The organism is Streptococcus rubneri (assembly GCF_004785935.1).
GTDB lineage: Bacteria > Bacillota > Bacilli > Lactobacillales > Streptococcaceae > Streptococcus > Streptococcus rubneri.
In genome coordinates this window covers 402,584-460,254 of record NZ_SRRP01000001.1, presented here as the reverse complement: position 1 = coordinate 460,254, position 57,671 = coordinate 402,584, and the positions used below count along the sequence as shown (strand labels likewise).

54 protein-coding genes, 1 tRNA gene and 1 CRISPR repeat array (1 of these 56 cut by a window edge) are annotated in these 57,671 nt (G+C 42.3%); of the genes, 8 read left to right on the top strand and 47 right to left on the bottom strand.

Annotated features, from left to right (window positions below):
* Nucleotides 1–69 precede the first annotated feature (69 nt).
* The 5 genes from E5S68_RS02410 to parE form a co-directional block, all read right to left on the bottom strand.
* Nucleotides 70–1,095: a branched-chain amino acid aminotransferase gene (locus E5S68_RS02410; protein WP_135782203.1), complete on the bottom strand. Its 1,026-nt coding sequence runs from the start codon at nucleotides 1,093–1,095 to the stop codon at nucleotides 70–72.
* 172 nt (nucleotides 1,096–1,267) lie between these two features.
* Nucleotides 1,268–3,721 carry a DNA topoisomerase IV subunit A gene (gene parC / locus E5S68_RS02405; RefSeq protein ID WP_135782202.1) on the bottom strand — a complete coding sequence of 818 codons (2,454 nt, stop codon included), beginning with the start codon at nucleotides 3,719–3,721 and terminating at the stop codon, nucleotides 1,268–1,270.
* Nucleotides 3,722–4,045: 324 nt separating this feature from the next.
* Entirely contained in the window at nucleotides 4,046–4,864 is an 819-nt protein-coding gene (locus tag E5S68_RS02400) for an aminoglycoside 6-adenylyltransferase (protein WP_135782201.1), read from the bottom strand.
* A gap of 122 nt (nucleotides 4,865–4,986) precedes the next feature.
* On the bottom strand, nucleotides 4,987–5,391 hold the full coding sequence (locus E5S68_RS02395; RefSeq protein ID WP_135782200.1) for a YkvA family protein: 405 nt from the start codon (nucleotides 5,389–5,391) through the stop codon (nucleotides 4,987–4,989).
* A 53-nt stretch (nucleotides 5,392–5,444) separates the two neighbouring features.
* On the bottom strand, nucleotides 5,445–7,394 hold the full coding sequence (gene parE, locus E5S68_RS02390) for a DNA topoisomerase IV subunit B (protein WP_135782199.1): 1,950 nt from the start codon (nucleotides 7,392–7,394) through the stop codon (nucleotides 5,445–5,447).
* Nucleotides 7,395–7,582: 188 nt separating this feature from the next.
* On the opposite strand from parE, the gene plsY reads away from it, so the two are divergent.
* Nucleotides 7,583–8,224, top strand: coding sequence for a glycerol-3-phosphate 1-O-acyltransferase PlsY (gene plsY / locus E5S68_RS02385; protein WP_200773498.1), 642 nt, complete (start codon nucleotides 7,583–7,585; stop codon nucleotides 8,222–8,224).
* 370 nt (nucleotides 8,225–8,594) lie between these two features.
* On the opposite strand, the gene E5S68_RS02380 is transcribed toward plsY, so the two are convergent.
* The 4 genes from E5S68_RS02380 to E5S68_RS02365 are packed head-to-tail and all read right to left on the bottom strand — an operon-like array spanning nucleotide 8,595 to nucleotide 12,390.
* Nucleotides 8,595–9,866, bottom strand: coding sequence for a glycosyltransferase (locus tag E5S68_RS02380; RefSeq protein WP_135782197.1), 1,272 nt, complete (start codon nucleotides 9,864–9,866; stop codon nucleotides 8,595–8,597).
* The gene (locus E5S68_RS02375) at nucleotides 9,826–10,482 is read right to left on the bottom strand and encodes a hypothetical protein (protein WP_135782196.1); all 657 of its coding nucleotides are present in this window, start codon (nucleotides 10,480–10,482) and stop codon (nucleotides 9,826–9,828) included. Before E5S68_RS02375 ends, E5S68_RS02380 begins: the two co-directional genes overlap by 41 nt.
* Entirely contained in the window at nucleotides 10,475–11,617 is a 1,143-nt protein-coding gene (locus E5S68_RS02370; protein WP_135782195.1) for a glycosyltransferase, read from the bottom strand. Before E5S68_RS02370 ends, E5S68_RS02375 begins: the two co-directional genes overlap by 8 nt.
* Nucleotides 11,614–12,390 carry an SDR family NAD(P)-dependent oxidoreductase gene (locus E5S68_RS02365; RefSeq protein WP_135783086.1) on the bottom strand — a complete coding sequence of 259 codons (777 nt, stop codon included), beginning with the start codon at nucleotides 12,388–12,390 and terminating at the stop codon, nucleotides 11,614–11,616. Before E5S68_RS02365 ends, E5S68_RS02370 begins: the two co-directional genes overlap by 4 nt.
* Before the next feature lie 165 nt (nucleotides 12,391–12,555).
* On the opposite strand from E5S68_RS02365, the gene E5S68_RS02360 reads away from it, so the two are divergent.
* Complete coding sequence (locus E5S68_RS02360) at nucleotides 12,556–13,008, top strand: DUF3290 family protein (RefSeq protein ID WP_135782194.1); 453 nt, start codon at nucleotides 12,556–12,558, stop codon at nucleotides 13,006–13,008.
* Nucleotides 13,008–13,637 carry a DUF421 domain-containing protein gene (locus tag E5S68_RS02355; protein WP_234697723.1) on the top strand — a complete coding sequence of 210 codons (630 nt, stop codon included), beginning with the start codon at nucleotides 13,008–13,010 and terminating at the stop codon, nucleotides 13,635–13,637. Before E5S68_RS02360 ends, E5S68_RS02355 begins: the two co-directional genes overlap by 1 nt.
* A gap of 75 nt (nucleotides 13,638–13,712) precedes the next feature.
* Here E5S68_RS02355 and E5S68_RS02350 read toward each other — a convergent pair whose 3' ends face one another.
* The 18 genes from E5S68_RS02350 to E5S68_RS02265 all read right to left on the bottom strand — a co-directional run bounded on the left by E5S68_RS02350 (nucleotide 13,713) and on the right by E5S68_RS02265 (nucleotide 31,729).
* Nucleotides 13,713–14,498 carry an L-threonylcarbamoyladenylate synthase gene (locus E5S68_RS02350; protein ID WP_006596430.1) on the bottom strand — a complete coding sequence of 262 codons (786 nt, stop codon included), beginning with the start codon at nucleotides 14,496–14,498 and terminating at the stop codon, nucleotides 13,713–13,715.
* Between the two features lie 97 nt (nucleotides 14,499–14,595).
* The gene (leuD, locus tag E5S68_RS02345) at nucleotides 14,596–15,186 is read right to left on the bottom strand and encodes a 3-isopropylmalate dehydratase small subunit (RefSeq protein WP_006596431.1); all 591 of its coding nucleotides are present in this window, start codon (nucleotides 15,184–15,186) and stop codon (nucleotides 14,596–14,598) included.
* A gap of 11 nt (nucleotides 15,187–15,197) precedes the next feature.
* Entirely contained in the window at nucleotides 15,198–16,580 is a 1,383-nt protein-coding gene (gene leuC, locus E5S68_RS02340) for a 3-isopropylmalate dehydratase large subunit (RefSeq protein ID WP_135782192.1), read from the bottom strand.
* 2 nt (nucleotides 16,581–16,582) lie between these two features.
* Nucleotides 16,583–16,852, bottom strand: a complete 270-nt coding sequence (locus E5S68_RS02335; RefSeq protein ID WP_048689804.1) for a DUF1294 domain-containing protein — start codon at nucleotides 16,850–16,852, stop codon at nucleotides 16,583–16,585.
* On the bottom strand, nucleotides 16,849–17,886 hold the full coding sequence (gene leuB / locus E5S68_RS02330; RefSeq protein ID WP_135782191.1) for a 3-isopropylmalate dehydrogenase: 1,038 nt from the start codon (nucleotides 17,884–17,886) through the stop codon (nucleotides 16,849–16,851). Before leuB ends, E5S68_RS02335 begins: the two co-directional genes overlap by 4 nt.
* Before the next feature lie 11 nt (nucleotides 17,887–17,897).
* A complete protein-coding gene (locus E5S68_RS02325) occupies nucleotides 17,898–19,460 on the bottom strand; it encodes a 2-isopropylmalate synthase (RefSeq protein WP_135782190.1) in 1,563 nt (520 codons plus the stop codon).
* Nucleotides 19,461–19,777: 317 nt separating this feature from the next.
* Nucleotides 19,778–20,350, bottom strand: a complete 573-nt coding sequence (locus E5S68_RS02320) for a YpmS family protein (RefSeq protein ID WP_234697722.1) — start codon at nucleotides 20,348–20,350, stop codon at nucleotides 19,778–19,780.
* Between the two features lie 52 nt (nucleotides 20,351–20,402).
* A complete protein-coding gene (locus tag E5S68_RS02315) occupies nucleotides 20,403–21,245 on the bottom strand; it encodes an SGNH/GDSL hydrolase family protein (protein ID WP_135782188.1) in 843 nt (280 codons plus the stop codon).
* A 58-nt stretch (nucleotides 21,246–21,303) separates the two neighbouring features.
* Nucleotides 21,304–22,572: a dihydroorotase gene (locus tag E5S68_RS02310; protein ID WP_135782187.1), complete on the bottom strand. Its 1,269-nt coding sequence runs from the start codon at nucleotides 22,570–22,572 to the stop codon at nucleotides 21,304–21,306.
* An 11-nt stretch (nucleotides 22,573–22,583) separates the two neighbouring features.
* Complete coding sequence (locus E5S68_RS02305; RefSeq protein ID WP_135782186.1) at nucleotides 22,584–23,048, bottom strand: NUDIX hydrolase; 465 nt, start codon at nucleotides 23,046–23,048, stop codon at nucleotides 22,584–22,586.
* Between the two features lie 9 nt (nucleotides 23,049–23,057).
* Nucleotides 23,058–23,711 (bottom strand): uracil-DNA glycosylase, encoded by a 654-nt coding sequence (locus tag E5S68_RS02300; RefSeq protein ID WP_135782185.1) that lies wholly within the window; start codon nucleotides 23,709–23,711, stop codon nucleotides 23,058–23,060.
* A gap of 9 nt (nucleotides 23,712–23,720) precedes the next feature.
* Nucleotides 23,721–25,256, bottom strand: coding sequence for a glycosyltransferase-like membrane protein (locus tag E5S68_RS02295; RefSeq protein ID WP_135782184.1), 1,536 nt, complete (start codon nucleotides 25,254–25,256; stop codon nucleotides 23,721–23,723).
* 42 nt (nucleotides 25,257–25,298) lie between these two features.
* Complete coding sequence (locus E5S68_RS02290; RefSeq protein WP_234697721.1) at nucleotides 25,299–26,168, bottom strand: GNAT family N-acetyltransferase; 870 nt, start codon at nucleotides 26,166–26,168, stop codon at nucleotides 25,299–25,301.
* 61 nt (nucleotides 26,169–26,229) lie between these two features.
* The gene (gene pyrE / locus E5S68_RS02285; RefSeq protein WP_135782183.1) at nucleotides 26,230–26,859 is read right to left on the bottom strand and encodes an orotate phosphoribosyltransferase; all 630 of its coding nucleotides are present in this window, start codon (nucleotides 26,857–26,859) and stop codon (nucleotides 26,230–26,232) included.
* A 483-nt stretch (nucleotides 26,860–27,342) separates the two neighbouring features.
* On the bottom strand, nucleotides 27,343–28,035 hold the full coding sequence (gene pyrF, locus E5S68_RS02280; protein ID WP_006596444.1) for an orotidine-5'-phosphate decarboxylase: 693 nt from the start codon (nucleotides 28,033–28,035) through the stop codon (nucleotides 27,343–27,345).
* A 376-nt stretch (nucleotides 28,036–28,411) separates the two neighbouring features.
* Nucleotides 28,412–29,350 carry a dihydroorotate dehydrogenase gene (locus tag E5S68_RS02275; RefSeq protein WP_135782182.1) on the bottom strand — a complete coding sequence of 313 codons (939 nt, stop codon included), beginning with the start codon at nucleotides 29,348–29,350 and terminating at the stop codon, nucleotides 28,412–28,414.
* 10 nt (nucleotides 29,351–29,360) lie between these two features.
* Nucleotides 29,361–30,167 carry a dihydroorotate dehydrogenase electron transfer subunit gene (locus E5S68_RS02270; protein WP_135782181.1) on the bottom strand — a complete coding sequence of 269 codons (807 nt, stop codon included), beginning with the start codon at nucleotides 30,165–30,167 and terminating at the stop codon, nucleotides 29,361–29,363.
* A 191-nt stretch (nucleotides 30,168–30,358) separates the two neighbouring features.
* Nucleotides 30,359–31,729, bottom strand: coding sequence for a DUF6688 domain-containing protein (locus E5S68_RS02265; RefSeq protein WP_135782180.1), 1,371 nt, complete (start codon nucleotides 31,727–31,729; stop codon nucleotides 30,359–30,361).
* 142 nt (nucleotides 31,730–31,871) lie between these two features.
* Here E5S68_RS02265 and E5S68_RS02260 point away from each other — a divergent pair, with 142 nt between their 5' ends.
* Nucleotides 31,872–32,780, top strand: a complete 909-nt coding sequence (locus tag E5S68_RS02260; RefSeq protein WP_048689847.1) for a LysR family transcriptional regulator — start codon at nucleotides 31,872–31,874, stop codon at nucleotides 32,778–32,780.
* A gap of 71 nt (nucleotides 32,781–32,851) precedes the next feature.
* Here E5S68_RS02260 and E5S68_RS02255 read toward each other — a convergent pair whose 3' ends face one another.
* The 8 genes from E5S68_RS02255 to rpiA all read right to left on the bottom strand — a co-directional run bounded on the left by E5S68_RS02255 (nucleotide 32,852) and on the right by rpiA (nucleotide 40,276).
* The gene (locus E5S68_RS02255; protein WP_135782179.1) at nucleotides 32,852–33,583 is read right to left on the bottom strand and encodes an NAD-dependent protein deacylase; all 732 of its coding nucleotides are present in this window, start codon (nucleotides 33,581–33,583) and stop codon (nucleotides 32,852–32,854) included.
* A gap of 10 nt (nucleotides 33,584–33,593) precedes the next feature.
* Complete coding sequence (locus E5S68_RS02250) at nucleotides 33,594–34,352, bottom strand: Gbs1250 family HEPN protein (protein ID WP_135782178.1); 759 nt, start codon at nucleotides 34,350–34,352, stop codon at nucleotides 33,594–33,596.
* Complete coding sequence (gene deoD / locus E5S68_RS02245) at nucleotides 34,352–35,062, bottom strand: purine-nucleoside phosphorylase (RefSeq protein ID WP_040803271.1); 711 nt, start codon at nucleotides 35,060–35,062, stop codon at nucleotides 34,352–34,354. Before deoD ends, E5S68_RS02250 begins: the two co-directional genes overlap by 1 nt.
* Before the next feature lie 560 nt (nucleotides 35,063–35,622).
* Nucleotides 35,623–36,888: a chloride channel protein gene (locus E5S68_RS02240; protein WP_135782177.1), complete on the bottom strand. Its 1,266-nt coding sequence runs from the start codon at nucleotides 36,886–36,888 to the stop codon at nucleotides 35,623–35,625.
* A gap of 5 nt (nucleotides 36,889–36,893) precedes the next feature.
* Nucleotides 36,894–37,703, bottom strand: a complete 810-nt coding sequence (locus E5S68_RS02235) for a purine-nucleoside phosphorylase (protein ID WP_123159244.1) — start codon at nucleotides 37,701–37,703, stop codon at nucleotides 36,894–36,896.
* Nucleotides 37,704–37,716: 13 nt separating this feature from the next.
* A complete protein-coding gene (locus E5S68_RS02230) occupies nucleotides 37,717–38,259 on the bottom strand; it encodes a DUF1697 domain-containing protein (protein ID WP_135782176.1) in 543 nt (180 codons plus the stop codon).
* Between the two features lies 1 nt (nucleotide 38,260).
* Nucleotides 38,261–39,472: a phosphopentomutase gene (locus E5S68_RS02225; protein ID WP_135782175.1), complete on the bottom strand. Its 1,212-nt coding sequence runs from the start codon at nucleotides 39,470–39,472 to the stop codon at nucleotides 38,261–38,263.
* 126 nt (nucleotides 39,473–39,598) lie between these two features.
* Nucleotides 39,599–40,276, bottom strand: coding sequence for a ribose-5-phosphate isomerase RpiA (gene rpiA / locus E5S68_RS02220; RefSeq protein ID WP_135782174.1), 678 nt, complete (start codon nucleotides 40,274–40,276; stop codon nucleotides 39,599–39,601).
* Between the two features lie 162 nt (nucleotides 40,277–40,438).
* On the opposite strand from rpiA, the gene mnmE reads away from it, so the two are divergent.
* Nucleotides 40,439–41,812, top strand: coding sequence for a tRNA uridine-5-carboxymethylaminomethyl(34) synthesis GTPase MnmE (gene mnmE / locus E5S68_RS02215; RefSeq protein ID WP_135782173.1), 1,374 nt, complete (start codon nucleotides 40,439–40,441; stop codon nucleotides 41,810–41,812).
* Between the two features lie 52 nt (nucleotides 41,813–41,864).
* On the opposite strand, the gene E5S68_RS02210 is transcribed toward mnmE, so the two are convergent.
* The 11 genes from E5S68_RS02210 to E5S68_RS02160 form a co-directional block, all read right to left on the bottom strand.
* Nucleotides 41,865–42,668 carry a PrsW family glutamic-type intramembrane protease gene (locus E5S68_RS02210; protein WP_135782172.1) on the bottom strand — a complete coding sequence of 268 codons (804 nt, stop codon included), beginning with the start codon at nucleotides 42,666–42,668 and terminating at the stop codon, nucleotides 41,865–41,867.
* Between the two features lie 155 nt (nucleotides 42,669–42,823).
* Nucleotides 42,824–45,098: a CRISPR direct-repeat array (repeat unit 36 nt; unit sequence GTTGTACAGTTACTTAAATCTTGAGAGTACAAAAAC).
* A gap of 69 nt (nucleotides 45,099–45,167) precedes the next feature.
* Complete coding sequence (csn2-St, locus tag E5S68_RS02205) at nucleotides 45,168–46,211, bottom strand: CRISPR-associated protein Csn2-St (RefSeq protein ID WP_135782171.1); 1,044 nt, start codon at nucleotides 46,209–46,211, stop codon at nucleotides 45,168–45,170.
* Nucleotides 46,208–46,531 carry a CRISPR-associated endonuclease Cas2 gene (gene cas2 / locus E5S68_RS02200; protein ID WP_135782170.1) on the bottom strand — a complete coding sequence of 108 codons (324 nt, stop codon included), beginning with the start codon at nucleotides 46,529–46,531 and terminating at the stop codon, nucleotides 46,208–46,210. Before cas2 ends, csn2-St begins: the two co-directional genes overlap by 4 nt.
* 4 nt (nucleotides 46,532–46,535) lie before the next feature.
* Complete coding sequence (cas1, locus tag E5S68_RS02195; RefSeq protein WP_135782169.1) at nucleotides 46,536–47,444, bottom strand: type II CRISPR-associated endonuclease Cas1; 909 nt, start codon at nucleotides 47,442–47,444, stop codon at nucleotides 46,536–46,538.
* Nucleotides 47,445–47,623: 179 nt separating this feature from the next.
* Entirely contained in the window at nucleotides 47,624–51,046 is a 3,423-nt protein-coding gene (gene cas9, locus E5S68_RS02190) for a type II CRISPR RNA-guided endonuclease Cas9 (RefSeq protein WP_135782168.1), read from the bottom strand.
* 167 nt (nucleotides 51,047–51,213) lie between these two features.
* Entirely contained in the window at nucleotides 51,214–51,837 is a 624-nt protein-coding gene (locus tag E5S68_RS02185) for a hypothetical protein (RefSeq protein ID WP_135782167.1), read from the bottom strand.
* Nucleotides 51,838–52,078: 241 nt separating this feature from the next.
* Nucleotides 52,079–52,150 (bottom strand) — tRNA-Arg (locus E5S68_RS02180).
* Nucleotides 52,151–52,193: 43 nt separating this feature from the next.
* On the bottom strand, nucleotides 52,194–52,541 hold the full coding sequence (gene rplS / locus E5S68_RS02175) for a 50S ribosomal protein L19 (RefSeq protein ID WP_003016418.1): 348 nt from the start codon (nucleotides 52,539–52,541) through the stop codon (nucleotides 52,194–52,196).
* Between the two features lie 123 nt (nucleotides 52,542–52,664).
* The gene (locus E5S68_RS02170) at nucleotides 52,665–53,870 is read right to left on the bottom strand and encodes a chloride channel protein (protein ID WP_135782166.1); all 1,206 of its coding nucleotides are present in this window, start codon (nucleotides 53,868–53,870) and stop codon (nucleotides 52,665–52,667) included.
* Nucleotides 53,863–54,153, bottom strand: a complete 291-nt coding sequence (locus E5S68_RS02165) for a chorismate mutase (RefSeq protein WP_135782165.1) — start codon at nucleotides 54,151–54,153, stop codon at nucleotides 53,863–53,865. Before E5S68_RS02165 ends, E5S68_RS02170 begins: the two co-directional genes overlap by 8 nt.
* Nucleotides 54,154–54,284: 131 nt before the next feature.
* Nucleotides 54,285–54,728, bottom strand: a complete 444-nt coding sequence (locus E5S68_RS02160; protein ID WP_135782164.1) for a flavodoxin — start codon at nucleotides 54,726–54,728, stop codon at nucleotides 54,285–54,287.
* A 517-nt stretch (nucleotides 54,729–55,245) separates the two neighbouring features.
* Between E5S68_RS02160 and E5S68_RS02155 the strand changes: the two genes are divergently transcribed.
* The 3 genes from E5S68_RS02155 (at nucleotide 55,246) to E5S68_RS02145 (ending at nucleotide 57,480) form a co-directional block, all read left to right on the top strand.
* A complete protein-coding gene (locus tag E5S68_RS02155; protein WP_135782163.1) occupies nucleotides 55,246–56,184 on the top strand; it encodes a DHH family phosphoesterase in 939 nt (312 codons plus the stop codon).
* 186 nt (nucleotides 56,185–56,370) lie between these two features.
* Nucleotides 56,371–57,006 (top strand): lantibiotic ABC transporter permease, encoded by a 636-nt coding sequence (locus E5S68_RS02150; protein ID WP_135782162.1) that lies wholly within the window; start codon nucleotides 56,371–56,373, stop codon nucleotides 57,004–57,006.
* A gap of 231 nt (nucleotides 57,007–57,237) precedes the next feature.
* Entirely contained in the window at nucleotides 57,238–57,480 is a 243-nt protein-coding gene (locus E5S68_RS02145) for a type B 50S ribosomal protein L31 (RefSeq protein ID WP_003016441.1), read from the top strand.
* Between the two features lie 101 nt (nucleotides 57,481–57,581).
* Here E5S68_RS02145 and ldcB read toward each other — a convergent pair whose 3' ends face one another.
* Nucleotides 57,582–57,671, bottom strand: partial view of an LD-carboxypeptidase LdcB/DacB gene (gene ldcB, locus E5S68_RS02140; protein ID WP_135782161.1) — the 3' portion only. Its footprint extends 684 nt past the window's final position; 90 of the gene's 774 nt are visible here — the last part of the coding sequence; the start codon falls outside the window, past its right edge — the gene reads right to left on this strand; it ends in the stop codon at nucleotides 57,582–57,584.

Genomic DNA, 57,671 nt, shown 5'->3' with positions numbered 1-57,671 from the left:
TTAAATTATTTTATTTTGCTAGTATTTATTCCTATGAAAAAAGAGGGAGTCCCCCCTCTTATGATTGATTTATTCAGTTACCTTGAAGATCCATCCTTCTGGTGCTTCAATATCACCAAACTGAATGCCCGTTAATTCATCATAAAGCTTCCGGGTAATCGGTCCTACTTCCGTTTCTGAATAGAAGACATGGAAATCATCTCCGTGCTGAACACCCCCGATTGGAGAAATAACTGCGGCAGTTCCACAAGCACCTGCTTCGACAAAGCGGTCTAGATGATCGATTGGGACATCCCCTTCGATTGGTTTCAAACCAAGACGATGCTCAGCAAGATAGAGCAAGGAATACTTGGTAATAGATGGCAGAATTGATGGGCTAAGTGGAGTCACAAACTCATTATCAGCTGTTATTCCAAAGAAGTTAGCAGATCCCACTTCTTCAATCTTAGTGTGGGTCGCTGGATCCAAGTAAATCACGTCTGAGAAGTTCCGAGACTTAGCTAATTTACCAGGTAAGAGGCTAGCGGCATAGTTTCCACCGACTTTCGCTGCACCCGTCCCATGAGGAGCTGCCCGGTCATATTCGTCTTGGATTAAGAAGTTGGTTGGAACCAAGCCACCCTTGAAGTAGTTTCCAACTGGCATAGCAAAGATCGTAAAGATGTATTCTTCTGCTGGCTTCACTCCTATGATATCTCCGACTCCAATCAAAAGCGGACGAAGATAGAGTGTTCCACCTGTTCCATACGGTGGGACATATTCTTCATTGGCACGCACTACTGCTTTACAAGCTTCCACAAACATATCCGTTGGAACTTGAGGCATCAAAAGACGATCAGCGGTCCGTTGAAGGCGTTTGGCATTTTCATCTGGACGGAATAATTGAACACTGCCATCCTTTGTCCGATAAGCCTTCAAGCCTTCAAAGGCTTGCTGTCCATAGTGCAAACTTGGAGAAGATTCTGAAATATGAAGAGTGGAATCTTCAGATAACTCTCCCTTCTCCCAGGCTCCATTACGGTAATAAGCAATGTATCGATAGGGTAATTTCATATAAGAAAATCCGAGATTTTCCCAATCAAGTGATACTGTCATTTTTGTTTTCCTTCTTCCATTCAAGACTTGCTAAATAGCAAGAGCCACCTGTGAAGATGACTTTATTCATGTACTCTATTTTACACCATTTCATGAGAATTTCAAGTGAAGTTTGCAATTTTCTGAAAATTTATCAATCAAGAAAGCCAGCCACAAATGAGCTGACTTTTACTTACTTAATTCTAGCTGAATAGACTTCTTGATCAGAGATTTGATCGTTGACAAAGGAACCATTGCTAGTTCGTTCTGACAAGTTGAGTTGGGTAACATCCACTTCTGTCACCTGACCTGTTGTGGAGGTAATCTGAAGGATTTGATCCTGCTCTGCTACTTCTTCCTGGCTCGTAAAGAGATCAAAATCTCCTTGGTCCGTAAAGACTGGACCTGCCTTGAAGACACGGTGTGGTTTAGACTTCAATTCACGTAAGACTTGCAATCCACGTTTGGCCCGGCTGGTCACTGGAATATCGTCCTGGGACATCCGTTTCAGACTGCCTCGCTGGGTCAGAATGTACATGCTTGGCGTCGTCGACTTAAAGACGGCTACCACTTGATCCCCGTCTTTGAGGTTAATGGCTTTAACACCTGCTGCTTTTGCCCCAACTACTGGCACCTCTTCAATATTGAAGCGCAGACCATAGCCATTTTGGGTAATGATCATGATGTCCTCGAGGACAACTGGTGCAACCGCTATGATACGGTCCTCTTGGTCTTTCAGCTTAGCGTACTTCGTTGATTTGGAGCGGTAGGTCCGCCATGGGCTCAATTCCTTGCGTTCAAAGCGCTTGATTTGCCCTTGTTGGGTAGCTGCGAAGTAGGTCACACCTTCAAACTGATCCACAATCTCCGCAAAGAGAATTTCTTCTTCCGTCTCAAAATTGGTCAAGGTCTGACTAAGGTGCTCCCCGATATCCTTCCACTTGGTATCTGCCAATTCATGAACAGGTCGATAAATGGCATTTCCCAAGTTGGTAAAGAGCAAGAGATGCTGGGTAGTCTTAGCAGGCTCAACGAAAATCAATTCATCGTCGTCCCGCTTACCGACTTCTTCCACTGTAGATGCATTGAAAGAACGAGGAGAGGTTCGTTTGATATAACCAGCACGGGTCACACTCACGAAGGTTTCTTCTTCGACAATGAGGCTGGCTGTATCAATCTCAATTGTTTTAGCAGTGTCTTGTAGCTCACTACGACGCGGATTGCCAAAGAGCTTCTTAACTTCACGCAATTCCTTCTTCATGAGATTGAACATGGTCCGTTCATCCCCAATGATAGCGGCCAAGGTCGCGATTTGCTCCTTGAGGTTAGCATGCTCTTCTTCCAAGGTGACGATATCTGTATTGGTCAAACGGTACAGTTGCAAGGTGACAATGGCTTCTGCTTGCTCTTCTGTGAAATCATAGCTGATTTTAAGGTTTTCCTTAGCATCTGCCTTGTTATCAGAAGCACGGATCAGAGCGATGACTTCATCAAGGATGGAAATGACGCGGATCAATCCCTCTACAATGTGGAGGCGTCGTTCAGCCTTTTCCTTGTCAAAGCGCGAGCGAGCGACAATGATATCTCGACGGTGAGCAATGTAGCTTGATAAAATCGGTACAATCCCAACTTGACGAGGGGTATAGTTGTCAATTGCTACCATATTGAAGTTGTAGTTGACCTGCAAATCTGTGTACTTGAACAAGTAGTTCAAGATCAAATCTGCATTGGCATCTTTTTTCAACTCAATGGCAATACGAAGACCATCTCGGTCAGACTCATCCCGCACCTCAGCGATACCGGCCACCTTGTTGTTAACACGGACATCGTCGATCTTCTTGACCAAAACGGCCTTGTTGATCTCATAAGGAATTTCGGTGACCACGATTTGCTGCTTGCCACCTTTGAGCTGCTCGATTTCTGTCTTAGAGCGGACAACCACCCGTCCCTTACCAGTTTCATAGGCTTTCTTGATCTCATCGCGCCCTTGAATAATGGCACCCGTTGGGAAATCAGGCCCAGGTAAAAACTCCATGAGCTTATCTACCTTAGCAGAAGGATGGTCGATCATGTAGACCACCGCATCAATGACTTCAGCAAGGTTATGGGGCGGAATATCTGTCGCATAACCAGCTGAAATACCAGTAGCTCCATTGACCAAGAGGTTTGGAAAGGCTGCAGGCAAAACAGTTGGCTCTTTTTCTGTATCGTCAAAGTTCCAGGCAAATGGCACTGTGTTCTTTTCGATATCTTGAAGGAGATAACCAGCAATTTCAGATAGACGGGCTTCCGTATAACGCATGGCAGCCGGTGGATCACCGTCCATAGAACCATTGTTACCGTGCATCTCAACAAGAATCTCACGATTCTTCCAGTCTTGAGACATGCGGACCATGGCATCATAGATCGAACTATCCCCGTGAGGGTGAAAATTCCCCATGATATTTCCGACAGACTTGGCAGACTTGCGGTAGCCCTTGTCATGGGTATTGCCATCCTTATTCATAGAATAAAGGATCCGCCGCTGAACAGGTTTCAAGCCATCCCGAATATCAGGAAGAGCCCGTTCTTGAATAATGTATTTGGAGTAGCGACCAAAGCGCTCTCCCATGATGTCCTCTAAGGACATATTTTGGATATTACTCATATAAGATACAAAGGGACGTTTCGACTTGCCGAAAATTTCTGTAGAAAAATAGGAAATTGATGCAGGGTTCCATGAACCCAAAGCGATTTATCTTTTTTCCTAAGAAATTAGTCCCGTGTTCAGTTACTACAAGTAACCAAACGATCCTTTCTGTAGTTTTTAATACGTGGTTAAATGTTGGAATCAAGAGTTTCACACAATTTAGGGCGTGTTCAACTCCTTTCAAAGAATGTAGAGTAGATTTTTTAGAAAAAGGAATTCAGTTACTACAAGTAACCAAACGACCCTTTCTGTAGTTTAAAGTGTTTAAAATAGATTATTGAATCAATGATTTGACAGTTTCTCTTCAGCATAAGTCATCATCTTTACAGCCACTTCCTGATCATAAGCAAATCTCATCTTTTGGGCCAGACTTTGAGCTTCTCGATCAAAAACATTCATGGTAGCAAATAAGGACTGATCAACCTTCTCTATACTAGATAGATCAAGAAGTGCTGAGAACACTTTTTCCTTCTCAGCTGGGAGATAGTGAAAAAGGTACTTGTAGTTCTTTCCGATATCAACTGCTCCCCTATCACTTGTCACCTGCCAAGCTAAGACCTTGAGGATTTCTTGCTGGCAAATGCCATAGAGGTGATCAGTCGCATAGATGAGCTGATTTCTTCGAATGGCCTTTACGACATAAGCAGATACCCACCAAAATTCATTGCAGGATACTGCAAATTCCTCTTCGGTAGGCGGACAGGTCCAGTAGCGTTTTGGGCTTGGCAAATACGATTCAAACAAACCTTTGTCATCTTTTATAACTTCAAAATTTGCTTCGCTATCTACCCACTCTTGGATATACTCCTTAGGACAGAGGGTCAAATCAATGCGATTTCCATCTTCAAAAAGCATGAGATAAAGATGACGGTGGTCTACTACGTTATGTTGTGAAATCAGGCGATTTCCAAACTGGTTTAGCCAAGATAAATCTGAAATCAGGTCTTCCAGATCATCAACTATATAGACCACATCGTAATCTTGAAACTCATCTTTTGGGGAATGTGGACTAGTCCGTGAACCAGATAAAGCCACTGCTTCCACTTGGAGAGTTTCAGCAATCTGCACAATTCCTTCCATCATTTCTGTGTCAGTTCTCATTTTAATACCTTTATATAGTTGAACCTACATTTTAAATTAAAATCCTATTTAGATTTTTTTTATGATTATAATTTTTAGAAACTTAAACAGCTGAATAAAGTGAATGATAATCTCCACTCTTATCACTTATCATTTGCTTGACGCCATTCTTTATATGACTCTATGTCTTTTTTTACCATAGACAAACAAAACGAGACAACTGCCATATCATCTACATATCCAACCCCTGGAATAAAGTCGGGAATAAAATCAATTGGAGACGCAAAATAAATAAGCGCACTAGTAACAGCTAAAATGGTTCCATAGGGGACAGAAGTATATTTTCCTTCTGCAAAATTTTTTACTAAAGATATCATGACTGGAATAATAGACAACTCCTTTCCAATCATTGGAATTCCTTCAATCTTTCTCTCTAGTCCACGCAAAAATATATCTAATTTATCTTTATCATTTAATAAGGCTTTAGACTTTCCGTACCCACTTTTAAGAGCTTGTTTTGCTTGCTCTTTATTCATACTATTCGCCATAGGATATTTCTCCACTATTTTATAAATTAATCAATAAAATAAAAATAAAATCCTTAAAACGCTGTCGTTTCTTCCAAAGTAAACTTAACGTTATCTTCGATCCATTGGCGGCGTGGAGCTGCCTTATCGCCCATTAGGACTGAGACACGGCGTTCTGCACGCGCCAAGTCATCAATAGTGACACGGATCAAGGTGCGGGTTTCTGGGTTCATAGTTGTTTCCCAAAGCTGATCCGCATTCATCTCCCCCAACCCTTTATAACGTTGGAGGGTTGCCCCACGACCAAAGGTCCGACGTAGGTCTTCCAATTCACTGTCTGTCCAGGCATAAGCCACTTCTTCTTTCTTCCCTTTGCCTTTAGACATCTTGTAAAGAGGAGGCATGGCGATATAGACACGTCCTGCTTCAACCAAAGGACGCATATACCGGTAGAAGAAAGTTAGGAGCAAGGTCTGAATGTGTGCTCCATCCGTATCCGCATCGGTCATGATGATAATCTTGTCATAGTTGGCATCTTCGATCGTAAAGTCAGCCCCAACTCCAGCCCCGATGGTATAGATCATGGTGTTGATTTCCTCGTTTTTGAGGATATCGCTCATGTTGGCCTTTTCAGTATTGAGAACCTTCCCTCGAAGCGGAAGGATGGCCTGGAACTTGCGGTCCCGACCTTGCTTAGCAGAACCACCGGCTGAGTCCCCTTCGACCAGATAGAGTTCATTCTTGGCAGCATTCTTGGACTGGGCTGGGGTCAATTTACCAGATAAGAGTCCCTTATCCTTCTTATTCTTCTTCCCATTACGACTCTCATCACGCGCCTTCCGAGCTGCTTCACGCGCATCCCGGGCCTTAATGGCCTTGCGAATTAGATTGGAAGCTAATTCCCCATTTTCCATCAGGAAGAAGGTCAACTTGTCAGCGACAATCCCGTCGACGACTGGTCGTGCAAGTGGACTTCCTAGTTTGTCCTTGGTTTGCCCTTCAAACTGCAAATGGGCTTCTGGAACCAAGATCGAAAGAACAGCTGAAAGACCTTCACGATAGTCTGAGCCTTCTAGGTTCTTGTCTTTTTCTTTGAGAAGTCCTGTTTTTCTTGCATAGTCGTTCATAGCCTTGGTAATGGCTGTCTTGAGTCCAGTTTCGTGGGTTCCCCCATCTTTGGTCCGGACATTATTGACGAAAGACAAGATATTGTCGGAATAGCCATCATTGTACTGGAGTGCGACTTCTACTTGGAAGCCTTCTGATTCTCCATTAAAGTAGAGAACCGGCGTCAAGGTTTCCTTATCTTCATTTAGGTACTCAACGAAATCCTGTACCCCATTCTCGTAATGGAAGGCTACGTGATTATCTTCTTCCTTACGGAGATCAGTCAGCGTCAACGTCACATCCTTGAGCAAGAAAGCCGACTCCTTGATCCGTTCTGCAATAGTATTAAACTTGAAATCCGTCGTTGAGAAGATGGTTGCATCTGGCATGAAGGTAACCTTGGTCCCAGTCTTAGACTTAGGAGCCGTTCCTATCTTCTCAAGAGTGGTAACTGGTTTACCACCATTTTCAAAGCGTTGCTTGTAGACTGCTCCATCACGGGTAATCTCAACCTCAAGCCAGCTAGAGAGGGCGTTCACGACCGAAGATCCCACTCCGTGGAGACCACCAGAGGTCTTATACCCCCCTTGACCAAACTTCCCTCCAGCGTGGAGGATCGTAAAGATGACCTCAACGGTTGGTTTACCCATGGCATGCATCCCTGTCGGCATCCCCCGACCTTGGTCCGCTACAGATAGGGAACCGTCTTTGTTAATGGTAACGTCAATTTGAGAACCAAAACCAGATAGAGCTTCATCGACTGCATTGTCAACAATTTCCCAGACCAAATGGTGAAGCCCATTTCCATCTGTCGATCCAATATACATCCCTGGACGTTTACGGACCGCATCCAACCCTTCTAGTACCTGAATGGCATCGTCATTGTAATTATTAATGTTGATTTCCTTTTTAGACACAAGGAACCTCCTGTTTGTTCATCTTTTCTATATTACAGCTTTTTAGGAAATTTTGCAAAATTTTTCTTTCTTCTCTCCCTTTAACTAGGCTATTTAAGTGCGATTGGTTCAAACCAACTATCCGATGTGACAAATCTGCTAGATATTTTCTTTTTCATTCAAAGCATTTTTGATATAATGAAACTATGATGAAAACAATTCTTTTACTCGTATTAGCATACTTATTAGGTTCTATCCCTTCTGGTTTGTGGATTGGAAAAGCCTTCTTTAACATCAATCTACGTGAACACGGTTCTGGAAATACAGGGACCACCAATACCTTCCGTATCCTAGGGACGAAGGCTGGTCTGGTCGTCTTTGCGGTTGATTTCCTCAAAGGGACCTTGGCTGTTTTATTGCCGACTATTTTTGGGGTTACAGGGATTTCGCCAATGGTCTTTGGTCTTCTCGCAGTTCTTGGTCATACCTTCCCCATTTTTGCAGGCTTTAAAGGAGGCAAGGCAGTCGCGACCAGTGCAGGAGTCCTCATCGGCTTCTCACCTCTCTTTCTATTTATCTTAGCTATTTATTTCTTTGCTAGTCTCTATTTAACCAGTATGATTTCCTTTTCAAGTGTGACGGTCGCTATTCTGGCTAGTATCGGAGTCCTCATCCTCCCACTGACTGGTTGGATTCTCCCAAGCTACGACCTGATTTTCACCATCGTCGTCCTCGCATTAGCAACCTTGATAATCGTCCGCCACAAGGACAACATCAAACGCATCCTCAACAAGAATGAAAACATCGTCACCTGGGGTAAAAACATCACCCATCAAAAACAAAAAGACTAGAGTCTAAACTCTAGTTTGAGAGCGTAAACAATCTGTTTTTCCTTACAAATCAAATAAATTCTATAAAAATAAAAAAATTCATTCGTTAGAATTATTCAATCATCTACTGAAACTTTCCGCCGTGAGAAAAGTGCTAGAAACACAATTGTTTCTAGCACTCGGGAGTTTTGGAACCTAGGGTCCAAAACTAAGTCATGGAACTTCTTCGAAGTTCGCTGACGTCCGTACTCACTTAAGGAAAGTTTTTTAGATGACTTTGTCTACAATCTGAGACTAGAGTCTAAACTCTAGTTTTTTTATGTTCAATAATAGATGGTCTTTAGGAGAAAGCAAACAGGAGTCTCCCTCTCCACTTCTTCTATAACTTCACTTACAAGAGTCTCTCTATTTCTTGATAAAGAATCTCTGTTGGTTGGTAGGTTTTGCTTGTCTGAGCCAGAGCTTTTAAGTGCGACCAATCTTCCCGAGAAACCAATTCATTAAATAAGCGCAAGACTTCGGATTCCGTCTTTTTACGAGAGACCAAACCAATTTGGAATAACTCAGCCCGAACCGCATTGTCAAACTGGTCATAGTCCTGGGGCAATATCAGACTTGGAATCCCATGATCAATACAACCCATCAAGATCCCCGCACCTGCATGATGAATGGTAAAATCTATCTGTTCCAAAACATCTGAATATGGAAGATAATCAAAGATCAAAAGATTCTCCGACAACATCTTGGGTGGATTCTCCAAACCATTAGGGTCGCCTAAGGTTACGTAAAAGACATAGTCAGGATGTTCTTGGCTCAAAAGCTTTGCAAACTCTATCATCCGCTCTTTTTCCCACTTTAAATGGGTCCCACAGGTAACGAGGACCCGCTTTTTAGAGCTAGTGAAATACTGCTTCTGCTCTTGAGGAAGCCGATCAAAAGATAAACAGCGATAACCAATCCATTTGAGCTGGGATGGAAAATCGTCTCGAAACTCCAACTCTTTCATGCCCAGGGCTAAGATTGAATAGGGAGAATAGATGGCTTCTGTCCCATCTTCACGGTACAATTTGAAATCCTCTAGGGTATCGAGATTCTTCTTAACCAGCGCAAGTCCAACTTTCTTTGCCAAACGGATGACTCGCCTACCCAGAGCATCTCTCCACTTGTAGAAGGTTCCCTGGTGCGGTTTCCAGCCACCTAGATAAGCAGGTGTTGTCGTGCGACTTTCAATCGCTACTGGACTTGGAATGGTCGTAATCCAGGGAATGCCCAAACGATCTGCTAAAACTCCAGCAGGAGCTGCTACAAAATCTGCAATAACCAAGTCAGGGCTTCCCTCAGAGTCCCAAATTCGATTTATTTCGTCAAAAACTTCAGGGACCAGTCTGCTATTGGCCATTAATTGTTGGTACATGATCAATAGATTTGCTTGCTTTGATGTATTGGCTATATCCTCCATCACTGTCGGACGATCAGGAAACAAGGCAAGGCAGTCAAAACCAATCTGCTCAACCAATGCCTTTTTCTGAAAACCTGTAATAACACGGATCTGAAAACGCGGATCCTCCAGCAAGGGTTTCACCAGGGTCAAGGTTGGAAACAAATGGCCACTAAAGGGGACGCTAATCACATCGATTTTTATCACTTTTTCTAATCCAGTCATAGATGATTCCTTTCACATCTTCTCTGTACTCATAGCTATAATGATCCGTATCCACTTGAATATCCGCTGAGTGGCGATCCAGAATACGTGAATAAGGATCTTTCTTTCCTTTGATGACCAGTAGCTCTAGTTCTTTTTGATTTAAGAGAAGATGGGAAACCGGGCCAAGCGCTATCACGCGCAATCTTGGAAGGGTGACCTGATTCCCTAAACTTCTGAGCCACTGGGTCAGCATATTGACACCTGAACTCTTACAAACAAGCACTACTTCCTGCGCTTCCAACAAGGGAGACAAGTGCTCCTGTAACAACTTTTGGAAACGAAGGTTCAAAATCGTATGCCAATAGTAGATGATATTGGATGCAGAAGCTGACAAGAGGGATACTTGTGGAGACTTTATATGTTCGAAATCTTGATTGAAGGGAAAATTACTGGCTACCACTGAATAGCCAGATGGACAAATTGCACGGAGGAGGTCTAGTTGCCCAGTTGTCAGACCGGCACAAGTAATATCACTGCTCCCACTAAGAAAGAGAACCAAGCGATCAGAGTCTAGCATGGTCTGATCAGGAGACAAAGCAGACAAACGGTCTATATAGGACTTCATCTTACTCATAACGAATCTTTCCATCCGTCACTCGAATCTTCCGCCCCCGCCAATGTATCACAGGAGGTGTCATTAGAACATAGACAAACAGCCAAGGAAGCAGGAGATCATTCAGCACTTCGTAGGTGACTTCATCCAAGTGTAAGCGATTGGTTAGAATGCTTTGTCGATAGAGGAGCATCCAAACTGCCTTGAATACCAGTAAGCTTAAGGCTAGAAGAAGATAAGGCCAACCTAAAATAAGACTTAAGATCAAACCTGGAAGAGGTAGAAAACTCGGTAAACCTATGAGGCTAAATAGCTTCCAGTCTAGGTGTTCTTTGAGATAGATAGAGCTAAAGAGAAGCCACCGCTTCATCTGGAGCAGGTATTGCTTAGCGTTTTTTATAGTGGTTCGAACATTACAGGTAACCCGCGTTTGGATAATGGATACTCCTTTACTCCTTAAAAAATCGGCCACAGCTAAATCATCACATAGATAGTCCTTAATCGCTGTGAAAAGCCCCTGATCTTTTGCAAGTTCTACCGGTAGGATATAAAACATCCCGTTGATGGAGTGATTTGCTTCAACTTCTGCCATGGTAAAATAGGTAATAAAAGAATTGCCATTAACGAATGCTGCAACAAGCTTGGACCAAAAATTACTTCTTTCTTGGTTATAGGGAATACCTGTAAGAATGACCTCTTGACCTAGATAGGTAGTCAGCTCACCCATTTTAGAAAAATCAATCACACTATCATCGTCCAAAACAATCAGATAAGGCCGGGTCAGCTCCTCTACAACCTGCTCAATCTTGTAACTCTTGGGATTAATCCCTTGAGGGACGTCTTCAATGAGAAAGATTCGAATGCGTTGGGCAAAGGAAGCATCTTGGCAAATCTGATCTGCTACTCGCTGGGCTTCTGTATCAGACTGGTCGATCAACCAGTAGAACTCCACTGATTCTGTTTGCTGGAGATTAGCCCGCAAATCATTCGCTAAACGAGGATCCCCAGAGAGGATGGGTTGGACCACTGTAAAAAGCTCTTCTGGGAAGTCCGCAATAGGAGACTGGCCTTTTTTATAATAAATGAAGGACAGCAACCAACGGATGAGAAATAAGAGAAGATAAGCAACGCCTAAAAATATAACTATAAATTTCATCTATTAAGTCCCTTTCGTAAATACCTTGCAAGGAGACGAATGATCCATCTTTGGGGAAGCAGACGACCTAGCAAAACGAGCAAGCGATAGCGAAGGCCGATAACAGCATAGGAAGTATCTCTTTCTATGAATCGAATCAACTGCTGAGCGACTTTCTCAGGCTTCATCTGCAAGCGACTTCCTCCCAATGCTTCTACTAGTTTAGGAGGAAAAATACCTGTTTGGACTGGTCCAAGAATATAAAGACCTAGCTGAATCGGTGAATCTGATTGCCTTAGTTCCTCCTGGAGAGCAAGAGTGTAGGTCTGCAAGGCAGCCTTGCTGGAACTGTAGGCTGCTAGATAGGGATGAGGATAAAGGGCAGCCAGAGATGACAGCTGGACCAGCTTGATCTTCTGATTTTTCTGCACTAACTTCTTGATTAGGTGGACAGGAGCATGGTAATTGATTTGCCAGAGATCTTGCTCATTTGCTGTAGCTAGATGGTTACCTTGGGAAAAATAAGCTACCCCTGCACAATTGACGAGAAGATCTGCATCTAGGTTATCTACAAAAGCTTCTAGAGCCATTTGATCTAGTATATCTAATGTTACGATTGACAGTTGCGCCTTGCTCCCAGTTAGTTCCTCTTGGACTTGGGAAAGTCTGTCTGAATCCCGACCTACTAAGACCAGATGATCCAGTCTTCTTGCCAATTCTTTCGCTAGCTGACGGCCAATCCCCCCTGTAGCCCCTAAAATGATCGCTTTTTTCATTGTATCTTCCATCTTCATAGCACTAGTGTACCAAATTTCTATTAGATAGAAAACTCCTACTGCCATTCTCCAACCTATAAGGTACAATCCAAACCTTAAAAAAATAGAATTTTCATTTTAAATTATTGAAGTATGGATTGAAATGGTTTATAATATCTTGAATTAACAAAAGAGAGGGTTTTTATGAAATTCTATTCCTACGACTATGTACTTAGTCAGATTAGCCAGCAAAATTGGGTTATGGTAATCATGTCCATTCTCTTAGTGTTGGTAACGGCTTTTTTTGCCTTTAAGGCATTTAAGGATAAACGCGGAAGTAAGTTCCGTGAATTATCAATCATTTCTGTCTTAATCTTAGTGGCCGTTGTTTTGATTGGTATTTCAAATTTCCAAAGCAATCAGTCCAACGACAATCAATTCCGTAGCTCTTTGCACTTTATCGAAGTCGTTTCAAAAGAGTTAGGAGTTGAAAAAGAAGATGTCTACGTCAATACTTCAGCGACGACCGATGGAGCTATTATCAAGGTAGACAAGCAATTCTATCGCGCTATTAGCGGAACTGACCCGGATAGCTATTTACTTGAAAAAATGGACTTATATAAAACAGATGTAGAACTGGTGGAGGTAGAAAAATAATGGACTTTTTTATCACAATTGCAATTAAGTTGGCCTCGGGGCTTCTTTCTCTTGTTTTTGTTATTAACGTAACAGGAAAAGGAAATTTAGCGCCAAGTTCTGCAGTAGACCAAATACAGAACTTTGTTCTCGGGGGTATTATCGGCGGGGTCATCTACAATAGCTCGATTACCATCCTTCAATATGTCGTCATCCTCATCATCTGGACGATTTTGATTCTGTCACTCAAATGGCTTAATACCAATGTTTACTTCATCAAACATCTGATTGATGGAAAACCAACTATTATCATAAAAAACGGAAAATTAGATCCAGAAGCTTGTCGCTCAAAAGGCCTTTCTGCTTCTGACGTCGCTCTTAAGTTGCGCTCTCAAGGGGTCTTCCAATTGAAAGAAGTCAAAAGAGCCGTCATCGAACAAAATGGCCAACTCATAATCGTTCGAATGGGAGATGAAAATCCCAAATACCCAATCATTACAGATGGTGTAGTCCAAGTAGAAATCTTAGAGACCATCGGTAAAACTGAAGAATGGCTTATGGCCGAACTGAATAAAAAAGGATTTGAAAATGTCGATGACATCTTTATCGCTGAGTACGACAAGGGTGAGATTAATGTCGTGACTTATTAAAGTTGGAAATCAGCTATTCGATAAAATAGACAAGTAAAAGGTCGTTACGAACTGTAACGACCTTTTTTCTATCTTTTAATAGTACTCCCCTTGGCGGTAGTTCCAAGAGTTGAAATGATCAGATAAGTGCATCATGATCTTGTCGATATCCAATCCCTTACGGATCACGACTGGGCAAGTATTGACAGAACGGCTACCTGCTCCTTGTTCTGGGATGAGTTTTCCTTCTGCATCAACCATAGAAACCATCACTCCTTGTTCATAGCGAGTTTCAATAGTCTTGTCTGGTTGGATAGAGGCTACATAATCATCGGCTTCGATGACCAAATCCACGGCACCTTCGATTCGCTCTCCGATTCCCTCGACTTTCCCACGATTTCCTTTACCAGATGGGTTAGCTGAAGAGGCATAAACCATTTTGCCTTCTTTTTCCCACATTTCTTTGGCGATTTGCTCACCAGCTTTACCGAATTTGATGACAAAACAGCTGGTTCCACGAACATCTGTCATGAGTTCTTCACGTCCATCGCCGAAGGCTTGTAATTTGGCATAGGCATCTTCACGCCAAGGAAGGATACAACCAAGCAAGATATCTTCATCCCAATGTTTTTGGTAGAAGGCTTCGATTTCAGGATTCAATTGCGCAAGGGCACGAAGTTCATCCATACTTCCGCAAAGAACGACACCTGGTTTGTTGCGGTTACGTTCTTTGGCTTCAAACTTGCGTTCCAAGCCAGCCTTGTCGCTGGTCATGATGATGTAGCCGACTTTGGTAGGGCAGACGATACAACCACCCTCGCCTTTAAGAATGTCAAATCCTTCTTGTGAAAGTGTTCCGTCCCATTGAATGTGTTTTGTCATAAATTTCGTCCTCTTCTATTTCTTTTTTTCTATTCTATCAAAATTCCAAAAAAGCTTCAATATATTTTCTGAAAATTCTTAATTAACTATACAATTTTTATTGCCAATAGGCGGGCCGATTCTTCTCATAAGCAGCAATCAAGTCCTCGTATTGGAGGGTAATCCCAATATCATCTAGACCGTTGAGTAATTTGTTCTTCCAATCCCCATCGATCTCAAAGCTAAATTCTCCAACAGGCGAGATGATCTTCTGCTCTTCCAAATCCACCGTTACCTCATCTGTCGGCTTCAAGCTTGCCAGCTTTTGACGAACCTCTAAAGGCTGGACTATTGGTAGCATCCCATTATTGAGTTCATTATTGTAATGGATATCTCCAAAAGAGCCGGCGATAACGACTTTAAAGCCATAATCAGCTAAAGCCCAGGCTGCGTGCTCCCGAGAAGAACCAGCCCCAAAATTGTCGCCAGTAATCAAGATGGTTGCCTTGCTGTATTCTGGTTTGTTAAAGATAAATTCTGGATCCTCGGTGTATTGATCATCCAAGTAGCGCCAAGCGTACATGAGGTATTTACCAAAGCCTTTTTTATCAATCAGCTTTAAAAATTGCTTGGGGAGGATTTGGTCGGTATCGATATTATCGTTCATCAAAGGAACCGTAGTTCCCGTATAAATGGTAAATTTCTCCATGATTCCTCCTTTTACTCAACTTCTGGCATTTGGCGCACATCGACAAAGCGACCGGCTATTGCTGCTGCAGCGGCCATTGCGGGGCTACAGAGATGGGTCTTAGCCCCAAATCCTTGGCGGTCTTCAAAGTTTCGGTTGCTAGTAGAGGCACAGTGGACGCCATCCGGCACCTTGTCTGGATTCATCCCGAGACACATAGAGCATCCTGGATCACGCCATTCAAAGCCAGCATCCAGAAAGATCTTATCCAAACCCATTTTTTCCGCTGCTCGTTTGACAGGACGGGAACCTGGAACTACGATGGCGGTTAAATTAGGGGCAATTTTCTTCCCTTCTACGAAACGGGCAGCCAGCTGCAAATCGCTGAGTCTGGCATTGGTACAAGATCCGATAAAGATATAGCCCAACTCGATGTCTGAAGCCTTTTGACCTGGTTGGAGATCCATGTAGGCATAGGCCCGTTCATCATTCATATCCCGAATTTCTGGAAAGGCTGTTTCCACGTCGACTCCCATAGAAGGGTTGGTCCCCCAGGTCACCATGGGTGCTAACTGGGATACATCGATGGTGATGACTCTATCATATGTCGCATCGTTGTCACTGACCAGGGACTGCCAATCGGCTACTGCAGCTTCAAAATCTTTTGGCACACATTCACGACCACGGAGATAGTCAAAAGTCGTCTCATCTGGATTCATAATCCCCATCTTAGAGCCGAATTCAATGGACATATTGCAGATGGTCATCCGCTCTTCCATGGTGAGGCTATCGATTGCTTCCCCTCTATACTCGACCACATGGCCAACCCCACAGGCTACGCCATAACGAGCAATCAAGGCCAAAATATAGTCCTTGGCATAAATCCCCTTCTGAGGCTTTCCAGTAAACTCGACCAAGAGCTTCTTCGGTTTGACCTGCCAGATGGTCTGAGTCGCAAAGACATGCTCCACCTCACTGGTCCCAATTCCAAAGGCAATGGCGCCGAAAGCTCCATGGGTCGCCGTATGGCTGTCTCCACAGACAATGAACTTTCCAGGCTGGGTACGTCCTGTTTCAGGACCAACCATATGGACAATTCCCTGTTTTTCTGAACCATGACCTGCATGATCGATCCCAAAGTCCTTGACATTTTCAGCTAATTTATCAATCTGAGCCTTGGAAATCACATCCCGGATATCATAAATGTTAACAGTCGGGACATTGTGATCAAAGGTTCCAAAGGTTAAATCTGGTCTCCGAACCCTTCTACCAGTGTCTCTAAGCCCTTGAAAAGCCTGGGGACTGGTCACCTCGTGGATATAGTGTTGGTCCACATACATGAGTTGGGGCTGGCTTTCCTCACCGGTCACTACATGCCGTTCCCAGATTTTATCAAAAATTGATTTTCCTGCCATCCTTACCTCCATAAAGCGTAGAGTGTGTAAAGTGTGAGAAGGGTTCCTAAGAGCCAGGTGACCTTAAAATACCACTTCTGTGTCTTGTGATGAAAGAGTAGCCCTCCTATCCAGGCTCCTAGCCCTCCAACTGCAAAAGCATAAAAGAGCAAGGTCTTTTCTGGTATCCGCCAAGTATTTCTTTTGGCCTTTTCCTTATCCACTCCGTAGAGAATCCCTACGAAGAGATTCCATAGAAGGATCAAGCCAGTAATCATTCCTTTTACACTCATAAGCGTTTTATAATCTCTTCTGTCATTTCTTTTGTCGAAGCACTGCCACCTAAGTCTCTCGTAAAGATCCCTGCAGCAAGAGTCGCTTCGACTGCTTTTTCAATGCGGCTAGCATCTTCTTCTCGATCAAAACTTTCTCGCATCATCATGGCAACAGAGAGGATCATCGAGACTGGATTCGCCACGCCTTGACCTGCAATATCTGGAGCTGATCCATGAATAGGCTCATACATGCTTGGACCTGACTCTGAATGGCTAGCCGATGGCATGACCCCAAGAGTGCCAGACAAGACACTTGACTCGTCTGAAAGGATATCTCCAAAGAGATTTTCCGTCACGATAACATCAAAGCGAGAAGGATTGGTAATCATCAGCATAGCTGCTGAGTCTACCAACTGGTGCTCCAAGGTCACATCCGGAAAGTCTAATGCCACTCGATCAGCTACTTTTCTCCAAAGCTTGGAGGTTGCGAGGACATTTTGCTTATCAATGCTGGTGACTTTCTTGCGACGTCCCCGTGCAATCTCAAAAGCCTTCCGCACGATTCGCTCTACTTCTTCAACCGAGTATTCGTTGATATCCCGTGCTTGATTTTCTTCTAAGATATGCTCTCCGAAGTAGATCCCGCCGGTGAGCTCGCGAACCACTACGAAGTCCACACCATGGATGCGCTCCTCCTTCAATGGAGAGAGGTGCTTGAGGGCATCGTAGATTTTGACCGGACGAATGTTGGCATAAAGGTTGAGCTCCTTACGAAGAGCTAACAAGCCTTGCTCCGGACGAATCGGTGCTTGGTCATACTGAGGACTTCCGATAGCCGCTAAGAGAATGGCATCCGCTTCCTTTGTAGCTTCTAGAGTAGAAGCTGGTAGAGGATGACCAGCCGCATCAATCCCTGCTCCCCCAAATGGATGAGCTTGGACTGAATAGTCAAAATTTGTTTTTTCTGCCACTGCTTTCAGCACGGACAGGCCAGCCTCCATGATCTCTGGTCCAATCCCGTCTCCAGCTAGGGCGATAATCTTCTTCGTCATAGTGTTCTCCTTTAGGCATCTGGTAGATCACGATAGGATACAATGTGACCAATCTCTCCAGCATTCTCTTTTTGCACCAAGGTATTGGCATTGATATAGGCAATCGCTGACGCCTTCAATACGTCAAAGTCTAAACCAGAAGCGTTAAAGATGGTATCCGTTGCTTCGTTCTCAACTGTTACCAAAACACGTGCTTGAGCGTCAATCCCATCTGTCACAGCGTCAATACTGTAGGAAGTGAGGCGAACCTCTTGATGGAAGAATTGATCAATGGCGTTAAAGATGGCCTCCACTGAACCTTGGCCTTTTGCAAGGTACTCAAGAATCTCACCATCTTCATTTTTCAGACTGACTGCTGCGGTGATGCTTTCATCTTCATTGGTTGTGAGGCGAAGATCATCAAAGTGGAAGCCTTCTGGATTTTCCACTGCTGTACCAGCGACTAGGGCACGGATATCAGCATCGGTGATCTCGTGTTTCTTATCTGCCAGAGATTTAAACTTAGCAAATAATGGCTGGATGTCTTCTTCTGTGAATTCCAATCCCAACTCATGCAGTTTTTCAACAAAGGCATGGCGACCAGACAATTTACCAAGTGGCAGGCTATTACTCTTAACACCCACCAACTCCGGTGTAATGATTTCGTAGGTAAGAGGATTTTTAAGGACCCCATCTTGGTGAATCCCTGACTCATGAGAGAAGGCATTGCCTCCGACTACTGCCTTGTTCTTAGGAATGGCAATCCCTGAATAGCGAGAGACCAACTCAGAAGTATTGATGGTTTCATTGAGGACAATCGGACTTTCAACCTGGTAATAGTCTTCCCGAATATTGAGTGCGACCGCTACTTCTTCAAGGGCAGCATTTCCAGCCCGTTCCCCGATCCCATTGATAGTACCTTCGACCCGGCCTGCGCCATTTTTAATAGCTGCTAAGCTATTCGCGACAGCCATCCCTAGGTCATCGTGGCAATGAGGCGAATAGATGATTTCCCGATCCGATTGGACATTTGTAATCAAGTGGTGGAAGATGGCTCCGTATTCCTCAGGTGTGGTAAAGCCAACTGTATCTGGGATATTGATATAACTGGCACCTGCATCCACTGCGGTCTGTACGACCTCTAGGAGGAAATCAAGCTCTGTTCTCGTCGCATCTTCAGGAGAGAATTCAACGACCTCAAATTTTGAACGAGCATAGGAAACATGCTCTTTGATCGCCTCAAGTATCTCTTCTTTTGACTTGTTGAGTTTAAACTCTCGGTGAATAGGGCTGGTTGCGATAAAGACATGAATTTGCGGATACTTAGCATCCTTCAAAGCTTCATAGCAGGCATCGATATCGGATTTAACTGACCGTGCTAAGCCCGTCACTGCTGTCTTGGTCAGAACCCTTGCAATCTCTTGTACAGCTGTGAAGGAATCAGGACTCGCAGCTGGAAAGCCCGCTTCAATCGCCGATATGCCCCACTTTTCCAATTGCTTAGCAATAGAAATCTTTTCCTTGATAGAGAAATTAACTCCGGGAGTCTGCTCACCATCTCGAAGACTGGTATCTAAAAATTCAACTTTACGCATAGGGTCTCCTCTTTTCTACAATTAGTGAATAAAAAACAAAAACATCTCGCTAGATACCTAAGCGAGATGTTTCGTTACTCCCGCTTGGTAAGCCAAACAGGACTAATGCTTCTGCACTAGCCCGAGTACCTCAACAACAAAGCAAATTGATTAAACTTAGCTGTTTTCATGTTTGACTTTCTCCTTTGTTCGATGTCTTGTTAAGTATTTTAGCATAGCGATATTCTCATGTCAAGAATTTTCTGCAATATTCTGAATTTTTTGAATAGAAACAAAATAAAGACGAAAGCCTTCTATCTTGCTTTCGCCTTTTGTCCTTATTTTTTTCTATAGAGATCAAAGATAATTTGACCGTTGTAGAGGTCAATGGTGTTGGCCTTGACGTAAAAGTCCATCTCATTTTTAATCTTAGCCAATTCAATCCTAATGGTCGCCTCTTTACTATCAATCTTGACAAAATTAGGAATGTCCTTGTTTTTAGATAATATCTGCAAGACCATCTGCTTTGGAAGTTTTAAGGTACCCACAGAGAAATCCTTCAGGGTCAAGAGGATACTGCCATCTTCTAGCTTGCTTGGGAGAAAGTAAATGTAAAGGGGGTAGTCCTTCCCCAAAAAATTCAACTGTCCTTCTAGTAACATTTGTTGGTTATCTGCATATAGCTTGTAATCACTCAAGTGGTAACTTGTAAGCATAACCTTGATCGTGTCATTAAGCTGGGCCCTTGTCGTCGTCATAGTTCCAATCTTGACATCTCCCTTGCTACTAGAAGTATGCAGTTGACTAACGTCTTCTCTAACGGTCGATAAGCGGACCGAAAGGACTACAGCCGTAGCGAACAAGAGACTAAGCAAACCTAGAAAGAGCCATTTCCAGATGTTAACATTCATTCTCTTTTGTCTCTCTTTGAAATGGGGTCCTGTGGCCAGTGCCTTCATCTTTTTATCTCTCGGACCAGTTTTTCTTAGTTGCATGTATTCTCTCCAAAACTGCTTCTTTCATAATCTCATAACCTGTATTATTAGGGTGGAAACTATCTTCATCATACAAGGCATCGTTGGTAACGGTCTCTTTTCCCTGCTCCCATTCCGTAACACCACTTTTTCCATCAATCCCCTTATACAAAAGATCATTGACCGGGACAAAATATACGTCCTTATAGGCAGCTAAGGTTTGCTCGGTTCTTTGGTTCCATTGATCCACAACTGTCTGCAAGTCCGTTAGATCTGGAAAGTTGAGATACAAGGGATTGTAGATTCCCACCACATAGATGGGCAAGTCAGGATTGTCCTTACGGGCCAGATCAATAATTTGCTTGAGGTTCTTCACATACCTCTTAGCTGGCTTGTCAAAACGGTCCAGATCTAAGTTACTGGTATCTTCTAAAACAGCCTTACGCAAATCATTCCCTCCAACTGTGAGAGTCATCAAGCGAGCCTGTTTCAGGTCCTTTCCAATCTCCTTCTTCTCTTGCATCCGCGATAAGATTTGAGCGCTGGTATTTCCCGATTCCCCATAATTGATAGCTTTTACTTCAAAGTCTGTTTCATTGGTCAAGCTTTGAGCAAGGAGAGGGACAAAGCCTCCTTGATTGGTGGTATCCCCGACTCCCTGGGTCAAAGAATCTCCAATCGCTACATAAGTAAAAGCCTGCTTTTTAACAGTCCCTGACGTCTTCGTCATGACAGGACTAGCAGAAGGTAGGAGCCAATCGACGAGGAAAAAGCAAACCAGAAAAGTGACCAAGCAATACAAGATCAATTCCAGTATTTTTCTTACATTCATATACTTTTACAAAAGTTCCCCTTAAACTAGTTTCTTCTCTATTGCCAGCAGGCAGTTCTTAGGCTTGATAAACAATCTCTCCCTGGCAAATCGTATAAGCTACCTGTCCCTTGAGGGATTCACCAACAAATGGGGAGTTAGCCGCCTTAGAAGCAAAATGATCAGACACCAGACGATTAGCATCCGGGTCAAAAATGACAATATCTGCTGGACCACCGACTTCTAAATACCCTGCTTCAAAGTGATACAGTTTAGCTGGATTATAAGTCATTTTTTCTAAAAGCTCCATCAAACTAAGTTCTCCAGCGTGAACTAAGTATGTCAAGCCTAGAGATAGTGACGTTTCTAAACCGGTCATACCAGAAGGAGCCTTGGTGATATCGGCTACATTTTTCTCATCTGCATGATGGGGCGCGTGGTCCGTTGCAATCACAGAGATGACTCCTGTCTTCAAACCATCAATCACTGCTTGACGGTCCTCTTCCCGACGAAGAGGCGGATTCATCTTAGCATTGCTTCCCTTAGAGAGCAAGAGTTCTTCTGTTTTTGAAAAATGCTGAGGAGCTACTTCTGCTGTCACAGGAGCGCCGATTGCTTGGGCAAACTCAACTACCTTGACACTCTCAGCTTTAGAAAGGTGTTGGATGTGGAGGTGGCCTCCTGTCGCATGAGCAATCATAGCATCACGCGCTGCCATAGAGTATTCTGCTACACCAGTCGCCCCGCAGATCTTGAAGTGCTCCCGGGCAATATGCTCGTTGAGGCCCAGAATACCGTTCAACTCTGGATCTTCCTCGTGTAAGCAGATAAAGGTACCTAAGCGTTTGGCTTCTTCCAAGGCCTGACGAACCACCTTGGTACTTTGTAGTGGAATCCCGTCATCAGAGAAACCGACAGCACCAGCTTGTAGCAAGCCTTCAAAGTCCGTCAGATGTTGACCATCGAAGTTCTTGGTAATCGTCGCAACTGTCTTGACATGGATGGCTTCCTTGGCAGCGGAATCCAAGACTTCTTTTAAAGTCTCGACATCCGAAATGGTTGGAGTGGTATTGGCCATCATAACGACTGTCGTAAAACCACCCGCTGCGGCGGCCAACGCTCCAGTATGAATATCTTCCTTGTGGGTCTGACCAGGTTCACGGAAGTGAACATGAATATCCACCAAACCTGGTGCAACTACCTTTCCACTGGCATCAATGACTTGGGCTCCCTCATAAGAAAGAGATGGACCCATTTCCACAATTTTCCCCTGCTCTACCAAGAGATCACATACTTGGTCCAAACCAGTTTTTGGGTCCATGACCCGACCGTTTTTAATGACTAACATCTTCTACTCCTTTATTCATAGAAATCGACATGGGTCTCTAGTAAGTGATCCCCATCATAGCGGAACATAGCTGAAAAGAAGGGTTTATCCTCCAAGAGCCACTCGACAAAGGTGTGGTCCCCCTCCCAAGTTGGCTTACTTAAGACTTGATCGTAAGGCACCCACTCCAGTGTCCCTTCGTTACACTCGATGAGCTCACCTTGAAACTCGGTCACTTTGAATACATAGGTGTACCAGTCTAGATCAGGAGTAAATTCAGGGAAGGTGATAATTCCTTTTAGAACTGGCTTAGCAACTAGACCCGTTTCTTCAAGGATTTCCCTAGCAGCACATTCTTGAGGAGTTTCCCCGCGTTCTAATTTTCCACCAACCCCAATCCATTTGCCTTCATGAACATCATTGGGCTTTTTATTGCGATGAAGCATCAAAAATGCTTCTCCATTATCGATATAGCAAATCGTTGCTAATTGTGGCATTTCTTTCTCCTATCTTAACCAATCAATCGGTTCCCGTCCCATCTCTGATAAATAAGCATTAACCCTTGAAAAAGGTCTAGAGCCAAAGAATCCTCGATAGGCCGATAAGGGACTTGGATGAGCACTTTCAATAATCATGTGTTTGCTGGAATCAATCAAAGCTTTCTTCTTCCGAGCATAAGCCCCCCAGAGAATAAAGACGACATGCTCCTCCTCTTGGCTAACTAGGCGAATAACTGCATCCGTAAACTCTTCCCAAATCACTCCAGCATGGCCATTAGCCTGGCCGGCAGGTACTGTTAGACAGGCATTGAGTAAGAGGACCCCTTGGTCAGCCCAAGAAGTCAGATCATGAGAAGCTTTGACCCCGACATCTTCGGCCAATTCTTTTAAAATATTTTGCAGGGATGGAGGCGCGGGAATATCATCCGGTACAGAAAAACTTAACCCCTGTGCTTGACCCGGACCATGATAGGGATCCTGACCTAAAATCACAACCTTAACCTCTTCCAGATTGGTTTTCTTTAAGGCTTCAAAAACCTTTTCCCTAGGAGGATAAATAGTTCCCGAAGCGTAGACCTGATCTAAAAAATGATTGATTTGCTTAAAGTAGCCCTCTGGAAGCTGCTCCTTAAGCAATTGGTGCCAGCTTGAATGTTGCATGCTATCTCCTTATATGTGGGGTTCTGAAGAGCCTTTGCTAGCAAGAAGCCATTTCTTTGGGCAATCCGCTAGACCAATTGAAGCCAGTAAGAGAATTTGTGGTAAAAATTGAATGAGGTAGCGGGTTTTTCCACCTTCAAAGATGATCAAAAAGAGTAGCCCACCAAATACAGCTAATGACAAGAAGTGGATATCATCCTCTTCTCTTTTCTTCAGATAGACAATGACCAGGCCAACTGCCATCACAATCCAAACCAGCTGTTTGACGAACTCATAGTAGCGGTATTGGGGACGATCCGTACTCAAGAAGTAGGTCCGAACCCACTTAGCAGGAGGGAGATCCTTGGTATAGCTCTCGTAAAGCGGATTAATAACGGGAGTCTTTTCATGCTCCACATCCCGATAGAGCCAGCCCAGGGTTCCTTCTGCCACCGTCAAGGACTGCTTGTAGTAGATATGGCCGATAAGCCCGAGAGGTCCGTAGTTTTTTAACCGACGCTTGATTTCCTTGATGATATATTCATTTTTGAACATCCCATTGTTATACTCATCTCGCTTGTCCTCATCAACATATTGTAAGAGGCCTTCTTTCATATCCTCCTGATTATGTCCAATATTGGTCAAACCGAGATTGATAAACAAGAGAGGACCTTTGGCCAACCCTTCCCCTTTGAGAATAGGAACAACTGTTTGGTGTTTGACAGCCGTATTAAGAGCTCCAAAGACTAGTCCAGTCGATAGGGCTGTCAGAGCAAAAACTTTCCCAAAAACCTTCCACTGGCCTTTGAAGAAAAGGACCATCCAAAAAGCTAAAACCACAATAATGGTCGTCGGACGAATGAGCATGGTGATCCCCGACAAAAGACCCAGCCACAAGGAGGTCTTCTCTTGCGAGCTACTACTCTTACTCTTTAAGATATCTAGAGCCAATCCTAACTGCAAAGCAATTAATGGAAGAGGAGGAATATCTGTATACATGGAGTAGAAATAAGGAGAGTAACAAATCAAGACCAAATAGAGCGTATAGACCCAATCCGCTACTTTTTGATCGTAGTGTTTCAATCCTAAACGATAGAGGAGAACAGCTCCTGCATTTACATAGACCATGTTGAGAATCTGCATGATCCAGAGTCCCGCACCACCAAAAATCTGGTAGAAAAAGCGTTCGTACAAGAATAAGGGGAGATTATTAGGATTTCGAGTCAAGTAACTTGAGATGGAAGTCTCTTTTAGAAGACCGAAAGCTCCCGTATAGACCACTGCCGCATCCCGCCGGATAAAGAGTTCTGCGGAAAGCATAAAAATGACCTGAACAAGAATAGCTCCTAGCATCAGCCCGGTCTTGTGCTTCATTAACCAGTTAAAAGCTCTTGTGATGGAAGAACGGCCAAAATAGCCTAGCAGAAAGACGAATCCTCCAGCTATCAGCGCCAACCACGAAATGTCTTTGAGATAGACGACGCTAATGATAAACCAGTGCACCATCAGGAGCAACATAACCAGATGGAGCACCCCAAATAGGATATTTTTACTTTTCACTAACATAGGACCATTATAGCAAAAAAATGCTGATTCTGCTGGATTCTATCAGCTTTCCATCAAATAGAGGACTTCTGTTTGGATGGTAAATCCAAGCCCTAGATAGAGACTGAGAGCAGCTTGGTTCTCTTTTTCGACAACTATCTGAAACTTTTGCTGGACTTCTTCAGCCATCTGATTCATCACACTTCGTAAGAGATAGCGCGCATACCCTTTGCGGAGATGATCCGGGTCAACGACTAATCCAAAGAAATAGGTCGTTCCCTGAGATAGATCCACCGTAACAGAAGCAAGTACTTGCTCTTGGTCACGCAATACAAAGAGCCGCGTATCCTCCACCTCTAAGGACTCTGTCGCATATTTGAGGGCATACTCTACATCCGTCTCAAAAGCCCTGGATTGAAAGCGAGCAATCTCTGGGATAATGGACTCCTGAGCTTCCAACACCATCAGACCTTCTCTCTCCTCAAGGTTTGAGATTTGACAAGGTGCCTCCAACCATAGTTCGTGGTCTTCCTCCTCTGCCTCCACTAAATGGAAATGGCTAAGTAAATCCGGATGTTGCTCCAAAAACCGAACCTCTGATACATACAGACGGTCTTCTAGCTGATAGTCCTGGGCCAAGTCCATGAAATCATCCCACAGGGAACGAGCAATTCCTTGTCTACGAAAAAGAGGAGTAACAAAGAGCTGCACTTCCGCCTCTTTGGGTTCATCCGCATAGATGGACAAAAATCCAACCAGCTGATCCTCTACTAGTGCTAGGATGAAAGAAGACATAGAGGGATCCGTATTGTAGAGATTATCTAAATAGGGCAAGCGATAGGTCTGGTCAATTTTGTGACAGCCACGAACAAGTTGTTCACACTGCTTCTTTTCTTCTACACTCAGACGAGTGCGTCTTTCAAGCTGCATCATTTCTCTTTCCTTTACTTAAACAAAAGAAGAGCCCATTAAAGGCCCTTCTATCATGTTTTCTTTAGTCTTGCCAAGTTTCTTGGTTTTCCTTGAAACGGCGTAACAAATCCAAGCCTTCCGAAGTGATGTAGCCTTGTTCTTCTGCCAAATGAATCAATTCTGTGTAGTTGGACAAGGTTTCGAGTTGAACTCCAGCCTCTGTAAATTTCTTATCTGCCTTCTCCAATTGGTAGGTGAAGATGGCTACTACACCAAGGACATCTGCTCCTTCACGCTTCGCAGCTGCGACAGCATCCAGAACAGAACCACCAGTAGAAATCAAGTCCTCAACCACAACCATCTTTTGCCCCTTTGGAACACGGCCTTCAATTTGATTACCAGCGCCATGATCTTTTGGTTTGCTACGGATGTAGGCAAAAGGCAGGTTCATCTTGTCAGCAATAATGGCACCATGAGGAATCCCCGCAGTTGCCGTTCCAGCAATGACCTCAACTTCTGGGAAGGCTTCCTTGATTTTGTCCACGAAGCCATTCTCAATCAGGGTACGAGTTTCAGGATAAGCGAGGGTCACTCGGTTATCCGTATAAATAGGGGACTTGATCCCAGAAGCCCAAGTAAAAGGCTCTTCTGGTTTCAAATAAACAGCTTCAATTTTTAGAAGATGGCTGGCAATATCTTTAGCTAATGACATGATAACTCCTTTTTACGATTTTAATCGAATACGATTTAAATCAACGAATGATTTGAATAACTTAAATGATAGGGAAATAGAAACAAAAAGCTCGAGTTAGAACAGTGTACTCCCTTATTCTAATGAATGCGTTAGGGAAGATCCTATCGGACTTTTTTAGTTCCGACACTTAGTTGAAAGAAACGATAATTTTCTTTCAACTAAGTTAGTGAATAGTTTAGGAAGGCCCTATCGGGCTCTGTTCATTCCGACGATTTAGAGGATAAAACGATTATTTTTATCCTCTAAATCTAGTGAACTCGTTAGGGAAGATCCTATCGGACTTCCCGTAGAACTACAGAAGTTTTACTTTTACTGGCGATTATTATTCCGACGATCTCAGAAGAGAAACGATCATTTTCTCTTCTGAGATCTAGTGAATGCGTTAGGGAAGGTCCCATAGGACTTCCCGTAGAGCTACAAAAGTTTCACTTTTAGTAGCTCTTACGCATTCCACTGTCTCTTAATCTCATGGTAAGCATCCCATGGGTTTTCTGCTTGAATGATCGGGCGTCCAACCACGATGTAGTCTGAACCGATAGCATGGGCTTCTTGTGGGGTCATGACCCGTTTTTGGTCACCAATTTCTGCTCCTGCAGGACGGATCCCTGGGGTTACGCAGACAAACTCTTCTGATGTAGCTTTCTTGATCAAATCTACTTCATGAGCTGAGCAGACTACGCCATCCAAGCCTGCTTCTTGCGCCTTGCGGGCATAATTAACAACTGACTCTTGGACAGTGGTTTGGATGTTTTGGCAATCCCGCATATCCTCTTCACTGGTAGAAGTCAATTGAGTTACGGCCACCAATTTGGCTCCTGGTCCAAGTGCTTTTTTAGCTTCGCGCATCATCTCTACACCACCGGCTGCATGAACTGTTACCATATCTACACCGAAGGTGCCAAGGACAGACATAGCTGACTTAACCGTATTTGGGATGTCGTGCAATTTTAGGTCCAAGAAAATACTGTGGCCACGACCTTTCAGATAGTGAACAATTTCTGGGCCAACTGCATAGAAAAATTCCATTCCGATTTTTACAAAAAGTTTTTCATCTTCTGGGAAATGTTCTAAAAAGTTTTTGACATCTTCAAAAGCTGGAAAGTCAAGGGCGATGATGGGACGTTCTTCACGCATGGGTTTCTCCTTTTTATGGCTGACATTTTTTCCACAAAAAAACCTTGCCCGAGGCAAGGTTACACGAAAATTAGGTAGTATCTACCCTGATTCACCGTCTAGACCTTAGGAGCCTCTCTGGACCACTTTAAAGGTTTTTCTACATTGTAGTACGATATGAAAGAAAAGTCAAGAATTATTCGTAAAACGTTCGGATTCAATCTGTTTTTTTCACCTTTCGACTAGGGAAGATTCACAAACATGTCAAAATCTTGACGAAGATCCGATTTTCCTGTAAAATTTTTGCTATGCTGAGGAAGGGTTGTTTCAGTTGTAGCTTACTCAGTAGCCTGTTGGGGTTGTAGCCAGCAGGTATTTTTTATTTTAATGATAATCTTTATAATAGATTTTCACGAACATGTTTTCGTAAATCCTCCAGGCTATCAATACCATACTGGTCCATAACCCTTGGTAAGTCTGTGATAATGGTCGGACATGCATAAGGATCTGTGAAGTTAGCCGTCCCAACCCCAATCGCAGAGGCACCAGCAATCATCATTTCAATCGCTGCTTCTGCTGAATCTACACCGCCCATTCCAATGATGGGCAGGTTGGTGGATTGGGCTACTTGGCGGATGAGTTTCAAGGCCACTGGGAAGATAGCTGGTCCTGACATCCCTCCCGTACCATTTGCAATGATCGGTTTGCCAGTCTTGAGGTCGAAGCGCATCCCGACCAAAGTGTTAATCATGGTCAAGCCACTAGCTCCTGCATCTTCTGCAGCCTTGGCTACTTGGGTAATATCAGCCACACTAGGAGTCAACTTAACATAGACAGGGACCGACGAAGCTTCTACCGCAGCTTTAACTGCATCATAGGCCAACTCAGGAACCTGACCGATTAAGAGACCATTATTGCCATGGTCCACATTGGGACAGGAGATGTTAAGTTCAATGGCTGTGACATTTGGCGCTTGAGAAATCTTCCGAGATACCGTCGCATATTCTTCGTTGGAAAACCCGGCAACATTGGCAATAATCGGTAAGTCCGGGTAATTCTCGGCCAACCAAGGGAGTTTCTCTGCTAAGACCACGTCTACGCCTGGATTTTGGAGTCCAATGGCGTTGAGCATGCCTGCAGGGGTCTCAGCGACACGTGGTGTCGGATTTCCAAAGCGAGCCTCAGCGGTTGTCGCCTTGATCATAATGGATCCAAGCAGGTCTAAATCATAGTATTTGGCATATTCCTGACCAAAGCCAAAACAGCCAGAAGCCGGAATGATGGGGTTTTTCAAGTCTAATCCTGGTAAGGATACAGCTAATCGATTACTTGTCATACTTTCCTCCCTACATCACAATCGTACCAGTTTCAAAGACTGGACCGTCTTCACACACGCGCTTGTTGGCTGCTTGGCTCTCATTTTCTAGATGCACCACACAGGCATAGCAAGCACCCATCCCACAGGCCATACGCGATTCCATGGAAATATAGGCACGAGGGTGGTCATGGAATTTGGTATTGACATATTTGAGCATGCCAGGTGCCCCACAAGAATAGATAGCGTCAAACTCCTGGTCCATCTGATCAATGACCATAGAAACATAGCCTTTGGTACCATAAGAACCATCGTCTGTTGTAATGGTGACTTGGCCGTACTGCTTCAATTCTTCTTCGAGGATCACCGCTTCTTTATTGGCAAATCCAAGAACAGAATGGACTTCTACTCCCTGCTCATGTAGCTGTTTAGCCACTTGGACCAAAGGAGGAACACCAATCCCGCCACCAATGATCAAGGCACGCGCCCCTTGACCAAGCTCTTTTAGGTCAAAGCCATTTCCTTGAGGGCCCATGACACTGAGGAAGCTACCGACAGGCAAGTGAGAAAAGATGGCCGTTCCGCCTCCTTCTAACCGATAGATGAGGCGACAGGTCTGGCTGTCTGGATCAATCTCTGAGATAGAAATTGGACGGCGAAGGAGCTTGGAGTCATCCGGTACGCGGATATGGAGAAACTGCCCCGGTAGCATCTGCTCCACCATTTTCCCCTTTAAGACCATTGAAAAAATCCGTGGCGCAATTTCTTCCTGAGCGATTAACTCCATGTCTTCCATCATGATTTTTCCAAACCGTTTCTTACAGCTGTCACTGACCATTGGTTTCCTCTTCTTTCTTCCAGCAAAAAAGACCTCGCAAAAGCAAGGTCCTACAAACGATCAGCTAGAATCGGTCCGCTAATCTTTTTTCTGTCTTTCCTTGCAGGTCTCTCTGGGCCCCTTAAAGGTTGAATTTGTCTCATTATATCGCGCTCCTTGTCGCTTGTCAAGTAGAAGACTGATGGCTCCGCTCATTTCCCATCTGTCTCAGGAGAAAACCCTTCTGGTACCGGTGGGATATACTGTAAAGCGATGCGATTTTCTGGCTTGAGATCGACCAAGTAGAGAACCAACAAGAAAATCCATTCCAGGGGCTTCATCAGATAGTAAATGACATCCATGGCCCATTTCTTCTTGATATGTTTGGCAAAGGGATAGCCATAGCGGTCATAATTACGACGTAGGAAACGATGGAAACCTGGCGTCTTTTCTTCTAGCACCTGCTCAAAGGCATTGGCAATACAGAGCTGGCGATTGACGACAACAGGATGACCATGGCGGATGCCCATCCGTTGGGGCTTGACCACCTTTTCATGGCCACCAGCTGCGACTGTACAGAGGTAATGCTCATCAATAATAAGATTCTGAGGAGGAATCTTTTCCGAGAAGGTCCAATCTGCTGTATTGGTCCAGGCCTTGATCAAGCTATCAGGTCGTTGACCAAAGAGCATGAGGACCATGACCAATACTGCTAACAAAGGTAGGGCAAAGACGACTGCCAACCAAGGCCAATGTTTGGATTGGTTGAGAATGGTGTGAAAGCGCTGAAGAATTGGATTGTCATAGACCCTATTTGGATCCTGCTCTCCCTGCCACTCCTTCATCCGAGTCCTCAGGAGGCTAATGGAATAAACCAAGCAGAAGACCGTGTGACAACCGATGACTTGCACCTGGATGTCAAATACCACTACTAGCACCAAACCCATCAAAATCCCACTGATACAAAAGATATTCAAAAGTGGGGACAAGGAATTGGCATCCCTATAAGAATAAATGACAAGAGCTAGGAAGGAAATCAATGCCAAAGTAAGAATCGTCGGGAGAGCATCCGACCAAATCATGGTATGCTTCTGCTCATTGATGAGCTGCTGGGTCCAATCAGAACTCGTCAAATCCTTTACCTGATAAATGAAGAAGGATTCCAAGATACAGCCAAAGACTCCTATCCAAAGGATCACAAAGTACTTGCGATTGTTGACTCTTCGTTTAATTCTTTGCGCTTCTTTCTTATCGTAGACACCGACCAGTTCCTTTTCCAAAGTCTGGGACTGAATCGTAGACCATCTAAAAATAACATACAGAAGCACAAAGATATTGGGAACAAAATAACTAATCCCTAGAACAAATAGAATAATTGCACCAATGTAAATTGCGCTACCAAAAGTAGCATTCCAAAAACCCAAATCATGGATATTGGCTGATAAGCTTCTGATTACAAGGAAAGCAGACAAGCTAAGAAAAAACAGTAAGTTGGTCAAAAAGTTCATCTTTACTAAACTGGCTAAAAATTTAGTCTCCAGTTCCTGGTTCCATTTTTTGAACCAGTGAGCAATTCTTTTCATAAGGCCTCCAAAGCTAGTCTTTTCCATCATTCTATCAAAGGGCAATCAATCCTACAATTCTAAACCTGATTTAGAGGGAAAAATCCTTCTATAGACCGATACCAGCTAGGATTTTCTGTCAAAAGTATGTTAAAATATAAGCATGAGAATCCAACAATTACATTACATTATCAAAATCGTCGAAACAGGCTCTATGAATGAGGCGTCCAAGCAACTCTTCATCACCCAGCCAAGTTTGTCCAATGCTGTGCGGGACTTGGAAAAAGAAATGGGGATTGATATCTTCATCCGTAATCCCAAGGGGATCACTCTGACTAAGGATGGGATGGAGTTCCTTTCTTATGCCCGTCAAGTCGTGGAGCAGACCCAACTCTTAGAAGAACGCTATAAAAATCCAGTAGCCAACCGGGAGCTCTTTAGCGTATCATCCCAGCACTATGCCTTCGTAGTCGAAGCCTTCGTCTCTCTCCTCAAGAAAAGCGATATGGAGAAATACGAGCTCTTCTTACGGGAGACCAGAACCTGGGAAATCATCGATGACGTCAAGAACTTCCGTAGTGAAATCGGTGTCCTCTTCCTCAATGGCTATAACCGGGATGTCCTTTCAAAAATGCTGGATGACAGCCACCTCAAGGCAACCCATCTCTTCACTGCCCAACCTCATATCTTCGTCAGCAAGACTAACCCTCTAGCTAACAAAGAGGTGGTGAAATTAGAAGATCTAGAAGACTTCCCTTATCTCAGCTATGACCAAGGGACCCACAACTCCTTCTACTTCTCAGAAGAGATCCTCTCCCAAGAGCATCACAAAAAGTCCATCGTCGTCAGCGACCGTGCTACCCTCTTCAATCTCTTGATTGGTCTGGACGGCTACACCATTGCGACCGGGATCCTTAATAGCAACCTCAACGGAGACAATATCGTCTCCATCCCACTAGATATCGATGACCCAATCGAGCTAGTCTACATCCAACACGAGAAAGCTAGCCTCTCTAAGATGGGTGAAAAATTTATCGAATACTTACTTGAGGAAGTCCAATTTGATAAATAAGGACTAACCAGCTACACAAGCACAATAAAACACCTGAAAGAAGTAAACTTCTACTTCCTTCAGGTGTTCTTTTATTGTTTCAATTGAGAGAAGACATGCCCGATTTTTCCTTCGATAACCAGGTCTGCCTGTTTGTCTTGCGGGATGCTAGTCTTATTGATGACGACTAGGTGCTTCCCTTGGAAATACTGAATCAGACTGGCTGCTGGGTAAACAACAAGGGAGGTACCACCGATAATCAGCAGATCTGCCTCTCGGATGGCTTGGGCTGCTTGGCTAAAGACGTCCATATCGAGAGGTTCCTCGTAGAGGGTTACATCCGGCTTGACGACATTACCACAGTCCAGACAGTGTGGAACAGTCCCTTCCAAAGCTAGAAAGGACTCTAAATCATAAAATCGCTGGCAACTCGTACAGTAATTACGGTCGGCACTACCATGGAGTTTCAAGACTTTTTTAGACCCTGCCATTTCATGGAGACTATCAATATTTTGCGTCACCACTGCCTTGAGCTTACCGGTCTCTTCCAGCCAAGCCAGATAGCGATGGGCTGCATTGGGCTTGGCATTTGGATAGAGCAAGTATTTCTTATAGAAGTCGAAAAAGTCCTCTGGATAGCGCTCAAACATGGTATGAGAGACCAGTTGTTCTGCAGTAAAATGGCGCCCCAATGTGACGCTATAGACGCCGTCCGAACTCCTAAAATCTGGAATATTGGATTCTGTAGAGACGCCTGCCCCACCGAAAAAGACGATCCGTTGACTCTGATCAATGATTTCTTGCAACTCTTTCAGTTTATCCATGTCTTCCTCCTTACAAGAGTGCCTCGATAACAGCATTGGCCTGGTCAAAGTAAAAAGGTTCTCGCTGGTAAACAATCCCCGTATCCTGAGCCAAACTCACCAAGAGCTCCATAAAATGCTGAGAGGAGAATCCAGTCGTCCGGTGGAGTTCCTCTTCATCAAAGGGTTTGATCAAGTGAGCTAGAGGATTGCGGACAGATTTCTCCAACTCCCGCAGTTGCTTGGCCGCATCCTTAGTGGAATCCGGCAAGTCCAAGTGTAAGATCAACTCCGTCAAACTGGACGAATTGACCGCACTCTCACTATGGAATTGTTGCAAGGCTGGATTGTCAGAGGCCCGGATCTTGTCAAACCTCCAATGGTCATAGCTAGACTCCTTGGAGTTGTGGATGTAGTCTGCAATATCAGGGATCTGCAACTTAATCAAGCGCATAAAGATCCGATAAATAGCAGGACTCACCGCCCGAATGAAGTCGATGATCTGCTCGTTGCGAAGCTTGGCCTCTAAATCATACAGGTAGTTAGCCAACTGTTCCTCTTCTGGGTCCTCATGCCAAAAAAGCTGAAAACCTGTTGCATCTAGCAATTCGGTTCTCAACTTTTGGTTCATGATTGGTTGGATATTGAGCTCTCGACGCTCGGTCATTAACTGCAATAAGGTCAAGACCAGCTCTGGCAAGCTCTTCTGCTTCTTAGCAGAGCGAAGGGCCCGACTATACTGGTAGGTCTGAAGGTCGTAGAGCCACTCATCATGAAGGTATTCTGTCATTAGTCTGCAATCAAGGTTTCAAGACCAACTTTCATCATGTCTGTGAAAGTATTTTGACGTTCTTCTGCAGTCGTGTCCTCATCTGGATTGACCAAACTATCAGAAATGGTCATGATGGCAAGGGCATCCACATGGTGTTGGGCAGCAAGATAGTAAAGAGCTGCTGCTTCCATTTCTACAGCTTTGACACCCCATTTACCAAGCTCGATGTTCTTTTCACCATAGTTTGAATAGAAAACGTCTGATGACAAGACATTTCCGACGTGAGTGGTCATACCAAGGTCTTTGGCAATGTGGTAAGCCTTGTCTAAAAGATCAAAGCTAGCGATTTGTGGGAAATCGTATTGTGGCCAGTCATTGCGGATGATGTTTGAGTTGGTTGCGGCAGCTTGCGCCAAGACCAATTCACGAACGTGGACATCGCCGTTTAAAGAACCAGCGGTACCCACACGGATCAATTTCTTCACGCCGTAGTCTACGATCAACTCACGTGCATAGATAGAGATGGATGGCATCCCCATTCCAGTACCCATGACAGAAACACGATGACCCTTGTAGGTACCAGTGTAACCAAACATGTTCCGAACTTCATTGAAGCAAACAGCGTCTTCTAAAAAGTTCTCAGCGATAAATTTCGCACGAAGAGGATCTCCAGGAAGGAGAATTTTATCAGCAATTTCACCTTGCTTAGCAGCAATATGGATAGACATAGTTTATGATACAAAGAGCGACCAGAAAGCGACTGAAAATTAGGAATCTGACGAGAAATCCTGATTTCTCAGTCAGATTATCTATTTTCCGAGCTTTCCGCTTGTGTTCAAATCAGAACACATGCTCTACCTTTCTTTTTTATTTTTTTAGAATTGGCGTTAAAGAGGCAAAGTAAAAATAGGAAACTGACGACGCATCGCAGATGCTAGACAGTTTATCTTTTTTACACAGTTCTCCGCCCGTATTCAGTTCAGAGAATACGGTTAACCCATCCTTTCTTTTTTTATTGAGTGTTTTGAAAAGCTTTCCGCTCGTGTTCAAATCTGAACACATGCTCTACCTTTCAGTGTGTATTTTTTAGAAAAGCTTTCCGCTCGTGTTCAAATCGCAACACAAACTCTAGCTTTCCGAATTCATCATAGAGGCCAGCCATCAAAAGTGGGGTTTATTCCAGCCCCTACAAGCCTGGTTCCTTTTTATGCTTACTTAAATTATACCATAAGAAGATAGGTTTCATCTAGCTTGTAGATTAAATCCCCTACATAATAACTACTGAATCTTATCTAGCTGGAGACACCTTGATTTTTCTCCCCATGAGACGATCAAACCCCTGGGTCAAGCCAAAGGTGACAATGGCAGTTAGTAGGAGATAGGGAAGAGCTGTTAACCCTTGTCCAGTAAACCCAAGGACCAAGCCCGTCGCAGATAAGGGCCCTTTTAAGGTCACTGTCAAGAAGATAACCGAACCCAGGAGCAAGAAAGCTGGTGCATTTCCAACACCAAGTAACAAAGAGATGAGGGCTGCTCCTGCTATTCCCAGTGCAAAGGAAGGGGTCAGAGTCCCTCCATAGGCCCCGGCCCAAAAGGTAAGCAGAACAACTATGGCTTTTAGGGTAAACAGGACAAGAATCGTCTGCCATGTGGGCCCATTGAGAATTTCCTGAGCCATCATCCGCCCATTTCCGAGCAGGTGGGGCTGAAAGCTTGCGAGACTAGCTAGGAAAACAAATGCTAATGGCAAAGTGATGAGAATTCGTTTGTCCTTGATTCGATGATTGGAGGCCTTCTTTGTCAAACGGGCAAAGAGCCCGGCGACTGGAGTCAGGAAGGCAATTAAGATAACCATCTGCCATAAGACAGTAGGTGACCAAGTTATTTCAGACACTTGGTAGAGGGCCCGATCTGAGATGACCCAGCCTGCTGTATAAGCAGCCACATAAGTAGTAATCCCGGCCAAGACAAAGCGTTTTATCGAAAATGCCAGCCCCAAGGTTTCAAAGATAAAAAAGACACTGGTTAGTGGCACTTGGTAGACCGCTGCCAAGCCTGCGCCAGCCCCGCAAGCAATCAGAAACATGCGGTCCTGAAACGATAAGTCTAGTACTCGTCCAAGGGGAGATGCCAACAAGGCCCCAATCTCCCGTGGTGCCCCTTCTTTTCCAACTGGTGCACCAGCTCCTACGGCAATGATTTGCCAGGTGGAATGGAGCATCTGCTTCCAGAAATGAACACGATGAAGGGAAGGCTCCTCCTTCATCTGGCCCTTGATAGAAAGAATGTTTCCCTTTCGCTGGAGGAGATACCAGACCAAGGCTGAGCTGGCACCAACAAGAAACAGGCTGAGCCAAATTCGTGAAGGCGCCACTCCATCTATCAAGAAGCCAGACTGGTGCTCTGAACGACCAAAAGCCAATCCTTCCACTAACTCTAAAAGGGAATGAAGAAAGATACCCGCTAAACCCGAAACAAGCCCTAGCAGACAAGCTACTAGGACTATTCTCAGTTTATAGGGAATTGCTTGGATGGTTCTCACAATTCTTTCCATCTTTTTTACAATTCAGCAAGAATCGCTTTCAACAATCCTTTGAAGTCTCCTTTGACGCGCTCAGTCACTTCCACTACTTCTTCGTGGTTGAGCTCTTCTTGGAAACCAGCCGCAAAGTTGGTAATACATGAAATACCAAGAACTTTCAAACCAGAGTGAGCCGCAATGATGACTTCAGGAACAGTTGACATACCGACAGCATCTGCACCAAGAGTCTTATACGCACGGATTTCAGCTGGAGTTTCATAAGTTGGACCTGTCACACCGATATAAACCCCATCATCCAGTTTAATGCCCAATTTGTCTGCTACTTGATGAGCAGTCTCACGGTATTCTGGAGTGTAAGCTTTCGACATATCAGGGAAACGTGGACCAAAGTCATCCAAGTTTTCACCGATCAATGGGTTTTGACCTGTCATATTGATGTGGTCAGTAATAGCCATCAAGGTACCAGGACCGAAGCCGATACCTCCAGCAGCGTTGGTTACAAGCACTCCTTCACATCCCAAAACTTTCATGACACGAACTGGGAAAGTCACTACTTCCAATGGGTTTCCTTCGTAGAAGTGGAAACGACCTTGAAGAGCCAAGACTTTACGTCCAGCAAGATCACCATAAACCAATTTACCAGCGTGTCCGACTACTGTGGATTGACCCCAGTTTGGAATGTCAGAGTAGTCTACTACGACTGCATTTTCGATTTCTTCAGCCAATTCTCCAAGACCTGAACCAAGAATCAAGCCGAACTCAGGAGCTTCAATTCCTTTGCCCTTCAAAAATGCGGCTGTTTCATTGATTTTTGCTAATAATGTCATTGTGTTTCTCCTTTTATTTCTTAAGTAATCTACCAATTTTGTCAAAGGTGTTAGCGTTGCGAATAGTGATCTGACGATAGAAAGGCATCTTCATCAGATGTTTGTGGTAGGCGGTTTTAGCGTAGCTTTCTTCTGAGGATTTGCCCCAGAAAACCGCTCTTTTGCCAAGGTGAAGCACTTCATCCCCTAGCTTCAAAGCAAGCAACTTCTCTTCTACGGATTCCCTATCCAAGCCCTCGGTGTAAAAGAGCACATCCTTGCGAGCCATCTCTTCTGTCCACCATTGCGGTAGGTTTGCGCATTCTGCTTCATAGTCTTCTTGACTCAGCAGAGAAAAGCGTTCAATAAAGGGATAGTGTGTTTCAAAGAAGATCGACAGGCACTCTACTAACTGAGACCGAGAAAGATCCGTCGTAAAGAAGATATTGCCACTGTTGATGTAGGTTTCCACTTGTTCCAATCCCAGCTCCGTCAACTGCTGACGCAGATCCGCCATGACCACTTTGTTTTTGCCGCCAACATTGATTCCTCTTACGAGGAGAGCAAAGCGCATCATCTTAAACCAATTTATCTAAGAAGCTTTCTCCGATCATGGCTTTCTCAACACCAAAGTTGTCCGCCACAGTAGCTGAGATATCCGCAAAGTGTCCAACTGGAATCAAGCCACTACCTTTGAAAGATGGACTGTAAGCCAAGAATGGGATGTATTCACGAGTATGGTCAGTACCAGCATATGTTGGGTCGTTACCATGGTCAGCCGTAATCATCAAGAGATCGTCTTCACGCATGGCTGCAATGATTTCTGGCAAGCGCTCATCGAACTCATGCAAGCAATCACGGTAACCATGTGGATTACGACGGTGTCCGTAAAGAGCATCAAAGTCTACCAAGTTAGTAAATGAGAAGCCTTCTTGGAACTCAGGAAGTCCCATGGTCTTAATCAAGGTATCTATACCGTGGCTATTTGATTTGTTATGACCCATATCGTGGTTGATACCAGCACCGTTGAAAATATCGTTGATCTTACCAACTGCATAGGTATCGATACCAGCTTCGTTCAATTTGTCCAAAACAGTTGGAGCAAATGGTGAAACAGCCAAGTCACGACGGTTAGCCGTACGAGTGAAGTTTCCAGGCTCACCAACGTAAGGACGAGCAATGATACGACCTAGAAGAGCTGGCCGTTCCAAAGTGATGGAACGAGCATATTCACAAATACGGTAGAGTTCATCCAAAGGAATGATGTCTTCGTGAGCTGCGATTTGAAGAACTGGGTCAGCTGATGTATAGATGATCAACTCGCCAGTTTCCATTTGGCGTGGTCCGAAGTCATCGATAACTGCTGTACCAGAATAAGGTTTGTTGGCTTCGCGGATGACCTTGCGACCTGAGAATTCTTCGATTTTTGTCAAGATTTCTTCTGGGAATCCATTCCAGAAAGTATCAAACGGTTCTGTAATATTAAGACCCATGATTTCCCAGTGACCTGTCATGGTATCTTTTCCAAGAGAGACTTCTTCTAACTTCGTAGCGTAACCAGTTGGATTGCTCTCAGCCGGAACAGTCTTCAAGGCTTGTTCACGAGGAATATTTCCAAGACCAAGTTTTGCCATGTTTGGTACATTCAAACCAACTGCTTTTGAGATGTTTCCAAGTGTGTCAGATGCGCCGTCAGGTACACCAGCATTGACAAAGTTATTAGCATCTGGTGCTGCTCCGATCCCTACTGAATCCAAAACCACTAAATGCATACGATTAAATTTTGGCATATTGAATGTCTCCTTTATAATTTAAACTGACTACAGTATAACACAATTTTTTGAAAATGTAACGCTTTCATATAAAATTTTATAAATAAGTTTTATATCCTCAGAAAAAAGGACAAAAAGCCCTTTTTAAAGTGATTTGCTAATGATTTTTGGACCTTCTGGTGTCCCTACGATGACTTTTGAAACCATTCCTAAGAAGAGGCCATGGTCGACAACACCGACAGTGCGGTCCAACTCTTCTGCCAAGGCTTCAGCGTCTGGGATCACTTTCAAATCCAAATCGATGATAAAGTTCCCTTGATCAGTCACAAAGCGCTGGCCGTCTTTTTCACGGTAAGCTGGTGAATAGCCCTTCTTTTCAAAATGACGGAAAAGATTTTCTGCTCCGTATTGAACCACTTCTACTGGTAGTTTAAAGGCACCAAGCGTCTCCACTTGTTTTGATTCATCGACAATCCAGATGCAGTCTTTTGAGTTGGTCGCAACGATTTTCTCCATCAAGAGGGCACCGCCACCACCTTTGATGCCGTTCAAAGCAGGGTCTACTTCGTCCGCACCATCAACGGTCAAGTCCACCACTTCGACATCATCGATCGCTTTGAGAGGAATTCCCAAGCCTTCTGCCTGTTCATAGGTCACGCTTGAGGTCGTTACAGCTGTAATCTGCAAGCCTTCTTCTTTGATGCGACGTCCCAATTCAGCCACAAAATAATAAGCAGTTGACCCTGTACCAAGACCGACAATCATGCCGTCTGTAACAAACTCAGCCGCCTTAATGCCTACCTGTTCTTTTAGGTTTACCATCTTAGACCTCCATTTCTATTCATATTTAGTATAGCATATCGGCCGACAGATTTCACTACTTAACTGAAAACCTTTTCAACTTCTCCTTCTAAAAGCAAAATCTTGCCCCTCTTGCTAGTTTACGATAGAATAGAAGGGAATACACAGGAAAAGAGAAGATACATGATTACTAGAGAATTTGATACTATCGCTGCGATCTCGACTCCTCTCGGTGAGGGGGCCATCGGCATTGTCCGCTTGAGCGGGACAGACAGCTTTAAGATTGCACAAAAGATCTTCAAAGGTAGAGATTTGACCAAGGTTGCCAGCCATACCCTCAACTACGGCCACATCGTGGATCCAGATAAGGATGAAATTCTGGATGAAGTCATGGTCGGAGCCATGCGCTCTCCTAAAACCTTCACGCGAGAAGACATCATCGAAATCAACACTCACGGTGGGATTGCTGTGACCAACGAAATCCTGCAATTGGTCATCCGCGAAGGCGCTCGTCTGGCTGAGCCTGGTGAATTTACCAAGCGGGCCTTCCTCAACGGTCGTGTCGATTTGACCCAGGCTGAGGCGGTCATGGATATTATCCGCGCCAAGACCGACAAGGCTATGAACAATGCCGTTAAGCAGTTGGATGGAAATTTATCTGACCTCATTAACAACACCCGCCAAGAAATCCTCAATACCCTAGCCCAGGTCGAAGTCAATATCGACTATCCTGAGTACGATGATGTCGAGGAAGCAACAACCGAGATCATCCGCGAAAAGACCACAGAATTCGAAGCCCTCTTGACCAATCTCCTTAAGACAGCTCGCCGTGGAAAGATCCTTCGCGAAGGAATCTCTACTGCTATCATCGGGCGACCAAACGTCGGCAAGTCTAGCCTTCTCAACAACCTCCTGCGCGAGGAAAAAGCTATCGTGACCGATATCGAAGGGACGACCCGAGACGTCATCGAGGAATACGTCAATATCAACGGTGTTCCCCTCAAGCTGGTCGACACGGCTGGGATCCGGGAGACAGAAGATATCGTCGAACGCATCGGGGTGGAACGCTCTCGCAAAGCCCTCAAAGAAGCCGACCTGGTCCTTCTGGTCCTCAATGCCAGCGAGCCTTTGACGGATCAAGATCGTCAGTTGCTGGAAATCTCACAAGACAGCAACCGCATCATTCTCCTCAACAAGGTCGATCTCCCTGAGAAAATTGAAATAGACCAAATCCCTGCAGATCACATCAAAATTTCTGTCCTTAAAAATCAAAATATCAACCACATCGAAGATCGGATTAATGCCCTCTTCTTTGAAAATGCTGGTCTTGTCGAGCAAGATGCTACTTACCTCTCCAATGCCCGCCACATCTCTCTCATTGAGAAAGCTGTTGAAAGCCTTCAAGCTGTCAATGAAGGCCTGGCTATGGGCATGCCAGTGGACCTCCTTCAAGTGGATCTGACTCGCACTTGGGAAATCCTTGGAGAAATCACAGGGGATGCTGCACCAGACGAGCTCATCACCCAACTCTTCAGCCAGTTCTGTCTTGGTAAATAAAGTCAAAAAAATCGTATGTTTCAAACATACGATTTTTTTATTGTTAATTTCCTTAGTCCAGACTTTGAATAGTGAGGTAGGCTTGGTAGATCAAGAAGAGTCCTACTGCTGTCAAGAATGGAATGGCAAGAGGAAGTTCAGTCTCGATTTGACCAAATGGTGAATTGCCAACAAAGTGAAGGCCAAAGCCAGATACAAAATAAAACCAACCAGTCACCATCAATTCCTTGCGCCCTTTTGTAGCTTGAACGATCAAGAAAAGACCCACCATGAAAAGAGCTGTGTAGGCCCAGTGAGATACGACCCCGTTCATGATCCGACCCAAGATACCAGATACTGCATAGGAGAAACCTTCTGGCATATCTTGACGGATATAAGCAAAGTCCTCCACAATCTGGAAACCAAGACCAGATGCAATCGCTAAAAGGAAGATGGACTTGATCCGACGCACATTAAACAAATAGAGGACAAAGAAGATTGGAATCAACTTGAAGGGTTCCTCAAAGAGGGGGCCGGCGATGGCACTCTCATACTGATTCCAAAAGTCGCTATTGGGCGCTACTGCCTGAATCATCTCATGGAAATAGGTATTGGCAAAACTAGACAACCAACCTGCGATAAAGCCCCCACCTAGAAGTGAAAAGAGAACCGGAATCCAGGACAACTTCCACTTCTTGGCAAAATGAAAGAGAGCCCAAACAGCAGGAATCGCGTATACTAGGAGCAAGAGGACAGAGATACCAATGATTCCATACTGACTGCCTGTCATCCAACCAGCTGTGATAGACTGCGTCTCATAGGCCAGACCGATCGAGAGCAAGAATAAAAATAGAAACAAAATCGATTTGCGTTTCATAAAAAACCTTTCTTAAAACAATTAAAAAGGCTGGAAAACCAGTCTTTTTGTCTATATGGATATTGTAACAATAAAAGCTTAAAAAAACAATAAATGACTACGGAAATAGCGACTGCTGGTTTATGAAGTATATATTAAAATCATTTTGCTATTTGATTGTACAGTTACTTAAATCTTGAGAGTACAAAAACTCCTGCTCTAGTGTTAATTTTTTGATTAGGTTGTACAGTTACTTAAATCTTGAGAGTACAAAAACTTGCCTTGCCTCCCATGTTGGTGGTGATGAGTTGTACAGTTACTTAAATCTTGAGAGTACAAAAACTGGCTCTGGCTCGACTATGATTGTTTGCGAGTTGTACAGTTACTTATATCTTGAGAGTACAAAAACAGAAGATAATGGCGACATCATTTTGGAAGTGTTGTACAGTTACTTAAATCTTGAGAGTACAAAAACTGTATGTGAAATAGATTATTTTACTATGCAGTTGTACAGTTACTTAAATCTTGAGAGTACAAAAACGTGTGAGGATATCACCAACACGCAAGCCTGTTGTACAGTTACTTAAATCTTGAGAGTACAAAAACCACCCTTAGTACGGATGTACTCATTTACTGGTTGTACAGTTACTTAAATCTTGAGAGTACAAAAACTGGATACAAATTCGATGTTGCCAGATCCCGGTTGTACAGTTACTTAAATCTTGAGAGTACAAAAACTGATGTTCAGGAAGAAAATTTTATTGAATCGTTGTACAGTTACTTAAATCTTGAGAGTACAAAAACCCAATCAAGGTGTTGGAACTGATGTAGATGTTGTACAGTTACTTAAATCTTGAGAGTACAAAAACTGAAACCTACGCTAAACTAGTAATACAAATGTTGTACAGTTACTTAAATCTTGAGAGTACAAAAACCTGTCTTCCATGTCGTTGAACTTCCTGAAGGTTGTACAGTTACTTAAATCTTGAGAGTACAAAAACGTCCTGTGGATTGCATGAGAATGATATTCCGTTGTACAGTTACTTAAATCTTGAGAGTACAAAAACCACCCATTGCAGTGGTTGCTGCCCCTGCAAGTTGTACAGTTACTTAAATCTTGAGAGTACAAAAACTATAGCAATTATCTTTCTTTTCCACTTCTTGTTGTACAGTTACTTAAATCTTGAGAGTACAAAAACTCAATGACTGATTGAAAGACGCTTCTTACAGTTGTACAGTTACTTAAATCTTGAGAGTACAAAAACCAAATTGGTTTGACCAAGGCAGTATTCGACGTTGTACAGTTACTTAAATCTTGAGAGTACAAAAACCGGTAGTCGTGATATCAGAGGATACATCCCGTTGTACAGTTACTTAAATCTTGAGAGTACAAAAACAGCGTATTCCGATTTAAAATAAGCATCTTTGTTGTACAGTTACTTAAATCTTGAGAGTACAAAAACTGCATTTGGACCAAATTTCTTATTGATCCGGTTGTACAGTTACTTAAATCTTGAGAGTACAAAAACAAGTACCTACCAAGCCAATCACGGCTGATGGTTGTACAGTTACTTAAATCTTGAGAGTACAAAAACCCGTTTCTTGAGTAAAATTAAAAAAATCATGTTGTACAGTTACTTAAATCTTGAGAGTACAAAAACTGAACGGATTCAAATTCCTTTCTTTACAAGTTGTACAGTTACTTAAATCTTGAGAGTACAAAAACTACCGTTCCAGATTCCTGATGCGGTTGAGGTTGTACAGTTACTTAAATCTTGAGAGTACAAAAACATTCGCTCCTATCTTAGTGAACGGTGTTCAGTTGTACAGTTACTTAAATCTTGAGAGTACAAAAACACCATTGGGATCAACCAAGCCCTCTTATGAGTTGTACAGTTACTTAAATCTTGAGAGTACAAAAACGTGACCGTTTAACGGGTAAGGCGATTGAATGTTGTACAGTTACTTAAATCTTGAGAGTACAAAAACTAACGTAAATCATTTCAAATCACCTTACGCGTTGTACAGTTACTTAAATCTTGAGAGTACAAAAACTAGCACCTGATTCGCTAGTCATAGGTGAAAGTTGTACAGTTACTTAAATCTTGAGAGTACAAAAACATGACGAAAAGGATAACGGTTACGGTGCGGGTTGTACAGTTACTTAAATCTTGAGAGTACAAAAACCTTCAAAGAAGGTCTGACAATTTTGTTATAGTTGTACAGTTACTTAAATCTTGAGAGTACAAAAACCAACAGTGTTGATGACTGACATGATAGCGTGTTGTACAGTTACTTAAATCTTGAGAGTACAAAAACCTATATAGAATGAAAATCACAAGTAACGGCGTTGTACAGTTACTTAAATCTTGAGAGTACAAAAACTGAAAAGATATATGGCACATATCGATCGCAGTTGTACAGTTACTTAAATCTTGAGAGTACAAAAACCTCAAATTCGTCAATTTTGGTTTTTGTAGCTCAAAACCATTATAAGGTCTTAGACCTAACTCGTCAATACTATTCTTCTAAATACTTTAATAACATTGTATTGACTGGCTTAATATGGAAATCTATTTTCACCTCATACTGATATAAATCGTTTAATATCCTCAATGCTACTTGATCTTCAATTGATAAACTCATATGGAGAATATCAGAACTAAATAAATAAGGTCCGATTTTTCTTATAGAGGATAAAAAATTTTGCTCATCAGGTATTTGATTTATTGGATATTGATTGGTAAATCGCTCATACATAAATTCTAAAGAATAAAAATGTTCAACGTAATCTGAAATAATGTTAATCTCCTCTAGTACTTCTTTCGTTACATGAAGATAACCTTCATTTGAAGGAAATGAAATAGTGAATAACATGCTACTATGATTGGTTAATCGCTCTAAGTGTTCACAGCACTCAACGAATTCCTTATAGGATAAATAATCATCCATATTTCGGAGCACAAGCAATACCTTTTCAGATCGATCCGTAATCACTACTTCCAACATCGAAAGAAATAATAAAAACTTTGTCTTATTGTCAACAAATTCAAAGGATATATTTTTATCGTTTTGTCCAAAATAGGGCAGAAAATTTTTTTGAATCAGTTGATCTGTATTAAAATATTTCGCTTCTGTATGATAGTTTATTTCATCTATTTGTAAATTCAAATTCTGATTTAATAGCAATGAAATCCTATCGAGATGATCATTGATATTTTCAATTTGCTCCATCATCTCCACTGTATTAATCTTTTTCTTTATATAATCATAAGCTACCGTACCTTTTTTATACACCATCTGTTCAATTAAATCATTAATATTCGATAATTGAATTATCCTGAATTCTGAACGGGAAACCACCGTATTGTCTATTAAGATTTTAGGTTCATTTTGTTCGAAAAGGACTAAATCTTCCTCACTATATTTTTTTCCTCCAAAATACCATAACAGGATTTGCCAAATATAGTACTTTAATTGTTGATCTTGACCCACAACTTGAGTAAATTGTCCAAAACTCAATGTAATATTATCCTTGTATGGATGACTGACGTTCATTTTCATATAACTACCAACTTTTTATCACTGACTATTTCCTCTTGTTTTGTTTTCCCACCAATGATCAAAACCATTTCAGAAAACTGTTTCTCAGTAACCGCTAGTAAACGGACATTCCCACTAGGCAAATTACTTTGACTTAATTTTTTATAGAATTTACTAGCAAAACTTCGATTTGGACACGTTCTATAATAAACTGAAAACTGCAACATTTCAAAACCATTAGCAATCAGATCTTTCCGAAAATTACGATAGATTCTTTTTTCTTGATTCGTATCCATAGGAAGATCAAAAAAACACAATAATCTCAATGCTTCATACCTCATTTCTTTAGCTCCATTCTACACTCGAAACAATAGGACAGTAGAATTTACTAGTATCCTTATCTGATATACATTTTAGAAAACCTTTGACATATTTATCCATTGCTACTGTTACAGAACAAGTTTCTTTTCCATAACGAATTTTTGCATTCAGTGTATCTGTTAAGGCCAATCTGAACTCATATTTTAAATATTCTTCATCCCGTAAGTTTTGATAAACCCAAACATCAATAATCTGTCTAAAAGGTTCCATTAAGTCATCTACCAAATTAAATTGATTGTATTCGTTTTTATGAAAAATTCCGATTAAGGGATTTAACCCATAACCAGCAATAATACGCGCCATCTGCGCTCTCATAATTGCATAACCATAATTTAGACCTGCATTTATAACATCAGTTTCCTGTTGGGTAAGACGAACGAATTTCTTTCCAAATAATTCATTGAAATAAACTTTTGCCGCGTGTCCTTCGCGATTGGTTCTATCTCCAAATTCAATATGATCTTTATAATCTGCTAATAGCTGAATACAATCAATATTTTTCTCAAACATCGAGAGAACATCTTGCTGATTATTTATTTTGAAGTAGGTCACTATTTGCCATAATTTATCTTTCTGATCCTGCGTCCACAACAATTGTTCCTGTAACTTTTTATAGGCTCTAAAATGGCCATTTTGCGAATGGTAAATACCTGTTGGCAAATGCTCGTTATCACAGACAATCAAAGCAATATTATACTTACTTAAGGCGCTTAACAATCTTAGGGTTACAACCGTTTCTCCTCCTTCTGCTACAATGATAGAAATATCGCTCAAGGGTATAATATAATCTTCGCCCATCTTCTTAATCAAAAGATTATCCAATTTTAATTGCATCTTTTCACTCTGACAAACATGTACAATTCTCCAAGTCATTATTTTTATCCTCTTTACAAAACGAAAACACCCCGCCATAAATGACAGGGTGTTGAATTCGGCATGAAGCCTTATCTTTGTAGCTTCTGCAAGATTTAAGTAACTGTGTAAGGCGTCCCTTACGGTTAATATTATAATACATTGTAAAAGCGTTTGCAACTCTTTTTTAAAAATATTTTTTAAAATTTGAGTTTTGGTTCTTCACCCTCTTTTTTAATGAAATGTTTATTTCCCAAAACATCTGTTTTAACTTTATAAATAGAAAGATTCTCTATTTGCATATTTTTTTGTAATTGATTAGAAGAAGGTGGTACCTTTCCTAATACCTCAAGTTCCTCTCCTTTCTCAAATCTTGCTTTTTCATAAGGTTTTAATTCTATTTTATGCTTTTCAAAGCTTTTTGGATTATCCTTCCCAGTCCGAGACCAAAATCTAAAGATTTGTTGACAATTTGTTTCAGTATCCTTAATTAAAACTAGATCATTCTTATATAGTGTAAACTTAAATTCAGATTCCTTACCAATTCCTTCTTTCTCTCTTATTTTATTATATTTAACTTCTGAAATTCCGTAAGAACCACCTTTTTCGAAACACAAATCTGCATACTTTAATCCCAAGAATTCATATTTGCTTGTTTCTGTATTGTAGTATACATCTGTTCTCCAAGGATTCAAAGAAAGCAAAGCTACAGGATTCTTACTTTCTGAAGGAGTTATATTAACAAATTTCCCTAAAAGATTATCGTAGTATTTTAGACTTTTAATTTCTGGACCATTGCCTTTTTTACTATATTTTCGAATAGGACCATTTTCAATTCTATATTTTTCAAAAGGATTGAAATCAACTTCTTTTCCATTTTCATCGTATTCTTTAAATGGTCGATATTGTTCTATTATCTTCTCTATCACTTCATCCCAAGTTTTTCTATCCTTCTGAAACATCAAGAATTGGGATTTATCCTTATTGTATAAATCTAAAAACTTATAAAATCTCGTTTTAGAAGGACTTTTTGTCCCTAAAGCATAGATATCTTTTATTTTTCCTAAAGTATAAGTGTATTCCTTGTTCTCTTTATCTAATTTTGCTTTTCTTGTTGCGTAAATTGTTGCATCTGAAATTTTACGGTTATATTTTGAATCTACTTGATAAGAAAATAGAATGCTATCCTCAAATTCCTTGGACTTCAATGTATCAACAAAATGATCATATGGAGCTTTAAATACTAACTCTTTATATTCATCGTCACTCAATGAAATAATTTCGCCAGTTTCTTGATCCACGAATTGCTCTGCTTTATAAGAGACCAAAGGATTATTTTGTTTTTTCCATAATCTCAATTGACTAGATGCAGCAATGATCAAAGCATCTACAGCATGATGGTGATAGGTCTCACGAGATTTTTCAAGACCCCATTTTCTTCTGAGTTGCGAAGTAAATTGTCCACGTACCACTGAAATAGTTGTATCGAATTGATGCTCCTTATAAAAATCTTGTAGAGCATTTAGAACAACGCGAGAAGAATAACGAGTATCTACTAAATTTCGTTCAATAAATTTCTGTTTCACCTCAATCTTGCTAATGTCTTCTTCCGTTAAAAGATATTCCTTCTTTTTATTACCTAATAATTTAGAATCTTTTACATATGATTTGAACTCACGGTAAGACCAGGCATCATCCATACTATCTAAAGCCTGAAACGGTGTACGTTGTCCCTTTTCCTGATTTGCTGTAGCAAGAACCAATACTTTATTAGATAAGCTATCATCAAAAGATAAAGACAAAGGTAAAATATGATCAATTTCATACTTGTATTGATTTTGAATCAAATCTGAAATTGGTATATTCTTACCAGTGTAAAGACACTTTTCTCCTTGCTGATGCCATAAACGAATCTTAGTAGCTAATTCCTTATGCCCATGAAAAACATTATCCGGTAATTCTTTTTTCCCATTGTATTGGAAAGCCGCTTTTTCCATAGCTGCATTTTTCTCGTCTAGATTTGCTTTTTGACGCTTGATATACTCTTTCTTTGCATCTTCCTCATTATTTTCACGTGCCATTTCAATAACGATATTATCAAAGATACCATATTTTTTAGTTGCTTCATTGATAATCTTTATAGCTTGTCTGACAGATTTTGCTACCACAGGGTTATAGATTTCTTCTGTTAATTCTTTTTCATCAATATACTTGGTTCGTTTTGATGTCTCTTTAGATTTTTGTTTGCCTAATCGAGTAAGAATTGTCATTTGCTCTTCCGAAGTCTCATACAATTCTGGAATCAACTCCATCATGAGTTTTAGAGAAAAATTATGCCATCCCTTACTAAATAGACTGCTATTATTTTTTCTAAATTGAACCAATTCAAGTACTTGATCCTGACTAAATGTATCTTTTAGAGTCGCGTTAATTGCTTCTTCTATTCCCTCTCGCTCTGTATTTAAAGTTAGAATATGGGCAAGCTCATCTAAGACCTTTCTCGGTAATTCTTCCACCCTGATTGTTTCTAATGATTGCATTTTCCGATAGGTTTCAAAAGTATGCATCTCAGGTTTTTTATTGGGATCAATACGGTATCCATGTATCTGATCAACTGAGGCACCAATCAATTTAGCAATGTACTTCAAAAGTGTTGAAGCTCCTAATGTTTTAGCTGTTTTCGCATACTCGACAATTGTCTTCTTTTGTTCTTCACTCAGTTTCTTGGTTTCTGTTGGAACAGTTAAATTATTTAAATCATTTAGTAAGTTGAACTCTTGAGCAGTATAGGAAGCTTTTGAAGCTCTATATTCATCAGGATAAAATGTACATTTACCAATTAAAATACCAAAAATATTATCTAAGGTAATGTACTTACCTTCAGGATCTTTCTTAGTAGTATACCTTCCATAATCGGTGCGTGACTTTTCATTACCTGGTCCATGGTAGTATTTTCTCTTTCCCGTAAGGATTGTTAGATAATCCTCTATAAACTCATCTGTAATCTTTTTATTGAATTCTTGCTGTTTTCTAAGAATTCTTTCAGCTTCTTTGCTATAAGCAGATGTTGTAAAAACATTGATTAATCTGCGTTTTTCACCATTTTCTACAACAGTGAAATCTCCTCTAACCTGACCATATTTTTCGAAACGATCTAGTTGAATTTGACCGGGAGTTTGTTCAGCAAGTAATTTTCTATTTTCTTCAACTGCCTTACCGTAATCAGACGATACTGTACCGCCATCCTCAGAAGCATCATCCAAATAGCTAATACCACGTCTCTTCACAATATTCTTTAAAGCAATAAACAACTCTTCATTAGTTAATTGATTATCCAACCCTTGTACACGGAGTTGATAAGGATTTAGATTAATGGACACCTTAGAAAAATCAGTTAACAAACCAAAGTCTTCAAATAAATCATGAAGGCGAATACTACGATGTTTCTTCCGGCGAGTTAATCTTTTACCTCCCCTATGTCCTCTTCTTTCAATATTACTGTCAGCTGTTGCAGCTGAAAACAGACGAGAATTAGTGTGAATAATTTCACCACTATCTTTTTTTAGAATACCTACTCCAACTGAAGCAATACCAATATCCAAACCCAAAACTAAACCATTCATAATAAAACTCCTAACTAGTCATTATATTAATACAATTTTACCCCTTCTTTCCTCAAAAATCAATTCATTATATGCAATTGTCTGGAATATTTTACTAATTTATTACTAACTCCATTTCATCCCATTCTTTCATTATCACAAACAAAAAAAGCGTGATTTCACGCTTTCTAATCTTCCCATTTTGGTTGTCTGATTTCTGCAAAGGCATCGTCCTGATGGATCGATTTTTCCACCTTCTCCACTTCGACGACTTGGAGAGGGATATTCTTTAAAGGTCCCCAGTCTGTGACGACTGTCATTCGATACTGTTTCTTTACAACCCAATTTTTTTCTTCTCTTACATCAACAATCTCTACTCGTACTTGAGCTTGGTAGCTTTCATGGATTAGGCATTGAGTCAAGGCCCTGAGTCGCTCACCCTCATCTGCTATCTCCAGCTTGGCCAGCAACTCTTGATCACTGACATCTTTTATCAAGATACTTCTTAGGTAGCTATAAAACCCTTTCAGATACTTGAATCCTAGCCAAAGCAAGCCCAGGATCAGGGCGAAAAAGAGGATGATTAAGATATAAAAGAGAAAGATTGGAAAGTCTGAGCCTTTTGCATTGGACTCACCAGTGAAAAACAAGAAGACAAGACTCAGCAAGAAGAACCCTGGCACCAGAAAGAAAATCCAGAAGATGGTCGATCCGTACACCAGAAAATCAGAGAGATATTTCCCCACAACTAAGGCTCCAATGGAGCCTTTCTTTGGTGTTCCCATCTTGGCTGACTGATTCATTTTCCCCATGGCCTACTCCTTTCAGTCTATCTACCACATTCCCATCTGATATAAGGCTCTATAAACTATTTCAACTGTGACACATCATCATCTGAAAATTTTCCTCTCAAGGCAGCCCACATCTGCTCAGTAAGTGAAATTAATTGTTCTCTTCTTCCACTATTATACCATACAAGAACTTTCACCAAGATCCATCCTTGCATAAACCAACAAAAAAACACTGACGAATCAGTGTTTTCTTTTCTACTTCTGTCCCCTGCCGGAATCGAACCAGCAACTACTCCTTAGGAGGGAGTTGTTATATCCATTGAACTAAGGGGACCTATAAAAAAAGAAGCGAGATCACTCCCGCCTCCTTGTTCGTCTTAACGACGGATTTCTTTAATACGAGCTGCTTTACCTTGCAATGCACGAAGGTAGTACAATTTCGCACGACGTACTTTACCGTAACGTACAACTTCAATCTTTTCTACACGTGGAGTGTGTACTGGGAATGTACGTTCAACACCGACACCGTTAGAGATTTTACGAACAGTGTACATTTCAGTGTGTCCTTGACCTTTACGAGCGATAACAACGCCTTCAAAGATCTGGATACGTTCACGAGTTCCTTCGACAACTTTCGCATGTACACGAACAGTATCACCAGGACGGAATGCAGGGATATCAGTACGAAGTTGACCTTCAGTCAAGCTTTGGATTAATGGATTCATTTTATTCTCCTATCTTCGTCAATCTTAAGGGCTAATCCCTCAGCGGATAAACTGTATTTTTGTGCTTCCATTACGCACAAAGTTTATGATACCAAAAGTTTAATCGTTTGTAAAGGTCTATTCTCACTTTTTCGAAACTTTTTGTCCCCCATAGATGGACAAAGCTGGAAAGAGGCGGGTAGCAACCAGACAAACTAATAGGAAGGCTGGCCAATACTGAAAGCCGAAAACTTCACAACCAATCAGAATCGGTCCGATCGTCGTCGAGGTTGCCCCTGCAAAGACTGCCGCATAGCCCAAGGCGGCTACCAGATAAATCGGAAGTCCAAAGAAAGGTGCTAGCCAGACCCCTAGACTCGCCCCGATAGAAAAGAGCGGAGTCACTTCTCCTCCCTTATAGCCTGCAGCAATGGTTGTCACTGTAAATAGGAGCTTGAGAATCCAGTCTGCCCCAGTGATCAAGCTCTTCCCATCAGCTCCCGCAAAGCTATAGGAGATCAGGTTGGTCCCTAGTCCCGTATAGCGACCTGTCCCAAAGATATACAAAAGGACACTCAGACCGAGACCGACCACTCCAATCCGTACATAGGGATTGACAAAGGCGTGGGCAAAAGTTTGTTTAAACTTGCCCAAGAGATAGGCAAAGAGCTTGCCTGTTAGCCCAAAGATCACTCCTAAAAGAAGCAACTGCAGGAGTACTTGAGGCGATAGGGAGAGCTTGTCTGAAATAACTTGAGTAAACTTCTCTAGCCCCAAGGTGTGAGAGGTCCAACTAGCAACAAAGGCTGCAATGGTCGCAGGATAGAGAGCCCGCCACTCCAGTCTCCCAACCACTAAGACCTCCATAGCAAAGAAGATAGCAGCTAGAGGCGTCTGAAAGAGTCCACCGAAGCCAGCTGCCATCCCAGTGACCAAATAGATCCTCGAAGCATGGGGCCCAAGGGAATCTCTTCGTAGAGCATGGGCGACTGTTCCCCCAAGCTGGACGGCCACTCCCTCTCGACCAGCAGATCCACCAAAGAGATGCGTCATCCAGGTAGAAAGAATAGTCAAAGGGATTAAGCGCTTGGGAATGTCTTTCTCCTTTCCTTCACCCACTTCAAAGAGGAGCTCCATCCCTTTTTGACTCTTGCCTCCATAGCTGCGATTGAGGTAGGTGATAAAGAGTCCGCAAGGTGCTAGAAATGGTAGTAAAAAAAGCAGATAGTCACTGCGAAGCTCTCCGATTTCTAAAAGGAGGCGTCCAAAAATAGTATCAATGATTCCGACAATACTACCAATTAGTAGAGCATCAATCGTATAAAAGAGATAGAGGCGTAGTTTATTCATCCACTGCTTCCTCATCTGATAACAATAGACTCTTTTGATAGTCTCTAGAAACTTCTAAGAGGTCATGAAAGGATGCGACGATCGATGCTTTGTATCTCTGATCCTTGACTTGACTTGCGACACGCTCTAGAATCTCTTCTTCTCTCCCTTTATCCAAGACTGAAATTTGGTGGGCCTGCTTATAGCGAATCACTCTCTCAACACACTGCATTCGATGTTCTAATAGGCTGACAAGCTGTTGATCAATAGCATCAATCTCTTGGCGAATCTTTCCTAATTCCATACTGGTCTCCTTCTATATTGTTTCCCATTTTATCAAAAAAATGCTCTTCTTTCTAGTGCTATGGGGACAGCTAATAGATTCAGCAAGCAAAAAAGTGTCTGCTCTCGGCAAACACTTCTTATTCTAATGGCTTATCCTGCTTTTGCTACTAAGGCTTCCGCAAAGGCTTCAAGTTTTTCAATATCTTCGTCTTCAGCTGATAGATCTACTTTGACACACTCAGAACCTTTGACAGCTCCTGTCGTCGCAAAGACACGATCAAAGTCATCTACTGCTTTACAGAACTCATCGTAGAAAGTGTCCCCTGAGCCAACAACACCGTAGATCTTGCCCTTCAAATCTAGACCAGCTAAGTCTTCATAAAAGTCTACGATTTCGTCAGGAAGCTCACCATCACCGTAGGTATAGGTCGCTACGATTGCAATATCAGCCTCAAGAAAGTCCTCTGCGTCTACTGTTGTACATTCGTCGACTTCTACTTCGACACCAAGATCACGAAACTTATCTGCAACGATATCCGCAATCTCTTCTGTATTTCCTGTCATACTTGCAAAAACAATCTTTGCTAATGTCATAATTTCCTCCAAATACTAATCTTTAGACATTATACCACTTTCGCCCATATTTTGCATGAATCCTTTCTTATTGAAAGGAAATGATCGTGTTTAGACTAAAATCAACTATGAGCAAGTTTAAGACATCCTAGCAAAATACCTATCCCAAAGGAAGTCTCGGACTATTTAAAAAGCCATCTTTATTATGCTCAGCTTTGTTTCAAAAAATGGTCAATCACCCTTGTTCTCTTCTTGAATCTCTTTATTTGTAGCTGATGCAACTCCTGAAAGTGCATCCCTACTGCTTTTTAATCTTACAGCTAACTCTTATGCTTTTTCCGCACTACTTTTTATTTCTACTATATGCTATTTCTCTCAAAAATCCATCTATCTACTCCACTCTACCAAAATATCAATCTAAAGTAAAAGGCCTCTTGACTCTTAGTTTCTATCAGACTGGTGACTCTAACTATTAGAAATAGTTGCTGGACTACTCTCTCTTATGCTAAAATTGAAGAAGAAATACTCGAGGTGACCCATGCAACATACACATGAAATTTTAGAAAAAATCAAAACATACCAGACGATTATCCTTCACCGCCATATGAATCCAGATCCAGATGCGATTGGTAGCCAGGTGGGGCTCAAAGAAATCATCCGGACCAACTTTCCTGACAAGAAAGTATTAGCAACAGGCTTTAATGAACCAACTCTTGCTTGGATGGCTAGCATGGATAGCGTATCAGATGAAGAGTATGAAAATGCCCTGGTCATTGTCTGTGATACGGCCAATACTCCTCGCATTGATGACAAACGGTATGCAAATGGTGGCTTCCTTATCAAGATTGATCACCATCCAAACGACGATGCCTATGGCGATTTTCTCTGGGTCGATACCTCCTCCAGCTCAACGAGTGAGCTCATCACTCTGTTTGCCCTAGAAAATAACTTAGAAATCAGTCCTGAAGCCGCACGCTTGCTTTATGCAGGTATTGTCGGTGATACGGGCCGCTTCCTCTACCCTTCTACCACTACCCGTACCTTTGAAATGGCTGCTCGCTTGCGGAAGCTTGACTTTGACTTTGCAGGACTGTCCCGCCAGATGGATAGCATGAGCTTTAAGATCGCCAAGCTCCAAAGCTATGTATATGACAATCTTGAGATCGATGTGAACGGAGCTAGTCGAGTGGTCCTTACGCAAGACCTACTCAAGGAATACCAGATTAACGATGCGGAAACTGCTACTATCGTTGCTGCGCCTGGACGGATCGAGGATGTCACTCTCTGGGCCATCTTTGTCGAGCAAGCTGATGGACACTACCGTGTGAGGATGCGGAGTAAGAACCTGGTCATTAACGAGATTGCTAAACGCCATGGTGGAGGAGGCCACCCACTAGCTAGTGGCGCCAACTCATATTCCTTAGAAGAGAATGACCAAATCTATCGTGAAATGCAGGAAGTAGCTAAAAATAAATAAGGGTATCATTTCATTCCAAACAGGTGAAAAATCTCAAAATAGAGATAATTCACCTGTTTTTTTCAAAAAAGGATAAATACCGAATGATTGCTAAAGAATGAAGCCTATTATCAAGCAATTTCCAAAATTTACTATTCAGATAAAGGAAAAATATGCTATAATAGACAGAAAAAAAGGAGACAACTTATGAATAAAAATCGTATTTTTATCATTGCTGCATCTGCAGCTGCAATTTTGGGTAGTTTTTTACCTTGGGCCACAGCTTCAGCTGGAGCATTGGGGAGCATGACGGTCAGTGGTACCCAAGGAGATGGTTGGTTAATTATTTTCCTTGCAATTGGAGCCATTGTTCTTTCTTGTTTAAAAAACTATGAAAAACCTATGGAAAAACCTTTTGCAATTGGTGTAATCGTTATTGGAGCTATTCAAACAATCATTTCAATTATTGATGTAATCAATATTAATAAATATGCTGTTAATTTTGGTGGCTTTGGAATTTCACTTGGCTTTGGTTTAATTCTTTGCTTACTAGCAGCCATTGCGACTGTAGCTACGGGGCTCTTAGCTATGTCAGGGGGTAAAATCACAAAAGAAACATTTGAGGAACTTGCTTCTACAAGTAAAGAATTTGCTCAATCTGTCGGTCGTGTGACTTCTTCAACTGTCCAAACAGCTGTAAAAGAAATTAAAAAGGAAACAGAACACCATCAAGAAACAGCCGAACCTGCTCCTACACCAGAACAACCAGCTCAACCAGCGCAGGTTGAACAAGCTGTTGAAACGGAGCAAGTGGAACAAACAACCGAATCTGGTCAAGAATAAGTCAAGATCTGTTTAACAGTTACAACATGTACTTCACTTTATAGGAGATAAAGTAAGTTAGAGTGGATGAGAATCCCATCTTTGAATAATGGGCTTCCTCCACTCTTTTTTCTTTATAAAACGCGAAAAATTTGGTAAAAATCCTTGCCAAACTCTTTTGTTTTTGATAAACTAGCTTAGTAACAATCTATGGCTCGGAAAGAGACCATGGCAGAAAGGAAATATTGCAAAATGAAAAAAGATATCCATCCAGAATATCGCCCTGTTGTCTTCATGGACACTACTACTGGTTACAAGTTCCTTAGTGGTTCAACTAAGTACTCTAGCGAGACTGTTGAATTCGAAGGTGAAACTTACCCATTGATCCGTGTTGAAATTTCATCAGACTCACACCCATTCTACACTGGACGTCAAAAGTTCACTCAAGCAGATGGACGCGTGGATCGTTTCAACAAAAAATACGGTCTCAAATAAGAAACCAATCAAAACCACTTCCACTTGGCAGTGGTTTTTTCTTGTACTTCTCAGTATAAAAATACCGCTCCTTCAGGCTTCCTGAAAGAGCGGTTTTCTTGTTATTCGTAGTCGCCACCGGTAAAGTTGAAGTATTCTTCTAAGCTTTTTCCTGAGGCTGCGACATCTTTTGCATCTTCTCCGATATAGCG

Coding starts and splice junctions, on each gene's coding strand:
- E5S68_RS02410 (WP_135782203.1), bottom strand. CDS start 1,095: ATGACAGTATCACTTGATTGGGAAAATCTCGGATTTTCTTATATGAAA.
- parC (WP_135782202.1), bottom strand. CDS start 3,721: ATGAGTAATATCCAAAATATGTCCTTAGAGGACATCATGGGAGAGCGC.
- E5S68_RS02400 (WP_135782201.1), bottom strand. CDS start 4,864: ATGAGAACTGACACAGAAATGATGGAAGGAATTGTGCAGATTGCTGAA.
- E5S68_RS02395 (WP_135782200.1), bottom strand. CDS start 5,391: ATGGCGAATAGTATGAATAAAGAGCAAGCAAAACAAGCTCTTAAAAGT.
- plsY (WP_200773498.1), top strand. CDS start 7,583: ATGAAAACAATTCTTTTACTCGTATTAGCATACTTATTAGGTTCTATC.
- E5S68_RS02380 (WP_135782197.1), bottom strand. CDS start 9,866: ATGACTGGATTAGAAAAAGTGATAAAAATCGATGTGATTAGCGTCCCC.
- E5S68_RS02375 (WP_135782196.1), bottom strand. CDS start 10,482: ATGAGTAAGATGAAGTCCTATATAGACCGTTTGTCTGCTTTGTCTCCT.
- E5S68_RS02370 (WP_135782195.1), bottom strand. CDS start 11,617: ATGAAATTTATAGTTATATTTTTAGGCGTTGCTTATCTTCTCTTATTT.
- E5S68_RS02365 (WP_135783086.1), bottom strand. CDS start 12,390: ATGAAGATGGAAGATACAATGAAAAAAGCGATCATTTTAGGGGCTACA.
- E5S68_RS02360 (WP_135782194.1), top strand. CDS start 12,556: ATGAAATTCTATTCCTACGACTATGTACTTAGTCAGATTAGCCAGCAA.
- E5S68_RS02355 (WP_234697723.1), top strand. CDS start 13,008: ATGGACTTTTTTATCACAATTGCAATTAAGTTGGCCTCGGGGCTTCTT.
- E5S68_RS02350 (WP_006596430.1), bottom strand. CDS start 14,498: ATGACAAAACACATTCAATGGGACGGAACACTTTCACAAGAAGGATTT.
- leuD (WP_006596431.1), bottom strand. CDS start 15,186: ATGGAGAAATTTACCATTTATACGGGAACTACGGTTCCTTTGATGAAC.
- leuC (WP_135782192.1), bottom strand. CDS start 16,580: ATGGCAGGAAAATCAATTTTTGATAAAATCTGGGAACGGCATGTAGTG.
- E5S68_RS02335 (WP_048689804.1), bottom strand. CDS start 16,852: ATGAGTGTAAAAGGAATGATTACTGGCTTGATCCTTCTATGGAATCTC.
- leuB (WP_135782191.1), bottom strand. CDS start 17,886: ATGACGAAGAAGATTATCGCCCTAGCTGGAGACGGGATTGGACCAGAG.
- E5S68_RS02325 (WP_135782190.1), bottom strand. CDS start 19,460: ATGCGTAAAGTTGAATTTTTAGATACCAGTCTTCGAGATGGTGAGCAG.
- E5S68_RS02320 (WP_234697722.1), bottom strand. CDS start 20,350: ATGAATGTTAACATCTGGAAATGGCTCTTTCTAGGTTTGCTTAGTCTC.
- E5S68_RS02315 (WP_135782188.1), bottom strand. CDS start 21,245: ATGAATGTAAGAAAAATACTGGAATTGATCTTGTATTGCTTGGTCACT.
- E5S68_RS02310 (WP_135782187.1), bottom strand. CDS start 22,572: ATGTTAGTCATTAAAAACGGTCGGGTCATGGACCCAAAAACTGGTTTG.
- E5S68_RS02305 (WP_135782186.1), bottom strand. CDS start 23,048: ATGCCACAATTAGCAACGATTTGCTATATCGATAATGGAGAAGCATTT.
- E5S68_RS02300 (WP_135782185.1), bottom strand. CDS start 23,711: ATGCAACATTCAAGCTGGCACCAATTGCTTAAGGAGCAGCTTCCAGAG.
- E5S68_RS02295 (WP_135782184.1), bottom strand. CDS start 25,256: ATGTTAGTGAAAAGTAAAAATATCCTATTTGGGGTGCTCCATCTGGTT.
- E5S68_RS02290 (WP_234697721.1), bottom strand. CDS start 26,168: ATGATGCAGCTTGAAAGACGCACTCGTCTGAGTGTAGAAGAAAAGAAG.
- pyrE (WP_135782183.1), bottom strand. CDS start 26,859: ATGTCATTAGCTAAAGATATTGCCAGCCATCTTCTAAAAATTGAAGCT.
- pyrF (WP_006596444.1), bottom strand. CDS start 28,035: ATGCGTGAAGAACGTCCCATCATCGCCCTTGACTTTCCAGCTTTTGAA.
- E5S68_RS02275 (WP_135782182.1), bottom strand. CDS start 29,350: ATGACAAGTAATCGATTAGCTGTATCCTTACCAGGATTAGACTTGAAA.
- E5S68_RS02270 (WP_135782181.1), bottom strand. CDS start 30,167: ATGGTCAGTGACAGCTGTAAGAAACGGTTTGGAAAAATCATGATGGAA.
- E5S68_RS02265 (WP_135782180.1), bottom strand. CDS start 31,729: ATGAAAAGAATTGCTCACTGGTTCAAAAAATGGAACCAGGAACTGGAG.
- E5S68_RS02260 (WP_048689847.1), top strand. CDS start 31,872: ATGAGAATCCAACAATTACATTACATTATCAAAATCGTCGAAACAGGC.
- E5S68_RS02255 (WP_135782179.1), bottom strand. CDS start 33,583: ATGGATAAACTGAAAGAGTTGCAAGAAATCATTGATCAGAGTCAACGG.
- E5S68_RS02250 (WP_135782178.1), bottom strand. CDS start 34,352: ATGACAGAATACCTTCATGATGAGTGGCTCTACGACCTTCAGACCTAC.
- deoD (WP_040803271.1), bottom strand. CDS start 35,062: ATGTCTATCCATATTGCTGCTAAGCAAGGTGAAATTGCTGATAAAATT.
- E5S68_RS02240 (WP_135782177.1), bottom strand. CDS start 36,888: ATGGAAAGAATTGTGAGAACCATCCAAGCAATTCCCTATAAACTGAGA.
- E5S68_RS02235 (WP_123159244.1), bottom strand. CDS start 37,703: ATGACATTATTAGCAAAAATCAATGAAACAGCCGCATTTTTGAAGGGC.
- E5S68_RS02230 (WP_135782176.1), bottom strand. CDS start 38,259: ATGATGCGCTTTGCTCTCCTCGTAAGAGGAATCAATGTTGGCGGCAAA.
- E5S68_RS02225 (WP_135782175.1), bottom strand. CDS start 39,472: ATGCCAAAATTTAATCGTATGCATTTAGTGGTTTTGGATTCAGTAGGG.
- rpiA (WP_135782174.1), bottom strand. CDS start 40,276: ATGGTAAACCTAAAAGAACAGGTAGGCATTAAGGCGGCTGAGTTTGTT.
- mnmE (WP_135782173.1), top strand. CDS start 40,439: ATGATTACTAGAGAATTTGATACTATCGCTGCGATCTCGACTCCTCTC.
- E5S68_RS02210 (WP_135782172.1), bottom strand. CDS start 42,668: ATGAAACGCAAATCGATTTTGTTTCTATTTTTATTCTTGCTCTCGATC.
- csn2-St (WP_135782171.1), bottom strand. CDS start 46,211: ATGAAAATGAACGTCAGTCATCCATACAAGGATAATATTACATTGAGT.
- cas2 (WP_135782170.1), bottom strand. CDS start 46,531: ATGAGGTATGAAGCATTGAGATTATTGTGTTTTTTTGATCTTCCTATG.
- cas1 (WP_135782169.1), bottom strand. CDS start 47,444: ATGACTTGGAGAATTGTACATGTTTGTCAGAGTGAAAAGATGCAATTA.
- cas9 (WP_135782168.1), bottom strand. CDS start 51,046: ATGAATGGTTTAGTTTTGGGTTTGGATATTGGTATTGCTTCAGTTGGA.
- E5S68_RS02185 (WP_135782167.1), bottom strand. CDS start 51,837: ATGGGGAAAATGAATCAGTCAGCCAAGATGGGAACACCAAAGAAAGGC.
- rplS (WP_003016418.1), bottom strand. CDS start 52,541: ATGAATCCATTAATCCAAAGCTTGACTGAAGGTCAACTTCGTACTGAT.
- E5S68_RS02170 (WP_135782166.1), bottom strand. CDS start 53,870: ATGAATAAACTACGCCTCTATCTCTTTTATACGATTGATGCTCTACTA.
- E5S68_RS02165 (WP_135782165.1), bottom strand. CDS start 54,153: ATGGAATTAGGAAAGATTCGCCAAGAGATTGATGCTATTGATCAACAG.
- E5S68_RS02160 (WP_135782164.1), bottom strand. CDS start 54,728: ATGACATTAGCAAAGATTGTTTTTGCAAGTATGACAGGAAATACAGAA.
- E5S68_RS02155 (WP_135782163.1), top strand. CDS start 55,246: ATGCAACATACACATGAAATTTTAGAAAAAATCAAAACATACCAGACG.
- E5S68_RS02150 (WP_135782162.1), top strand. CDS start 56,371: ATGAATAAAAATCGTATTTTTATCATTGCTGCATCTGCAGCTGCAATT.
- E5S68_RS02145 (WP_003016441.1), top strand. CDS start 57,238: ATGAAAAAAGATATCCATCCAGAATATCGCCCTGTTGTCTTCATGGAC.